This window comes from Micromonospora sp. WMMA1923 (assembly GCF_049179195.1).
Lineage (GTDB): Bacteria > Actinomycetota > Actinomycetes > Mycobacteriales > Micromonosporaceae > Micromonospora > Micromonospora yangpuensis.
Map to the genome: position 1 here is coordinate 6119826 of NZ_JBMHLZ010000001.1, position 57671 is coordinate 6177496.

A 57671-nucleotide genomic window follows, 5' to 3' on the forward strand; every position below is an offset into this window, starting at 1 on the left:
GACAGCCAAGATCGTCGGGGTGAGGATGAGGAGACCTTCGTCACCGAAGACGGTCCACGACCAGAGCGGGCCCTCGTTGCCGGAGAAACCCTGGTCGGCGACGGTGAGGTAGTCCCGCACGGCGTAACTGATCAAGAATGCGGCGTTGCCGGTGGCCAGCAGGGCCAGCAGGGCCAGGATGCCGCTCGCCGTCGGATGGCGCTCGGATCGGCGGCTCGCCCAGCCGGTGAGGAACCAGCCGGACACCATCCCGAGCAGTGCGCCGGCCGCGAAGCCGACCGGCATCCCGGCCGGCTCGATCCGGCGTACGGAGACCTCGAACCAGCCGCCCGAGGTCGGCTCGGAGGAGTGGTGGTTGTTGTCGAAGGTCAGCACCCAGCCGTCCCTGGTGGCGGTCAGGGTCTCGCGCGTCGGCCGATCCGCGTGGCCGGAGTAGGAGGTCGGGCCGAGCCGCCAACCGGCAGCGGCCAGCTTCTCGGACACCTCGGCGTCGTACGCGCGCAGGTCGGGTATCGCGGCGGGATGGTCGACCTGGTACCGGACCTGACTGAACTGTGCCTCGCCGTTGCCGTTGACGAAGACCCGGTCGTGCCGTTCCAGTGGCGGGAGCACGGCACCCGGCGTGACCAGCTCGGCGATGCCGGCCATCTCCGCCGCGGTCGGCAGTGGCCGGTCGGTCTCGCCGAAAAGGCGGGCGGTCAGCGACGCGGTGACGAATCCACAGAGGACGGCGACGGCGACGGCAACGGCGACCACCATCCGGTTTCCTGGTCGCCCCAGCCGGGCCCGGGGTGCGTGGCGGAGCACGTCGACGATCTCCCGGGCGGTCGGTCCGCGACGGCCCGCGTCCTGGGCGGCCATGAGCATCGTGTCGAGGAGTTCGGCCCGGCGGGGCCCCGCCGGGTAGGTCCGGGCGAGCAGCCGGAAACGCCGGTACGGCGCAGGTCGGCCCGGGCTCATCCGAACGTCGCCGTGGCCGGTCCGGCGGGTGGGCGCAGGGCGTCCAGCAGGCGGCTCGCGGCCTGGACGTTGCGGCTGAGCCGCTGCGTCTCGGCGGTCAGCGCGGTGCTCCCCTCGTCGGTCAGCCGGTAGTAGCGGCGTAGCCGCCCGTCGACCGCCTCCTCCCGGTCGACCTCGACCAGCCCTTCGGCGGCGAGCCGGTCCAGGGCGGCGTAGAGCGTCGCGGGAAGCAGCCGCGTCTCGCCGTCGGAGAGCTTCGTGACCTGCTGCATCACCCCGTATCCGTGTCGGGGTTGGTCCACCAGGGCGGTCAGGATCCAGAACGTGGGTTCGCGCATCGGACGTGTCACGCGGCTGAATATACAAATGATCTGACTATCTGGCCAGTGCCGACGGCGTACCCGGGAAGTGGGTTCGAGATTGCTCACAGGGTGGGCCGGGCCGACTCGGCGGCGGCGTACCCTCGCAGGTGTGACGAGGAGCCGGGAGATCGACGACATCCTGCAGCGCGGCGCGGACGGCGGGCGGATCACGCCCGAGGAGGCGCTGCTGTTGTACACCGAGGCACCGTTCCACGCCCTGGGCGAGGCCGCCGACGCGGTCCGGCGGCGGCGGTACCCGGACAACATCGTCACGTACCTGATCGATCGCAACATCAACTACACGAACGTCTGCGTGACGGCCTGCAAGTTCTGCGCCTTCTACCGGGCGCCGAAGCACGCCGAGGGGTGGACCCACCCGACCGAGGAGATCCTGCGTCGCTGCGGTGAGGCGGTCGAGCTGGGGGCCACCCAGGTCATGCTCCAGGGCGGGCACCACCCGGACTACGGCGTGGAGTACTACGAGGAGCTGTTCTCCTCGGTCAAGCAGGCGTACCCGCAGCTCGCCATCCACTCCATCGGGCCGAGCGAGATCCTGCACATGGCCAAGGTCTCGCAGGTGAGCCTGGACGAGGCGATCGCCCGGATCAAGGCCGCCGGGCTGGACTCGATCGCCGGAGCCGGTGCGGAGATGCTGCCCGAGCGTCCCCGAAAGGCGATCGCCCCGCTCAAGGAGTCCGGCGAGCGCTGGCTGGAGGTCATGGAGCTGGCCCACCGCCAGGGCCTGGAGTCCACCGCCACGATGATGATGGGCACCGGCGAGACCAACGCCGAACGGATCGAGCACCTGCGGATGATCCGCGACGTGCAGGACCGTACGGGCGGTTTCCGGGCGTTCATCCCGTGGACGTACCAGCCAGAGAACAACCACCTCAAGGGCCGTACCCAGGCGACCAGCCTGGAGTACCTGCGCCTGGTCGCGGTGGCCCGGCTCTTCTTCGAGACCGTGCCGCACCTGCAGGCGTCCTGGCTGACCACCGGCAAGGACGTCGGGCAGCTCGCCCTGCACATGGGGGTGGACGACCTTGGCTCGATCATGCTGGAGGAGAACGTCATCTCCTCGGCCGGCGCCCGGCACCGCTCCAACCTGCACGAGCTGATCGGCATGATCCGGTCGGCCGGGCGGATCCCGGCCCAGCGGGACACCCTCTACCACCGGCTGGCGGTGCACCACACCCCGGCGGAGGACCCGGTCGACGAGCGGGTGGTGTCGCACTTCTCCTCGATCGCCATGCCCGGTGGCGGGGCCGGCAGGTCGCTGCCGTTGGTCGAGGTGAACTGAGCCCACCGAGATCGGTGCATCACCATCCGTGCCTGTCCGGAACGGTTGGATGATCATCTTCCCGGGCAGTGGTTGGTTGCCGAAGGCCGCGATCTCGGTAGCCGTTCGGTGGACCGGATCGACGTGGTCGACGCAACAAGAGCCATCAATCCGGACAATCCTTAAGTGACCCTTAGCCGGGCAGGTGGTGAAGGGCGAACGTACGGGGTGGCGGGGCTGATCGTGGCCCGATAGCGTGCCCGCTCGTACGTTCCTCTTACCCCACGGGGGGGCACTTTCCATGATCTTCCGTAACCGTCCGTTGGCCCGGTTCGGCGCTGCCGCGCTACTCGCCTCCGGCGTGTTCACCGGGCTCGGCGCGCCCGCGTACGCCTCGGGCACCGAGACCGACCTCGCGATCGACGTGGTCGGCACCCGGGTGGCCAGCGGCACCGAGGGCAAGCTCGCCTTCGCCAAGGTCACCAACAAGGGCAAGAACACCCCCAGCGAGCTCGCCATCCGGATGGACGTGTCGAAGGTCGACTTCGACAAGGTCTTCGCTCTGCCGCTGACCGACGGCGAGTGCGAGATCGAGGGGGAGGGCGAGCAGCCGACCCTCTGGACCTGTGGCGTGGACAAGGAGGTCCTGCCCGGCCCCGGCGAGACCATCGAGGTGCCGATCGGCCTGCTCAAGGTGGCCGACCTGAAGGGCGCGTACCGCGCGCCGATCAAGGTCACGCTGATCTCCGCCGACGACACCGACAAGTCGAACAACAGCAAGTCGGCGCAGGTCGAGTTCACCACCGAGAGCGGCCCCGACCTGACCGTGCTGGCCCCCGACGTCAAGAACGCCGTCACGGTCAAGAACGGCCAGATCGAGATCGGTGGTGACCTGCACGCCGGGGACACCGCCATGCTGGTCTTCATGGCCATCAACCAGGGCGACGCCCCGGCGGCCGGCCTGAAGGTCGAGGTGAAGCTGCCCAAGGGCGTCACCTTCACCGACACCGAGAAGGACTGCGAGTACAACCCGGCCAACACCCTGGCCAGCTGCACCTACGACAACCTCCCGCTGGTGCCGATCCAGGAAGACGACGGCGAGGACGACAAGGTCTACTCCGGCGGAAGCTTCTACCACCTGCTCTCCGTCGACGCCGACGTCAAGGCCGGCGCGCTCACCGGCGGCGTGGTCACCGTCGACCCGATCCTGCCGACCAGGGCGCTGTCCCGCAGCGCACTGCAGGTCCGGTCGCTGCCGGCCAACGTCACCGGGATCGACGGCGGCGACATCGACGCCAGCGACAACTCCGACGGGTACGCCGTCGTGGTGGCCGCCAAGGGTGGCTCCGGCGGTGGCGGCAAGGACGACGACCAGGGCGGCCTGCCCGTCACCGGCCCGCAGGCCGGCATGATCGGCGGCATCGGCGCGGCGGTACTGCTCGCCGGCGGGGCGATGTTCCTGGTCGCCCGCCGCCGTCGGGTGGTCCTGGTGGCACCGGCCGACGAGAAGACCAACAACTGAGGTACGTCCTCCATCGGCCCGCGCGGGCCGTTCACATAACGCACGGCAGGGCGGGCGGGATGGGCAACCATCCCGCCCGCCCTGTGTCGTAAGGAAGGGCCCCCTGTTAACGCTTTCTGTATAGCGGGGTTCCCCTCTCACCAGCGCGCCGCCCGGCGCGAGCCGACGCGGCCCGGATGTCGTGGCGGCCCGGCCTGGTCCGCGCCCGGCTTGGCGGCTGAGTGGCGCGGCGGGCCGGTGGTTCGGTGGCGCGGTGGTCGGACGGTGCGGTCGCGTGGGTCGGTGGTCCGGTGGGCGTGGACCCAGCGGTGGGGGGCGGGTGGTGGGCTGGCAGAGTGGAGGGGTGAGTCGTATGCCGCAGGGTCAGCGTGCCCACCTGGACAAGCAGCCGCACGAGGTCGCCGCGATGTTCGACGGGGTGGCCGCCCGGTACGACCTGACCAACACCGTGCTCTCCTTCGGGCAGGATCGTCTCTGGCGTCGCGCCACCCGGGCCGCCCTCGGGTTGCGCCCCGGTGAGCGGGTGCTGGACGTGGGCGCCGGCACCGGCGTCTCCACGGAGGAGTTGGCGCAGTCCGGGGCGTACCCGGTCGGGGTTGATCTTTCGCTCGGGATGTTGGCGGCCGGGCGGCGGACCCGGCCGGCGCTGCCGTTGTTGGCCGGGGACGCGCTGCGGTTGCCCTTCGCCGACGCCAGCTTCGACGCGGTGACCATCTCGTTCGCGCTGCGCAACGTTACCGACACGGATGCCGCGCTGCGGGAGTTGGCCCGGGTGACCCGGCCCGGTGGCCGGCTGGTGGTCTGCGAGTTCAGTACCCCGGTCAATGCGGCGTTCCGCACGGTCTACCTGTCGTACCTGATGCGTTCCCTGCCGGCGGTGGCGCGGGCGGTGGCCAGCAACCCGGACGCCTACGTCTACCTGGCCGAGTCGATCCGGGCCTGGCCGGACCAGGCCGGGCTGGCCGCGAAGGTCGCCGATGCCGGTTGGCAGCGGGTGGCCTGGCGGAACCTGACCGGTGGCGTGGTCGCCCTGCACCGTGCCACCCGCCCCTGCACCGGGCCACCCGTCCCTGACCGCAGCGCGACGGCGGTGGGCGGGGACGACCGGGTCGCAGGTGGACGATCTAAGAAACCGATTTCATGATCCGGTACCGGCGGACCGGGCGGGCGGGACGGGGCGGCGGGACGACGGTGCGTGCCGTACCGCGACGGGACGGGGGCCGGTGGAGCTTTCCCTTACCTCCAGTCGGGTGGGCAGGACCACCCGCTGTGGTTCGAGGGTCGGCTCAGCCCGCCGCCTGAGCAGCAACTCCGCCGCGGCCCGGCCGACCTCGTAGGCCGGTTGGTGGACGGTGGTCAGGGCCGGCTGGACGAGGTGGGACCAGAAGGCGTCGCCGAAGCTGACCAGCCCGACGTCGGGCGGGCTGATGCCACGTTCGTGCATCGCCTCCAGCGCGCCGGCGGCCATCAGGTTGTTGGTGACCAGCACCGCGTCCGGCGGGTCGCGCAGGTCGAGCAGCTCGACCATGGCCTGGTGGCCGCCGCGGACCCGGAAGTCGGCGTACCGCACGAGCGGGCGGCGGCGGGGCGGGTCGTTCTCGCGGCAGGCCCGCAGGAAGCCCCGGAGCCGTTCCACCGCAGCCCAGGAGACCCGGGGGCCGGTGATGCAGGCGATCCGACGGTACCCCTGGCCGAGCAGGTGGCGGGTGGCCTCGTACGCGCCCTCCTCCTCGGCGGCGCCTACCGAGTCGATTGTCGACGACTCGGGGGAGCGGTCGATCGCCACCACCGGCACGTCGCGGTCGAGCAGCACGCCGAGGTCGGTCTCGGTGAGCGAGGCCGGTGAGATGACCACGCCGGCCATGTGCTCGGCGACGGCCACCTCCAGGTAGTCGGCTTCCTTCTGCGGGTCGTCGTCGGCGTTGCAGAGCACCACGGAGAGGTTGCCGCTGCGGGCCACGTCCTCGACGCCCCGGGCCAGCGCGGTGAAGAACGGGTTCTCGATGTCCGCGATGATCAGGGCGAGCACCTCGCTGCTGCGGCGGCGCAGACCCCGGGCGACCCGGTTGGGGCGGAAGCCGAGGTCCGCGCAGGCGGCCAGCACCCGGGCGACGCGTTCCGGGGAGACCCGAGCCCCGTTGAGCACCCGCGAGACGGTGGCCGGTGAGACCTCCGCGGCCTTGGCCACGTCGTAGATGTTCGGCATTGCTCGCCTTTCCGGACCTGGTCAGCCGGTTGGCCGGGATCCGCCGCAGGGTCTTGACACGTGATTGTGGGCCGTCGTTAACTTCTTGAAACCCGCGTGAAATCGATTTCAGATCTAACCACAGCCCGGTTCCAGGAGGAAACCCTATGGCCACCACCTCCCTGACCCCGTACCGCAGGGGCCGGCGACCCGACGCCGCCGAGGTCCGGGGCGGCCGACGGTGAGTCCGACATCCACCGTCGAGCCGCCGGCCCGGCTCGACCGACCGCCGACCCCGCCGGCGGGTCCGGCCGCCGGGGGGACGGTACGCCGCCGTCGGCTCGGGCGGATCGCCCTGTACCTGCCCGCGCTGGTCCTGGTCGCCCTGGTCTCGGTGGTACCGATCGGCTACGCGTTGCAGATCAGCCTGTACCGCACCCGTGGGCTGCGGATGGTCGAGTTCGTCGGCTGGGACAACTTCGCCACCGTGCTGGGCCCGGAGGGCTGGGCCGACATCGGGCGGACCTTCGCCTACGTGATCGTCTCGCTGCTGCTGGCCGTGCCGCTCGGCCTGGGCCTGGCGGTGCTGCTGAACAAGCCGATCCGGTACGTGCGGGTGTTCCGGGTGGTCATCCTGCTGCCCTGGGTGGTGTCCCAGACGGTCGCCGCGCTGCTGTGGAAGTGGCTGCTCAACGGCCAGTACGGCCCGTTGCAGGGACTCTTCGGCGGCAGCGAGCCACTGGCCTCGCCGACCGGGTCGATGGCGGCGCTGATCATCGTCAACGTCTGGTTGAGCTACCCCCTGGCCACCATCCTCTGCCTGGCGGCGTTGCAGACCGTGCCGCAGGAGCAGATCGAGGCGTCCCGGGTCGACGGCTGCACCCCCCGGCAGTCGTTCTTCCGGATCGTGGTGCCGACCATCCGGTCCACCCTGCTGATCCTCGTGATCATGTTGACCCTGCTCTATTTCAACATGGTCACCCTGGTCTACACGCTCACCGGCGGCGGGCCCTTCTCCGGGACCCAGGTGCTGAGTCTCCAGGCGTTCCTCCAGTCCTTCCAGTTCTTCAAGATCGGCATCGGGGCCGCGTACAGCGTCGTGCTCTTCGTGCTGAACATCGTCTTCGGCGTGGCGTACATCCGGGTCCTCAAGGGGAGCAACGATGGCTGACACCCTGACCGGCCGCACGGCCGGAACCACCGGCGGCCCGGTTGCCACCGGCGCGTCCGGCGGGCGGCGGCCGGCCGATCCGGTGAAGCGACCCAGCGCACCCCGGCAGGCGGGCATCTACCTGGGGCTGGTCGCCGCCTCGCTGTTCGCGGTCTTCCCGTTGCTATGGGGGCTGAGCACCTCGCTCAAACCGGAGTCGACAGTGCTCTCCACGCCGGTGCGCTGGATCCCGGAGACGCTCACCCTGGAGAACTACCGGGTGGTGCTCTTCGACTCGCAGATCCCGCTCAACCTGCTCAGCAGCGTGCTGGTAAGCGTCACCACGGTCGGCGTCACCCTGCTGATCGCGGTGCCGGCGGCGTACTCGGCGGCCCGCTTCCGGTTCCGGGGCAAGGCCGGACTGCTCTTCTTCATCCTGATGACCTCGATGGTGCCGGGGATCGCGATCCTGGTGCCGCTCTACTACCTGGCGGTGCGGTTCGGCCTCTACGACACGTACCTGGTAATGATCATTATCTACTCGGCCTGGCAGGTGCCGACAATCGTCTGGATCCTGCGCGGCTTCTTCGAGTCCATTCCGGTGGATATCGAGGAGGCCGGCCGGGTCGACGGGACCAGCGCCTTCGGTGCCTTCTTCCGGTTGGTCCTGCCGCTGGCCAAGCCCGGTCTGGGCGCGGCGGCGATCATCACCTTCGTCTACGTCTGGAACGACTACCTGATCGCCAGCACCTTCGTCAGCGATCCGGACCTGCGACTGATCTCGGTCGGCCTCTACACCTACCTCACCCAGTACGGCACGGTCTGGGGCCAGTTGACCGCCGCGGTCATGGTCACCCTGCTGCCGATGGTCATCGCCTTCGTCCTCTTCGAACGTCGTCTGGTCGCCGGTCTCTCCGCCGGTGCCAGCAAGGGCTGAATCCCCCCCCACCACCCCCACCACCCCCTGGAGATCACCATGACCATTCGTCTCGACCGGCGTCGGCTGCTGATGCTCGGCGTCGCCTCGCTCACCGTTGCCGGCACCAACGCCCTGGCCGGCTGCGGTTCCTCGGACGCCGCCGGCGACGGGCCGGCGGAGCTCAACCTCTGGACCTTCCTCGACCCGACCGGCACCGACCCCCGGGGCAAGGCGCTGAAGGAGATCGTCGACGGCTTCAACAGCAGCCAGAGCGCCGCCCGGGTCACCGTCACCAGCATGAACTACGCCAAGATCGACGGTGAGGTGATCCGCGCGGCGAACACCGGTGGCGGCCCCGACATCGTCAACGTCTACACCCCGCAGCTGGCCCAGCACGTCGAGGGCGGCAGCATCCAGCCGATCGACGAGTACGCCACCGACTGGCTGGCCGAGACCGGCTCCGACTACCTGTTCCCGATCGACAGCGCCAAGGTCGACGGCAAGCTGATGGCTCTGCCCTGGGAGTCGCGGGTCTGGCTGTTCTGGTACCGCAAGGACCTCCTGGACAAGTACGGCATCACCCCGCCGACCACCCTCGACGAGGCGGTCACCGCCGGGGCCGCCATCCGCAAGGCCTCCGGCAACAAGGTCACCGGCTTCGCCGTCGGCCTCTCCGAGCAGTCCCTCGGCGCGGACTTCATGGAGAAGTTCGACCCGTTCACCGCCGCCCTCGGTGGCACGGTCATCGGCCCCGACGGCAAGGCGGCCTTCGCCAGCGAGGCCGGCGCGCAGGCGCTGGAGCTGATCAAGAAGTTCGCCGACGCCGGGGCGATGGGCCGGGAGGTGCTCACCATGGGCGCCGACGAGGTGGTCAACGGGGTCAAGGCCGGCACCGTGGCGATGGCCATCGAGGGCAGCTTCCGGGTCGCCTCCACCCGGGCCGCCGACGGTGTCGGCGAGAACCTGGTCACCATGCCCGCCCCGGGTACGACGGCCGGCAGCCGGCTGCCCACCGCGGTGGCCGGGCAGACCCTCGCCATGGGGGCCAACACCGAGCACCCCGAGCAGGTGTGGGACTTCATGAAGTACTACCTCAGCGGCGAGTCGCAGGCGAAGTTCGCCGCCGCCGGGGTGCTGCCGGTGCTCGGCAGCGTCTACGACGCCCCGGCGGTCACCTCGGCCGCCAACGCCGACGAGCTGCTCCAGTGGCGGGACTACCTGGCCGCCGACGGCAAGGTGTCGCGCTACCCGTCGGACTACAGCGAACTCAGCACCAACCTGGTCAAGTCCGCCCAGAAGATGATCTTCGACGGGCTGGCCGTCCCGGCTGGGCTGAGCGACGTCCAGAACCAGTACAACCAGAACAGGAAGTGAGTCCGTGGCCTTCCCCACGCCCCAACCCGAACCGAACCGCTGCTACGACGTCATCGTCGTGGGTGGTGGCCCCTCGGGGTTCATCGCCGCCATCGCGGCGGCCCGTCAGGGAGCCCGCACCCTCCTGGTCGAGAAGTACGGCTTCCTCGGCGGCATGGCCACCAGCGCGGCCCTCGGCCCGATCTCCCCCTTCCACTTCGGCGACGAGCAGGTCATCCAGGGCATCCCGCAGGAGTTCGTGGACCGGATGGTGTCGCTCGGCGGCAGCACCGGACACCTGCGCACCACCAACCCGCACGGCAGTGGCGCGTACCTGTGCTTCTACGACCGGGAGACGTACAAGTGGGCGGCGCTGACCCTCGCCCTGGAGGCCGGGGTCACCCCGCTGTTCCACTCCTTCGTCAGCGGGGCGACCGTGGACGGCGACACCCTCACCGGGATCCGGGTGACCAACAAGTCCGGCACCCTGGCGTACCGGGCCAAGGTCGTGGTCGACGCCACCGGCGACGGTGACGTCGCCGCCCTGGCCGGGGCGGAGTTCGTGCTGGGACGCGGCGGCGACGACCGGGCCGCCCAGCCCAGCACCATGATGTTCGACATGGCCGGGGTGGACACCCGGGCGGTGAAGGAGTACATGGACACCCACCCGGAGGAGTTCGAGTGGGCCTCGGAGCTGGTGGCGGTCCGGCCCTACGCGGCCCACCTGCCCCAGCGGCACTTCGTCGGGCAGGGGTTGAAGTCCCTGGTCCAGCGCGGTCTGGACAGTGGTGAGCTGTACCTCGGCCGGGACAGCGTGCTCTTCCTGACCACCACCCATCCCGGGGTGCTGCACTTCAACAGCACCCGGATCCAGGGCATCGACGGCACCGACGCGGACAGCCTGACCCGGGGCGAGGTGGACGGCCGCCGCCAGGTGATGTCGCTGTCGGAGTACCTGGTCCGGCACATGCCGGGCTTCGCCGACGCCCGCCTCATCGCGACCGGCACCCAGATCGGCATCCGGGAGAGCCGGCACATCCTGGGTGAGCACGTGCTCACCGGCGAGGAGGTGGTCCGGGGCACGAAGGTGGCCGACGTGGTCTCCCGGGGCTACTTCCCGATCGACATCCACAACCTCAAGGGCAAGCAGGGGTACGGCGACGACCCCGACGTGGGCACCTGGGGGGACCTGGACGACTCGTACGACATCCCGTACCGCTGCCTGGTGCCGCGCCGGCTGGACGGCCTGGTCATCGCGGGACGGACCATCTCCGCCACGCACGAGGCGCACGGCTCGTTCCGGACCCAGGGCGGCGTGATGGGCATCGGCCAGGCGGCCGGTACGGCGGCGGCGGTGGCCGCCCTCGACGGGGTGCAGCCGCGCAAGGTCGACGTGCCCCGGCTCCAGGCGGCCCTGACGGCCCAGGGTGCCTCCCTGCGCCGAGACCCGGAGCAGGTACGCGCCCAGCGGGAGGCGGCGGTGGCGGCGGTCCGCCGGGAGTTGGCGGCCGGACGGATCTCCACCCGGTATCTGGCCGACGCCGGCACCTTCACCGGCGCGGTGCCCCGCCTCTGACACCGACCGACACCCACCGGCCGGTGGTGCCGCCCGGGGCTGCTGGCCGGCGACGCCGGCCGGTGGATGCCGGCTGCCACCGTTCGGGCTCCGCACGGTGGTGCAGAGTCTGCGGGGCACCCTGGCGACATTCCTGAGCCATTCGAGATTCTTGGGCCATTCGAGGACTTTGTCCATATTGCCCGTTAGGCTCGTGGGGTGACCGGAGTAGACCCGTCGAGCGGCGAGCCGCCCACCGAGGACGACGCCGCCGAGTTGGTGGCCCAGCTCAGGGAGTTGGCCGGGGCGGATCCGGCGGACGCCCGGCAGGTGGTCTCCGAGGTGTTGGCGGCGCTGGACCGTGCTGCCGGGGGCGGTCTGCGTGCGCATCTTCCCGAGGCGATCCGCCGGGACGTCGACGCGGGCATCGTCACCGGCGGTCACCACTGACTCTCCGGCCCCGTGGTCGGGCGGGGTATCGCCGATGATCATTGTCCGGCACCCCTGGCACCGGAAACCGGTCGGAAACCGAAGAGAAACCGTCGTGGCCGGCGCGGGGCGCCGGTCTCTGCGGCTCGCCGAACCCGGTGACCGGCCGTCACCTCGGGAACTTAGGATGTCCTAACCAAATCGGCGGGTCGCGCCGGTCCTAGACTTTCCCCCGTCTGGCTTGTGAAGCATTTCACGAGCGTGCGGGAGGAGGCGCGGATGACCGCGGTGGAGAACGACGCCGATGTGATCGTCGTGGGCGCCGGCCCCGGCGGCTCGGCGACCGCTTACCACCTGGCCCGACACGGCGTACGCGTGTTGTTGCTGGAGAAGACCGAGTTTCCCCGGGAGAAGGTCTGCGGCGACGGGTTGACGCCCCGCGCGGTGCGGCAGCTGATCCGGATGGGCGTGGACACCTCCACCGAGGCCGGCTGGCTGCAGAACCGTGGCCTGCGGGTGATCGGCGGCGGCGTACGGCTCGAACTCGACTGGCCCGACCTCGCCAGCTTCCCGAACTACGGCCTGGTCCGGACCCGGCTCGACTTCGACGATCTGCTCGCCCAGCGGGCCGTCGCGGCCGGGGCCAAGCTGCGCACCAGCGTCAACGTCATGGGTCCGGTGCTCGACGCCGACGACCGGGTGATCGGGGTCGAGGCCGAGGTGGGCCCGGACAAGGCGCCCGCGGTCTTCCACGCTCCCGTGGTGGTGGCCGCCGACGGGGTCTCCGGTCGGTTCCCGCTCGCCCTCGGCATGACCAAGCGGGAGGACCGTCCGATCGGCGTGGCGGTGCGCCGCTACTACCGCTCGCCGGCCCGGCACGACGACAACTACCTGGAGTCCTGGCTGGAGCTGCGGGCCAAGGGCAGCGACACCCTGCTGCCCGGGTACGGCTGGATCTTCGGCCTCGGGGACGGCCGGGTCAACGTCGGCCTGGGCATCCTCAACTCCTCCAAGGCCTTCGGTAAGACCAACTACCGGCGGCTGCTCACCGACTGGCTGGCCAACACCCCCGAGGACTGGGGGATGACCGACGAGGCCAACGCCGAGGGCCCGATCCTCGGCGCGGCGCTGCCGATGGGCTTCAACCGGGTCCCGCACTACAGCCGGGGTGTCCTGCTGGTCGGCGACTCCGGCGGCATGGTCAACCCCTTCAACGGCGAGGGCATCGCGTACGCGATGGAGTCCGGCGAGTTGGCTGCGGAGATCGCGGTGCAGGCGCTGGCCCGGCCGGCCGGCGCCGAGCGGGAGCGCGCCCTGCTGGCGTACCCGCAGGAGCTGAAGGCCCGGTTCGGCGGCTACTACCGGCTCGGCGGCATCTTCGTGAAGCTGATCGGCAAGCCGGAGATCATGCGGTTGGCCACCAAGCACGGCATGCCGCACCCGCTGCTTATGCGCTTCGTGCTCAAGTTGCTGGCCAACCTGACCGACCCCCGGGGTGGGGACGCGATGGACCGGGTCATCAATGCGATGACGAAGGCGGCCCCCGCCGTGTGAGCCCCTGACCAGCGGGTCAGCCCCGCACCGGGCCGAAAGGTCGACCCCCGGCGACGGTCGCCGAGCGGGACGTGAATAGTGTGATTTCGCCAACCATCGAGGGCAGGGAAGGACGAGCAGGAGAAAATCATGTCGCTCTCGCCTTACGCACCCATCATCGGGCTGTTTGCCCTCGCCGCGGCGTTCGCGCTGTTTTCCGTGGCCGCCGCCCGTCTCACCGGCCCCCGTCGGCTCAACAAGGCAAAGCTCGAAGCGTACGAATGTGGCATCGAGCCCAGCCCGCAGCCGGTCGGCGGCAGCCGGTTCCCGATCAAGTTCTACCTGACCGCGATGCTCTTCATCGTCTTCGACGTGGAGATGATCTTCCTTTACCCGTGGGCGGTCTCGTTCGACGCGCTGCCGATGTTCGGGTTCACGGCGATGCTCATCTTCATCGGTGCGATCTTCGTCGCGTACGCCTACGAATGGCGTCGCGGCGGCCTGGACTGGGACTGAGGGAGGACCGCTAGATGGGTATCGAGGAGAAACTTCCCGCTGGTGTCCTGCTCACCTCGGTGGAGAAGCTGGTCAACTGGTCCCGCAAGTCGTCGGTCTGGGGGGCCACCTTCGGCCTGGCCTGCTGCGCCATCGAGATGATGGCCGCCGGTGGCCCGCACTACGACATGGGCCGGTGGGGCATGGAGGTCTTCCGCGCCTCGCCCCGGCAGGCCGACCTGATGATCGTCGCCGGCCGGGTCAGCCAGAAGATGGCCCCGGTGCTGCGCCAGATCTACGACCAGATGGCCGAGCCCCGCTGGGTGCTGTCGATGGGCGTCTGCGCCAGCAGCGGCGGCATGTTCAACAACTACGCCATCGTGCAGGGCGTCGACCACGTCGTACCGGTCGACATGTACCTGCCGGGCTGCCCGCCCCGGCCGGAGATGCTCATCGACGCGGTGCTCAAGCTGCGCGAGAAGATCGGCCACGAGCCGCTCGGCCCGAACGGCCGCAAGATGCTGGAGGCCCGTCAGGCCCGCGGTGACGTGCCGGTCGTGCCGTACGGCTCGATGCCCTCGTCGTACCGCAACGACAAGGCCCGCCGCGCCGAGTGGACCAAGGCGGTCCGCGAGGGGCGCGAGGAGCAGCTGCGGATCGAGAACTGGATGAAGGCCCAGAACCACCTCCAGCCGCATCGGGGGATCAAATAAATGAGTGCCGCTGACGAGAAGCGTGGTCCGGCGAACGTGCCGGTGCCGGTGACGCCGGCCGGGACGAGCAGCACCGCGTCGGCCGACTACCCGCCGGCCAGCCCGGCCGGTCGGGGCATGTTCGGCATCCAGGGCTCCGGCGACACCTCCGGCTTCGGCGGCCTGGTCCGCCCTAAGCAGCCGATCGAGGAGTCGCCCCGGCCGTACGGCGGTTACTTCGACGAGGTCCGCGACGCGCTGGAGGAGGCGTACCCGGCCTTCGCCGACGCCATCGAGAAGGTCGTGGTCGACCGGGGCGAGCTGACCCTGCACGTCCGCGCCGAGCGGATCGCCGAGGTCTGCCAGGTGATGCGGGACGACGCCGCGCTGCGCTTCGAGCTCTGCGCCTCGGTCTCCGGGGTGGACTACCTCGGTGCCGACGAGCGCCGGCTGCACGTGGTCTACCAGCTCACCTCGATGACGTACCGGCGGACGGTCCGGCTGGAGGTGGCGGTCAGCGCCGAGCAGCCGCACGTACCGTCGGTCACCGCCGTCTACCCGACGGCGGACTGGCAGGAGCGCGAGGCGTACGACATGTTCGGGGTGGTCTTCGACGGCCACCCGGGCCTGACCCGCATCCTCATGCCGGACGACTGGGAGGGTCACCCGCAGCGCAAGGACTACCCGCTCGGCGGCGTGCCCGTCGAGTACAAGGGCGCCGAGATCCCCCCGCCGGACAAGCGGAGGTCGTACCAGTGAGCGCCTACCGCGTAGCCGTGAACGGAGGGCAGGCACTGTGAGCACGTCCAACTACGCCACCGAGCGGGAGACCACCGAGGGGCGGGTCTTCACCGTCACCGGTGGGGACTGGGACGAGGTCGTCTCCGGTGTCGACCCGATCAGCGAGGGCCGGATCGTCGTCAACATGGGTCCGCAGCACCCGTCGACGCACGGCGTGCTCCGGCTCATCCTGGAGCTGGAGGGCGAGACGGTCCGCGAGGCCCGCTCGGTCGTCGGCTACCTGCACACCGGCATCGAGAAGAACCTCGAGTACCGCAACTGGGTGCAGGGTTCGACCTTCGTGACCCGGATGGACTACCTCGCGCCGATCTTCAACGAGACGGCGTACAGCCTGGCGGTGGAGAAGCTGCTCGGCATCACCGACGACATCACCGAGCGCGCCAACACCATCCGCGTGCTGATGATGGAGCTGAACCGGATCTCCTCGCACCTGGTCTGGCTGGCCACCACCGGCATGGAGTTGGGCGCGATCTCGATCATGCTGTACGGCTTCCGCGAGCGGGAGTACATCCTCGACATCTTCGAGAGCATCACCGGCCTGCGGATGAACCACGCGTACGTCCGGCCGGGCGGGGTGGCCCAGGACGTGCCGGACGAGGCGATCGTCAAGATCCGCGAGTTCCTCAAGATGATGCCGAAGAAGCTCAAGGAGTACGAGGACCTCCTCTCCGGGCAGCCGATCTGGCTGGAGCGGACCAAGAACGTCGCGGTGCTGGACGTCACCGGCTGCCTGGCGCTGGGCGTCACCGGCCCGGTGCTGCGCTCCGCCGGGCTCGCCTGGGACCTGCGCAAGACCATGCCGTACTGCGGCTACGAGACGTACGAGTTCGACGTGCCGACCCACCCGGACGGCGACGTCTGGGGCCGCTACCTGGTCCGGATGGCCGAGATGCGGGAGTCGCTGAAGCTGGTCGAGCAGGCCCTGGACCGGTTGAAGCCGGGCCCGGTGATGGTGGCCGACCGCAAGATCGCCTGGCCGGCGCAGCTGGCCATCGGCGTCGACGGCATGGGCAACTCGCTGGAGCACGTCGCCAAGATCATGGGCCAGTCGATGGAGTCCCTGATCCATCACTTCAAGCTGGTCACCGAGGGTTTCCGGGTGCCGCCCGGCCAGGTCTACGTCGGCATCGAGGCACCCCGGGGCGAGTTGGGCGTGCACGCGGTCTCCGACGGCGGCACCCGGCCGTACCGGGTGCACTACCGCGAGCCGAGCTTCGTGAACCTGCAGGCCCTCCCGGCGATGGCCGAGGGCGGCCTGATCGCCGACGTGATCGCCGGTGGCGCTTCGCTGGACCCCGTGATGGGCGGTTGTGACCGATGAGTGCTTTCACCGAAACTACGCGGGTACGGGCGCGGGAGATCATCGCACGCTACCCGGCCGACCGGTCGCGGTCGGCGCTGCTGCCGCTGCTGCACCTGGTCCAGTCCGAGGAGGGGTACGTCTCCCCGGCCGGGGTGGCGTTCTGCGCCGAGGTGCTCGGGCTGAACAAGGCGCAGGTCGGCGCGGTGGCCACCTTCTACACCATGTACAAGCGCCGGCCCACCGGTGACTACCTGGTGAGCGTCTGCACCAACACGATGTGCAACGTGCTGGGCGGCCAGGAGGTCTACGACACCCTGACCGAGCACCTCGGGGTCGGGCACGACGAGACCACCGCCGACGGGAAGATCACCCTGGAGCACGCCGAGTGCCTGGCGGCGTGCGACTACGGGCCGGTGATGACCGTCAACTACGACTTCTTCGACGGCGTGGACCCGCAGTCCGCCGTCGGGCTGGTCGAGGAGCTGCGCGGCGGGGGTCGTCCGGCGCCGTCGCGGGGCGCCCGGCTCTGCACGCTCAAGGAGATGTCGGTGCAGCTCGCCGGCTTCGCCGACGAGCGGGACGGCGCGGTCGCCGACGGCGTACCCGGGGAGCCGACCCTGCGTGGGCTGCGGCTGGCGGCTCAGCACGGCATCTCGGTGCCGGACTTCGATCCGAACACCCCGATCCGCAGCAAGGCCGAGGCGGACCGCGAGGCGGCTGCGGCCAAGGCCGCCGCCGAGGCGAAGGCCAAGGCGGAGGCGAAGCCCGAGCCGGCCCCCGCGCCCGCCGAGCCCAAGCCCGCCGCGAAGCCCGAGCCGGCCGTGAAGCCCGAGCCCGCCGCGAAGGCGGAGCCGGAGTCGGGCAAGCCGGGCTTCTCGACCGGCAACGTCGGGGTGGCCGAGGCGGCCCGGACGGCCGGTTCGACCGACAGCACCGCACCCGACGTGAAGGCCCCCGACGACAAGTCGCCGCAGATCCGGGCCGCCGAGACCCGCCAGCCGGACGCGCGGACCGCCGCTCCGGACGCGCCGGGCACCAGGGTTCCGGTCGACGGGGCACCCCCGGCGTCCCGGGACGCCCAGCAGGCGGAGGCCGCCGGCGCGGCGGCGAACACCCCGGCCAGCGACGGCAAGCCGGCCGGCGACGACGCCGAGGCGCAGGACCGCAACCTCAGGGAGGCGGAGGCGGCCGAGGGCTCCGCCGCCACCAGCGACAGGGGGGCCCAGAAATGACTTCTCCTCGACCGGAGACACTGGCCAAGCTGACCCCGGTGCTCACCAAGCGCTGGCTCTCGCCGGACGCCTGGCGGATCGGCACCTACGAGCAGTTGGACGGCTACGCCGCGCTGCGCAAGGCGCTCAAGGCCCACCCGGACGACCTGATCCAGCTGATCAAGGACTCCGGCCTGCGCGGCCGGGGCGGCGCGGGCTTCCCGACCGGCCTGAAGTGGGGCTTCATCCCGCAGGGCGACGGCAAGCCGCACTACCTGGTGGTCAACGCCGACGAGGGCGAGCCGGGCACCTGCAAGGACCTGCCGCTGATGACCCACGACCCGCACGCGCTGGTCGAGGGGGTCATCATCGCCTCGTACGCGATCCGGGCCAGCCGCGCCTACATCTACATCCGGGGCGAGGCGGTGCACGCCGCCCGGCGGCTGCGCAACGCCGTGCAGGAGGCGTACGCCAAGGGTTACCTGGGCCGCGACATCCTGCGCTCCGGGTTCGACCTGGACCTGGTGGTGCACTCCGGGGCCGGGGCGTACATCTGCGGTGAGGAGACCGCGCTGCTGGACTCGCTGGAGGGTTTCCGGGGTCAGCCCCGGCTGCGCCCGCCGTTCCCGGCGACCCACGGCCTGTACGCCAGCCCGACCGTGGTCAACAACGTGGGCACCATCGCCAGCGTCCCGCCGATCGTGCTCGGCGGCCCGGCCTGGTGGAAGTCGATGGGCACGGAGAAGTCCGCCGGCCCGATGATCTACTCGCTCTCCGGCCGGATCGTCAACCCCGGCCAGTACGAGTGCGGGCTCGGCATCACGTTGCGCGAGCTGATCGAGCTGGCCGGCGGGATGCAGCCCGGACACAACCTGAGGTTCTGGACCCCGGGTGGCTCGTCGACCCCGCTGCTCACCGCCGAGCACCTGGACGTGCCGCTGGACTTCGAGGGGGTCTCGGCGGCCGGCTCGATCCTGGGCACCACGGCCACCCAGATCTTCTCCGACCAGGACTGCCCGGTCTACGCGACGTACCGGTGGCTGGAGTTCTACCACCACGAGTCGTGCGGCAAGTGCACCCCGTGCCGGGAGGGCAACTACTGGATGGTCCGGGTGTACCGGCGGATCCTCGCCGGCCAGGGCACCCCCGAGGACCTGGACACCCTGCTGGACACCTGCGACAACGTCCTCGGCCGCTCGTTCTGCGGCCTGGGCGACGGCGCGACCAGCCCGGTGACCTCCTCGTTGAAGCACTTCAAGCAGGACTACCTCGACTACATCGAGGGCCGGACCGCACCGAGGCTGTCCGACAAGGCGCTTGTGGGGGCCCACTGATGAGCGCGCGGAACGAGCTTGCGAGTGGGAGGCCAGCCCGATGACCGACGTAGCGAAGCAGGTCGAGACCGTCACGCTCACCATCGACGGGGTCGAGGTCACCGCGCCCAAGGGCGCGCTGCTGATCCGGGTCGCCGAGCAGATGGGCATCGCGATCCCCCGGTTCTGCGACCACCCGCTGCTGGCCCCGGCCGGCGCGTGCCGGCAGTGCCTGGTCGACGTGGAGGGTCAGCGCAAGCCGGTGGCCTCCTGCACCCAGACGGTGGCCGAGGGCATGGTGGTCAAGACCCAGCTCACCTCCCCGGTGGCCAAGAAGGCGCAGGAGGGGGTGATGGAGCTGCTGCTGATGAACCACCCGCTGGACTGCCCGATGTGCGACAAGGGTGGCGAGTGCCCCCTGCAGAACCAGGCGATGTCCACCGGCCGCACCGACTCCCGCTTCCACGAGCACAAGCGGGAGTACCCGAAGCCGCTGCCGATCAGCACCCAGGTGCTGCTCGACCGGGAGCGGTGCGTGCTCTGCCAGCGCTGCACCCGGTTCTCCGAGGAGATCGCCGGCGACAAGTTCATCGACCTGATGGGCCGGTCGTCCGCCGAGGAGATCAACATCTACCGCGACGAGGAGTACGGGGTCGACCCGGACGAATCCGAGGGCAGTGCCGACCGCACCGGCTTGGCCTCCGCTGGCGCTCCGGCTGGCGCCGGTGATGTCCCGTTCAACTCCTACTTCTCCGGCAACACCGTGCAGATCTGCCCGGTGGGTGCGCTGACCGGCGCCCAGTACCGCTTCCGGGCCCGCCCGTTCGACCTGGTCTCCAGCCCGAGCGTGTGTGAGCACTGCTCGGCCGGCTGCGCGCAGCGCACCGACTGGCGGCGGGGCAAGGTGCTGCGCCGGCTGGCCGGCGACGACGCGCAGGTGAACGAGGAGTGGAACTGCGACAAGGGGCGCTGGGGCTTCCAGTACACCCGCGCCGCCGACCGGCTGACCACCCCGCTGGTGCGCGACCGGGAGACCGGTGAGCTGCGCGAGGCGTCCTGGAGCGAGGCCTTCGCGGTCGCCGCCGAGGGGCTGCGCGAGGCCCGGGACTCCGCCCGGGGCACGGCGGTGCTGACCGGTGGCCGGCTCACCGTCGAGGACGCCTACGCGTACGCCAAGTTCGCCCGGGTGGCCCTGCACACCAACGACATCGACTTCCGGGCCCGGCCGGTCTCCCGCGAGGAGGCCGACTTCCTGGCCAGCAGCGTCGCCGGGGTCACCGACGTCACCTACGCCGACGTGGAGAACGCCCCGGCGGTGGTGCTGGTCGGCCTGGAGCCGGAGGAGGAGTGCCCGATCCTCTTCCTGCGGCTGCGCAAGGCGTACCTGAAGAAGAAGCTCAAGGTGTACGCGATCGCGCCGTTCGCCACCCGCGGCCTGGAGAAGCTCGGGGCCAAGCTGGCCCGGGTGGTGCCGGGCGAGGAGGCCACCGTGCTCGCCGAGCACGCCACGGTCGCCGAGGCGCTGGGCACCCCGGGTGCGGTCCTGATCGTCGGCGAGCGGCTGGCCGGGGTGCCCGGTGGGCTCTCCGCCGCCGCGGACGTGGCCCGGCGCACCGGGGCGAAGCTGGCCTGGGTGCCGCGGCGCGCGGGTGACCGGGGCGCGGTCGACGCCGGCTGCCTGCCGAACCTGCTCCCCGGTGGCCGGCTGGTCACCGAGCCGGGGGCCCGTGCCGAGCTGGGCGAGGCGTGGGACATCCCGGCCGGGGTGATCCCCAGCCAGGCCGGCCGGGACACCGACGGCATCCTGTCCGCCGTGCTCTCGGAGCGGGTCGGCGCGCTGGTGGTGGCCGGGGTCGACCCGGCCGACCTGGCCGACCCGCGGCTGGCCGAGCAGGCCCTGGACGCGGTGCCCTTCCTGGTCAGCCTGGAGCAGCGGCTCACCGCCGTGGCCCGCCGGGCGGACGTGGTCTTCCCGGTCGCCCCGGTGGTGGAGAAGGCCGGCAGCTTCCTGGACTGGGAGGGTCGGCTGCGGCCCTTCGACGCGGTGCTGCAGACCACCGCGATGACCGACGGCCGGGTGCTGGACGCGCTCGCCGCGCAGCTCGATGTCCGGCTCGGCACCGCCGACGTGCTCAGCGTCCGCCGGGAACTGGGCGGCCTGCCGGCCACCCGGACCGAACGGCCGAGCCCGCCGGCGGTGGAGCCCGGTCGACTGCCGCAGCCCGGTGCCGGCGAGGCCGTCCTGGCCACCTGGCACCAGCTGCTCGACCTGGGCAGCCTGGTCGACGGCGACGAGCACCTCGGTGGCACCGCCCGACCACCGGTGGTCCGGCTGGGCAAGGGCACCGCGGAGGCGCTCGGCGTCGCCGACGGTGACGCGGTCACGGTGGGTACCGACCGGGGGGCGCTGACCCTGCCGGCGGCGATCACCGAGATGCCCGACGGGGTGGTCTGGCTGCCTACCAACTCACCCGGTTCGACCGTCCGGCGCAGCCTCGGTGCGACGTCCGGCACGGTGGTACGGATCTCCGTCCCGGCCGTGGCCGCCGACCTGACCGACCGCCCGGGTCCGCTCCTCAACACCGGGGGTGTTTCCCAGTGAACGCGCTCTACCTGGCGCAGGACCCGTCGCTTGCCGACTTCGGCAACGACCCGTGGTGGCTGGTCCTGATCAAGATCCTCTTTGCCTTCGTCCTCGCGGTGCTGGCCACCCTGCTCGGGGTCTGGTTCGAGCGCCGCGTGGTCGGCTACATGCAGGTCCGGCCCGGCCCCAACCAGGTGGGTCCGTTCGGTCTGCTGCAGACCCTCGCCGACGGTCTGAAGCTGGCCTTCAAGGAGGACATCCTCCCCAAGGCGGCGGACAAGGTCGTCTACTTCTTCGCCCCGGTCATCTCGGTGATCTGTGCGGTCACCGCGCTGTCGGTGATGCCGTTCGGCCCGATGGTGAGCATCTTCGGCCACCAGACGCCGTTGCAGGTCACCGACGTGCCGGTGGCGGTCCTGGTGGTGCTGGCGCTCTCCTCGCTTGCCGTGTACGGCATCGTGCTCGGCGGCTGGGCCTCCGGCTCGACCTACCCGGTGCTGGGCGGCCTGCGCTCCACCGCCCAGCTGATCTCGTACGAGGTGTCGCTGGGCCTGTCCATCGTGGCCGTGTTCATGCTCTCCGGCACGATGTCCACCAGCGAGATCGTCTCCGCCCAGGGCAGCGGCCCGGAGGTGGAGTTCTTCGGTCTGACGGTGCCGATGCCCGGCTGGTACGCGCTGCTGCTCTTCCCCAGCTTCGTGGTCTTCTTCATCTCCATCGTCGGGGAGACCAACCGCGCCCCGTTCGACCTGCCCGAGGCGGAGTCGGAGCTGGTCGCGGGCTTCCAGACCGAGTACAGCTCGCTGAAGTTCGCGCTCTTCATGCTCAGCGAGTACGTCGCGATGGTGGCCATGTCGGCGTTCACCGTGACGCTCTTCCTCGGCGGCTGGCACGCCCCGTGGCCGATCACCATCTGGTCCGGCGCCAACTCCGGCTGGTGGCCGATGCTGTGGTTCTTCGGCAAGGTCGTCGCGCTGGTCTTCGTCTTCGTCTGGCTGCGGGGCACCCTGCCCCGGATGCGCTACGACCAGTTCATGCGGCTGGGCTGGAAGGTGCTCATCCCGGTCAGCCTGGTCTGGATCGTCGGCCTGGCCGCCTTCCTGAAGACCCAGGGCTGGGAGCGTACCGACAAGCTGGTCGCCTACGGCGTGGTCGCCGGGGTGCTGATGCTCGCCGCCATCTTCTGGCCGAGCCGCCGGCCCGAGCCGAAGCCGACCGTGCAGGAGCAGGTCGACAACCGGCCGTACGGCAGCTTCCCGCTGCCCCCGATGGACCTGCAGGTACCACCGAGCCCGCGCACCAAGCGCGTGGTCGCCGAACGGGAGCCGGCCAACGTCTCCGCCGGCCCGGACTCTCAGGAGGTGTGACGTGGGCGCGATTACCGGAACGTTCAAGGGCTTCGGGGTCACCTTCTCGCACATGTTCAGGAAGGTCGTCACCACCGACTACCCCTTCAAGCCGCCGACCCCGGCGCCGCGCTACCACGGGCGGCACATCCTGAACCGGCACCCGGACGGCCTGGAAAAGTGCATCGGCTGCGAGCTGTGCGCCTGGGCCTGCCCGGCGGACGCGATCTACGTCGAGGGTGGCGACAACACCGACGAGCAGCGCTTCTCGCCCGGTGAGCGGTACGCCAGCATCTACCAGATCAACTACGCCCGGTGCATCTTCTGCGGGCTCTGCATCGAGGCCTGCCCGACCCGTTCGCTGACGATGAGCAACGAGTACGAGCTGGCCCGGGACAACCGGCAGGATCTGATCTTCACCAAGGAGCAGCTGCTCGCACCCCTGCTGGAGGGGATGGAGCAGCCGCCGCACCCGATGCGCCTCGGTGACAGCGAGAAGGACTACTACGTCGGCGCGCTCACCAACCCGGGCACCTCGGCCGGCGCGGAGACCTCGCCGATGGGCCCGGGACGGTACCGGGTCGAGGAGCACCCGGGAGTCACCTTCCCCGGTGCCGAGCAGGCCGCCGACCGCGCCCAGGCGGCAAAGGGAGAGAAGGCATGACCGCACAGACGGCGCTCGCCGCGTCGGTCTCCGGCGGCGAGGCGGTGACCTTCTGGATCCTCGCCCCGCTGGCGCTGCTCGGCGCGTTCGGCATGGTGCTCGCCCGCAACGCGGTGCACTCCGCGCTCTGGCTGGTGCTGACCATGCTCTGCCTGGGCATCTTCTACGTGCTCCAGGCCGGCCCGTTCATCGGGATGACGCAGATCATCGTCTACACCGGCGCGATCATGATGCTCTTCCTCTTCGTGCTGATGCTTGTCGGTCGGGAGTCCTCCGACTCGCTGATCGAGGTGCTGCGCGGCCAGCGGGTCGCCGCGATCGGGCTGGGCCTCGGGTTCGCGCTGCTGCTCGGCAGCGGGGTGTACCGGGCCACCGAGGGCGGCACCCCGGTCGGGCTGGAGGAGGCCAACGCCGGTGGCAACGTGCAGGCCATCGCCCGGCTGCTCTACACCGACTACGTCTTCGCCTTCGAGCTGACGGCCGCGCTGCTGATCACCGCCACCATCGGCGGGATGCTCCTGGCCCACCTGGAACGGCGCAAGGAGGACCGGCGCGACCAGGTGGCCACCATGAAGTCCCGCTTCGCGCCGGGCAACTACCCCGGCCCGAAGCCCGGCCCGGGCGTCTTCGCCACCTCGTCCTCGGTGGCCACCCCGGCCCGCCTGCCGGACGGCCGGCTGAGCGACCGGAGCACCCCGGACATCCTCCCGGTGCGCGAACTGACCGCCGAGGAGACCACGCTGAAGGGGACCGAGAAGTGAGCGTGCGCCCCGCACTCGCCAACGGAAGGGCTGTCCGGTAATGGAAGGCTTCTTTTCGGTCGAGCCGAACTACTACCTGGTGCTCTCCGCGGTGCTGTTCACCATCGGCGCGGTCGGGGTGCTCATCCGGCGCAACGCGATCGTGCTGTTCATGTGCGTCGAGCTGATGCTGAACGCCGCCAACCTCGCACTGGTCACCTTCAGCCGGATCAACGGTGACCTGAACGGCCAGATCATGGCGTTCTTCGTGATGGTGGTGGCGGCGGCCGAGGTCGTGATCGGTCTCGCGATCATCATGGCGATCTTCCGGACCCGTCGCTCGGCCAGCGTCGACGATGCCAACCTGCTCAAGTACTAAGAGGGGCCAGCGGTGGAGCAAATTCTGACGTACGCCCAGGCCGCGCCGGCCGGGACCGTCGCCTACGCTCCGGCGGACGGACTGCTCGGCAGCGTCTGGCTGCTGGTGGCGATTCCGCTGGTCAGCGCGGCGATCCTGCTGCTGCTCGGTCGGCGGGCCGATCGCTGGGGACACTGGCTCGGGGTGGCGGCCATCGGTGCCGCGTTCGTGCTCGGGCTCACCGCCTTCCTCCAGCTGCGGGGCCTGGAGAACAAGTCGGTCGAGCTGAGCCTCTGGGAGTTCCTGGCGGTCGGCGAGTTCCGGGTGGACTTCGGTCTGCTCTTCGACCCGCTCGCCGCGGTCTTCGTACTCCTGATCACCGGCGTCGGCTTCCTGATCCACCTGTACGCGGTGGAGTACATGGCGCACGACGAGGGCCGGCGACGGTTCTTCGCGTACTTCAACCTGTTCGTCGCCGCCATGCTGCTGCTGGTGCTCGGCAACAACTACGTGATGCTCTACTTCGGCTGGGAGGGCGTCGGTCTGGCGTCGTACCTGCTGATCTCCTTCTGGACCGAGCGGCCCGCCGCCGCGACGGCCGGCAAGAAGGCGTTCCTGATGAACCGGGTGGGCGACGCCGGTCTGGCCATCGCCATCTTCATCATGTTCGCCACCCTCGGCACCACGCAGTACGACGAGGTCTTCAACGGCGTCGGCAGCCTGACCGCCACCACCGTGCTGGTGATGGGTCTGCTGCTGCTGCTCGGCGCGGCCGGCAAGTCCGGTCAGTTCCCGCTGCAGGCCTGGCTGCCGGACGCGATGGAGGGCCCGACCCCGGTCTCCGCCCTGATCCACGCGGCCACCATGGTCACCGCCGGCGTCTACCTGATCGCCCGCTCCAACCCGGTCTTCTCGGCCAACTCGACGCTGCAGCTCGTGGTGGTGAGCGTCGGCGCGCTGACCCTGCTGATCGGCTGTGTGATCGGCGCGGCCAAGGACGACATCAAGCGGGTGCTTGCCTGGTCCACGGTCAGCCAGATCGGCTACATGTTCCTCGGCGTCGGGCTCGGCGGTGGGGCGTACGCGCTGGCCATCGTGCACCTGCTGGCGCACGGCTTCTTCAAGGCCAACATGTTCCTCGGTGCCGGCTCGGTCATGCACGGCATGAACGACCAGGTCGACATCCGCCGCTTCGGCGGTCTGTCGAAGTACATGAAGGTCACCTGGCTGACCTTCATGATGGGCTGGCTGGCCATCATCGGCATGTTCCCGTTCTCCGGCTACTTCTCCAAGGAGCCGATCATCGCGGCGGCCTTCGAGCGGGAGGGCTGGACGGCCTGGCTCTTCGGCGGGGCGGCGGTGCTCGGTGCCGGGCTGACGGCGTTCTACATGACCCGGCTCTTCGTGCTCACCTTCCACGGCCCCAAGCGGTGGACCGAGGACATCGAGCACCCGCACGAGTCGCCGAAGCTGATGACCATCCCGCTGATCCTGCTGGCGGTCGGCTCGGTAGGCGCCGGTTTCCTGCTCGCCACCTCGGTACCGGACTGGCTGACCGCCACCGCCGGACTGGGTGCCGTCGAGGAGGAGGCGCACAGCGCGGTCCTCTCGCACACCGCGGTCACGGTGATCTCGCTGCTGGTCACCGCGCTCGGTGCCGGGCTGGCCTGGTTCCTGTTCCGCGCCGGCACGGCCACCACGCCGCAGCCGGCCGGGGTCCTGGTCACCGCCGCCCGGCGGAACCTCTACACCGACACGGTCAACGAGGCGGTCTTCGAGAAGCCGGGCATCTTCCTCACCCGGGCGCTTGTCTACCTCGACAACCGGGGCATCGACGGGCTGGTCAACGGGCTCGCGGCCGGTGTCGGTGGCACCTCGGCCCGACTGCGGCGACTGCAGACCGGCTTCGTCCGGTCGTACGCGACGTCCATCCTCGCCGGTGCGCTGCTGGTGGTGGCGGCGTTCCTGGCCGTGCAGGCGGGGTGGTTGGCGTGATCGACCTGAACACGACCGGCCCCGCCGGCGGACCACGCATCCACGACGGAGGTAAGGCCGCATAATGTCCAACTTCCCGTTCCTCTCGGTGCTGACCGTGGCGCCGCTGGTGGGTGCCCTGGTCGTGGCGCTGCTGCCGCGCAGCCGGCCGGTCCTGGCCAAGCAGGTGGCGCTGGGCTGGTCGCTGCTGGTGCTGGTGCTCTCGGTGGTCATGTGGGTCACCTTCCAGGTCGACGGCGACCGGTTCCAGTTCCGCGAGTCGTACCCGTGGATCCCGAACTGGGGGGTCAGCTTCACCTTCGCCGCCGACGGCATCGCGCTGGTGATGCTGATGCTGATCGCGATCCTGGTGCCGCTGGTGATCCTCGCCTCCTGGCACGACGCCGAGGCGTCGAAGCGCTCGATCCCGGTCTACTTCGCCCTGCTGCTGGTCCTGGAAAGCACCATGATCGGCGTCTTCGCCGCCGCCGACGTGTTCCTGTTCTACGTGTTCTTCGAGGTCATGCTGGTGCCGATGTACTTCCTGATCGGCAGCTACGGCGGCCACCAGCGGCAGTACGCGGCGGTGAAGTTCTTCCTCTACTCGCTGGTCGGCGGCCTCTTCATGCTGGCCGCGGTGATCGGCCTCTGGGTGGTCGGCGGCAAGACCTTCGACTGGCAGACGCTGAGCCAGGTGGACATCTCCACCGGCACCGAGCGCTGGCTCTTCCTGGGCTTCTTCGTCGCGTTCGCGATCAAGGCACCGTTCTTCCCGTTCCACACCTGGCTGCCCGACGCCGGTGGGGCCGCCCCGGCCGGGGCCGCCGCGCTGCTGGTGGGGGTCCTGGACAAGGTGGGCACCTTCGGCATCCTGCGGTACTGCCTGCCGCTCTTCCCGGACGCGGCCAAGTGGTTCGCCCCGTACGCGCTGGCGCTGGGCGTGATCGGCATCATCTACGCCGCGCTGCTGGCGATCGGACAGAACGACCTCAAGCGGCTGGTGGCGTACACCTCGATCGCGCACTTCGGGTTCATCGGGGTCGGCATCTTCGCCTTCACCACCCAGGCCGGCACCGGTGCGGTGCTGTACATGCTCAACCACGGGCTCGCCACCGGCCTGCTCTTCCTGGTGGTGGGGATGCTGGTGACCCGGCGCGGCTCGGCCCTGATCACCGACTTCGGTGGGGCCGGCAAGCTGGTGCCGCTGCTGGCCGGGGTGCTCTTCTTCGCCGGTCTGGCCTCGCTCGCGCTGCCCGGCACCGCGCCGTTCGTCTCCGAGTTCCTGGTGCTGATCGGCACCTTCACGGTGAACAAGCCGGTCGCGGTGATCGCCACGCTGGGCATCATCCTGGCCGCCGCGTACGTGCTCTGGATGGTGCAGCGCACCACGCAGGGCACCCTCAACCCGGCGCTGACCGAGGTCGAGGGGATGCGCAAGGACCTCAACCTGCGGGAGAAGGTAGTCGTCGCCCCGCTGATCGCGCTGATCATCGTGCTCGGGTTCTACCCGAAGCCGGTGACCGACGTGATCAACCCCGCCGTCCAGGCGACCATGAACGACATCGGCAGGACCGACCCCGCACCGACGGTCGGCGGCGTCCAGGAGGCCTCCCGGTGAGCGTGCGGACCGAGCTGGCGAGCTCCGCAGTCGCGGATGAAAGGACTGCCCGATGAACGAGCTCACGCTGCCGTCGATCGACTACACGGCGCTGGCTCCGATCCTGATCCTGCTGGGCGCTGCCGTGCTCGGCGTACTGGTCGAGGCCTTCGTGCCCCGGCGGGCCCGGCACACCACCCAGCTGGTGCTGGCGCTGCTGTCGGTGCTGGCCGCGCTGGTGATGGTGGTCCGCAACGCCGACCTGCGGATCATCGGTAACGCCGACGACCGGGTCATCACCATCGGCGGCGTGATCGCCGTGGACGGGCCGACTCTCTTCCTCCAGGGCACCATCCTGGTGTTGGCGGCGATGGCGCTGCTGCTGATCGGCGAGCGCGCGGTGGAGCGGGGCGGTGCCTTCGTCGCCCAGGCCGCCATCACCGCCGAGTCGCCCGAGGACCGGCAGCAGGCGGAGCGCAGCAACGGGGCCACCGAGGTGTACCCGCTGACCACCTTCGCCATCGCCGGCATGATGATCTTCGTGGCCGCGAACGACCTGCTGACCATGTTCATCGCGCTGGAGGTCTTCTCGCTGCCGCTCTACCTGCTCTGCGCGCTGGCCCGTCGCCGGCGCCTGCTGAGCCAGGAGGCGGCGATGAAGTACTTCCTGCTCGGCGCGTACGCCTCGGCGTTCTTCCTGTTCGGTCTCGCCCTGGTGTACGGCTTCACCGCCGGCATCCCCGGCCGGCCGGCCGGCGTCGACTTCGCCACCATCAACGCGGCGGTCAGCGAGTCGCCGGCCAGCGACGTGCTGCTCTTCGCCGGGATGGCGCTGGTCTCGATCGGCCTGCTGTTCAAGGCGGCGGCGGCCCCGTTCCACGTCTGGACGCCGGACGTCTACCAGGGCGCGCCGACGCCGGTCACCGGCTTCATGGCCGCCTGCACCAAGGTCGCCGCGTTCGGGGCCCTGCTGCGGGTCTTCCACGTGGCCTTCGCCGACGCCGCCTGGGACTTCACCCCGGTCATCGGGGCCATCGCGGTGCTGACCATGCTGGTCGGCGCGGTGCTGGCGGTCACCCAGACCGACATCAAGCGGCTGCTGGCGTACTCGTCGATCGCCAACGCCGGATACCTGCTGGTCGGGGTGCTCGCCCCGAGCCGGGAGGGGCTCTCCGGCACGATGTTCTACCTGGCCGCGTACGGCTTCTCGGTGCTGGCCGCGTTCGCCGTGGTGACCCTGGTCCGGGACGCCGACGGGGAGGCCACCCACCTGTCCCGCTGGGCCGGGTTGGGCCGTCGTTCGCCGTTCTACGCGTCGATCTTCACCTTCATCCTGCTGGCCTTCGCCGGTATCCCGCTCACCAGCGGCTTCACCAGCAAGTTCGCGGTCTTCGGCCCGGCGCTGGAGGCCGACCAGGCCTGGCTGGTGATCGCCGGTGTGCTGACCAGCATGGTGCTGGCCTTCCCGTACCTGCGGGTCGTGGTGATGATGTGGCTCTCCGAGCCGGGTGAGTCCACCCCCACGGTGACCGTGCCGGGCGGCCTGACCTCGGCGGCGCTCGCGATCGGCGTGGTCGCCACCCTGGTCCTCGGGGTGGCCCCCGGACCGCTGCTCGACCTGGCCACCGGGGCGGCCGAGTTCGTCAGGTAGCCGACGACCGCACGACGGCGGGGTCGCCTGCGCTTCGGCGCGGCGGCCCCGCCGCTGTGTTGCGGCTTGTCGCGGCGGCGGGGCCGCTGCGCGTGCGCGGGCTGTCGCGGCGGCCCCGCCGCTGCGTCGGGGCTGCGTCGCGGGCCACGGTGGGGCTCCCCCGACCAGAGCAGGTGGCCCGGGTGTGGCATGGTTGGAGACGTGGTGAATCCGGCTGGCGAGCGTTCAGGTGCCACCGGCTCCGGCGGTCGTCGGAGCCGGTCGAGCACGAGTCAGTTCGGCACGCTCGGCCTGCACATCGCCGATCCCCGCGTCGAGAGCTCCGTGCTGGGGCTGCTCGACTCCGTCGAGGCCGAGCTGCGCTCCAGCGTGGCCAGCGCCGACCCGTTCGTCACCGAGGCCGCCCGGCATCTGGTGGAGGCCGGGGGCAAGCGGTTCCGGCCGCTACTGGTGGCCCTGGGCGCGCAGTTCGGTGACCCGGCGGGCCCCCAGGTGGTGCCGGCGGCCGTGGTGATGGAGCTCACCCACCTGGCCACGCTCTACCACGACGACGTGATGGACGAGGCCGCCGTGCGGCGGGGCGCGCCCAGCGCCAACTCCCGCTGGACCAACTCGGTGGCCATCCTCGTCGGTGACTACCTCTTCGCCCGGGCCGCCGACATCGCCGCCGACCTCGGCCCCGAGGCGGTACGCCTGCAGGCGCGCACCTTCGCCCGGCTGGTGCAGGGTCAGATCGCCGAGACCGTGGGGCCCCGGGCCGGTGACGACCCGGTGGAGCACTACCTGCGGGTCATCGCCGACAAGACGGGTTCCCTGATCGCCACCTCCGCGCGCTTCGGCGGCATGTTCGGCGGCGCGGCCCAGGAGCACGTCGAGGCCCTGGCCGGGTACGGCGAGACCGTCGGGGTGGCCTTCCAGCTCTCCGACGACCTGCTGGACATCGCCAGCGAGTCCACCCAGTCGGGCAAGACCCCCGGCACCGACCTGCGCGAGGGGGTCCCCACGCTGCCGGTGCTCTACGCGCTGGCGGCCGACGACTCCGACGCCGCCTCGGTGCGGCTGCGGGAGATCCTGGCCACCGGTGCGCTGAGCGACGACGCCCTGCACGCCGAGGCGCTCGGCCTGCTCCGGGAGAGCCCGGCGTTGAAGCGGGCCCGGGAGACGGTCCGCAGCTACGCCGAGGACGCCCGGGCCCGGTTGGCCCCGTTGCCGCAGTCGCCGGCCCGGCACGCGCTGGAGTCCCTCTGCGACTTCGTCGCCGACCGCACCAGCTGAGCCCGGCACGGCTCAGCGGGCTGGCAGTTCAGCGGGCTGGCGGCTCAGCGGGCTGGCGAAGGGCCCGTGGCCGGGGTGCGTAGCAGGCGGTGGGCGGCGAGCATGAGGGCGGCGGCCAGCAGCATGGTCAACGCGGCACCGGTCCACATGGCCGGATAGTCGATCCGGCTGGCCAGGGCGCCCAGCGCCAGCGGGCCGAGGCAGCCGCCCGCGTACACGCCGGTCTGGGTTATCGAGGTGGCGGCGGCCGGGGCCGTCGGGTGTAGCCGGACCACCGCGAAGTTCATCAGCCCCGGCCAGGCCCAGCCCAGGCCGAAGCCGAGCACCACGCCCACCACCAGCGGCACCGGGCCGTCCACCGTGAGCAGGCCCAGCCCAACCCCGCCGACCAGCAACATCCCGGCGATCACCGTGAGCTGGCCGTTGGCCCGCCGGTCGGCGAGCCAGCCCGCCCCGACCCGGGCGGCCACGCAGACCGCGCTGCCCAACGTCAGGGTCAGCCCGGCCAGCCCCGGGGCGAGGCCCCGGGACACCGAGGCGTCGACGACGAAGGTGCCCAGCGAGTTGGCCGCCCCGGCGGCCAGGGTGGCGGCCACCCCGACGACGACCAGCCCGGCGGTGGCCCGGCCGGCCCGACTCGCGGCCGGGCGCCGGTCCGGTGCGCCCTCCGACGCGCCGACGGCGGGCAGCACGGTCAGCGCCGCGGTGGCGGCGACCACGAACGCCCAACGCCAACCGGCGGTCAACGCGATCGTCGGCACCGCCGCGCCGGCCAGCAGGGTGGAGAGCGGAATGGCGGCCTGCTTCACCCCGAAGGAGAGCCCCTGCCGGTGGCCGGGCACGTGCCGGGCCAGGGTGGCGTTGCTGGCGATCTGGCCGAGGGCGTTCGCGGCGGCGCTGAGCCCGAGCAGGGCGACCAGCACCGGGTACGACCGGGCGAGCAGCGCGATGGCCAGCAGCGCGGCGGCGGAGAGCAGGATGCCGCAGCGGGCCACCACGGCCGGACCGTACCGTCCGACCAGCGCGCCGGACGGTACCGAGGCCAGCGCGCTGATGCCGAAGTACACCGACACGGCCAGGCCCAGGCCGGCAGGGGAGAAGCCGAGTTCGTCGCCCATCTGCACGGCGAGACCACCGACCAGGAAGACCGGGAGTACGCAGGCGATCGTGACGGAGACGGCGACGGCGTTGGCCCGGACCGGGTGGGTGGGCGTGGGGCGGAGGGCGGTGTCGGACATGATCCGCTCAACCTACGCGAACGACTCTCACGACACGGATCGTCGTGGGCGGAGTACGCGCTGTGGAGCATGATCTGGCATCCTCGACCCGTACAGGCGTTTCGCAGCGAGCCGGTTTTTCATATGGTGTAAGTCCCCGGCGACGGAGGTGGTTGTGCGCGACCCCCTGGCGGAGCCTTCGGACCTCATCCGGAGTGTGTCCCGCGCGCTACGAGTGCTCGAAGCGGTCGGCCGTGCCCCGCGCGGGTTGACCGTCAAGCAGATCGCCCGGCGCTGCGAGCTGACCGTGGCGACCACGTACCACCTTGTCCGCACCCTCGCCTACGAGGGGTACGTGATCCGCCGCGAGGACGGCACGTACATCGTCGGGTTGGAGATCGCCGACCGGTACCGCGAGCTGGTGACCGCGTTCCGGGGCCCGCCGGCGGTGGGCGAGTGCCTGCGCCGCGCCGCCGCGGACAGCGGGTACAGCCACTACCTGGGACGGTTCGTGGGCGGCCAGGTGGCGATCACCGCGGTCGCCGAGGGACACCGCTCGCCGTACCTGGAGGACCTGGTCCCCGGGTTCGACGAGGGGGCGCACGCCACCGCGCTCGGCAAGGCGCTGCTGGCCACCCTCACCACCGAGCAGCGCCAGCGTTACCTGCGGGAGTACGGCATGCGCCCGTTCACCACCGCCACCCTGACCAGCCCGGAGGCGTTCGAGTCCGACGTGGCCGCCGGTGACCGGCGGGGCATGCAGCTGGAGTTGGGACAGTTCCGTCAGGGGGTGGCCTGCGCCGCGGTGCTGGTCGCCCCGGACAAGGACATGGAACGCCGGGTGGTGCTGGCCTGCGCGCTGCCGGCGAGCGAGATGATGACCTCCGCCCGGGTGGTACGGGCCAAGCTGCTGACCGTGGCCCGCACCATCGCCGACGGCCTGATCCTCGAACCCTAGGTGTAAGGAAGGGCCCCCTGTTATCGCTTTCTGTTGTACAGGGGACCCTTCCTTACACCTCAGGTGCCGATCGGGGCGCCGTCGAGCCGCCAGGCGACCACCACGCCCGGCTTGGCGATGTCGCCGTCCGGCCAGTTCGACGCCGGGTTCTCGACCGACGCGCCGGTCAGCTCGCCCGGGTGCTGGACGGCGACGAAGACCGAGCGGTTGTCGGCGGTGATGAACGGGCCACAGGTCTCCGCGCCGACCGGCACGGTCAGGAACTGCTTGAGGTGACCCCGCTCCGGGCCCTCCACCGGCGTGGCGAAGAGGCCGTCGTTGCTGCCCAGCGCGTTGCCGTCGGTAGAGATCCAGAGATTGCCGGCGGCGTCGAAGGCGACGTTGTCCGGGCAGGAGACCGGTGACACCTTGGTCTTGTCGTACCCGGCGAAGTAGGTCGATGGGTCGGCCGGGTCGCCGCAGACGATCGGCAGCGACCAGGCGAAGGCCTCGGCGGTGTTGTCACCCGAGTCCTCGACCAGCTCCAGGATCTGGCCGTGCCGGTTGGCGTTACGCGGGTTGGCCTCGTCCGCCGCCGGCCTACCCGCCGCGCCCCGCTCGCTGTTGTTGGTAAGTGCGACGTACACCTTGCCGGTACGCAGACTCGGCTCGACGTCCTCCGGCCGGTCCATCTTGGTCGCACCCACCTGGTCACCGGCGAACCGGGTGAAGGTCAGCACCTCGGCGGCGGTCATCCCGGGCACGTACGAGCGGTCGCCGCTTACCAGCTTGATCCAGCTGCCCCGGCCGTCGAACGCCCCGTCGGCGGGGAGCCTGCCGGAGCCGTCGATCTCGGCGGCGCTGGTCTGGTCCAGTTTGGCCACGTAGAGGGTGCCGGACTCCAGCAGCGACAGGTTGTGCTGGCGGGCCGCCCGCGAGTCGCCCGTGCGGTACTTCTTCTCGCTGACGAACTTGTAGAGGTAGTCGAAGCGCTCGTCGTCACCCAGGTACGCCACCACGTGCCCGTCGCGGGCGACGATCACGTTCGCGCCCTCGTGCTTGAACCGGCCCAGCGCGGTGTGCTTTCGCGGCCGGCGCTCCGGGTCGAACGGGTCGATCTCGACGATCCAGCCGAACCGGTTCGCCTCGTTCGGGTGTTTGGCCAGGTCGAAGCGCTCGTCTGCCCGTTCCCACCGGCGGCTGCCGCTGGGGTACCGGGCGGTGGTGGAGATGCCGTACCGGGCCAGCTTGGGCTTCACCTCGTCGGCCACCGCGTCGCCGCCGACGAAGTACTGGTTGAAGTTCTCCTCGCCGGAGAGCACGGTGCCCCACGGGGTGACGCCCCCGGCGCAGTTGTTCAGGGTGCCGATCACCACCCGGCCCCGTGGGTCGGCGGCGGTCTTCAGGAAGGCGGAGCCGGCGGCCGGTCCGGTCAGGTCGAACCTGGTGCCGTGCGCGGTGACCCGCCGGTTGTACGGCCGCCGGCCGGTGCGTACCACCTGCCACTGCCCGGTCCCGTCGACCCGCTCGATCTCCACCACGGACATGCCGTGCGCGGCCATCGCCACCCGCACCTGCTCCACCGAGAGGGCGTCCTGGCTGGTGAAGCCGGGGAACATCAGGTCCTCGTTGGTGTACTCGTGGTTGACCACGAGCAGGGCCCGCCGGCCCTGCCGGTCCAGCGGGAGCACCCCGACGTAGTCGTTGTTGTAGCCGAACTGCTTGGCCTGCCGGGCGGCGGTCTGCCGGTGCAGGTCGAACCCGGGGCCGTCGGGGACCACCGGGTCACCCCAGCGGATCACCACCGAGTGGTCGTACCCGTTCGGCACGACCAGGGTGTCCAGCTTGTTCGGCGGGATCGCCTTGAAGGTCAGCGCACCGCTGCCGGTGCCGCGCTGCGGGGCGGCGAAGTCGCTGATCTCCGGTACGGCCGGCACCGTCGGCGGGCCGGCCGCATCCGGCGCGGCGGCGGCCGGGGCCGCGCCGGATGCGACGGCACCACCGAAACCGAGGACCAGCGCGCCGACCGCACCGGCCCGGACCACGCCCCGCCGGGAGACCTCGGCATCGACCAGATCACCGAAGTACGGGTTGTCGGACCGGTTGGGCACCGGGTGGTCACAGGCGTTGCCGCAGCGGTACAGGCAGGTCATCGGGGACCGGCTGCCGTGGCGGTGGGTGGTCAACAGTGGGAGCAGCCGGGGGCGGTCGCTCATGGGAGAAGCCTCCTGGTCAGGGGGGAGAGGCGCGGCGGAGCACCGTCCGGCGCGTACCGGCGGGACGTTTCCAGCCGGTGGTGAGCGCCCGTCGGCCTCGACGTGAATCAGATGTGAACACCTTTGTCACGCCATCGGGCTGAGCTGGGCTGAACCGATCGCGGTGCCGGGACGTACTTCCCGGAGAACGCACCGCCGGACGCGCCGGAGCGAGGAGACCGCCATCAGCGACCACGAAGCACATCTGCTCCGCGCGCTGCACGACGAACACGCGGAGGCACTCTTCGCGCACTCGCTGCGACTGGTCAACGGAGACCGGCAGCGGGCCGAGGACCTCGTCCAGGAGACCCTGCTCCGGGCCTGGCGGCATCCGGAGTCACTGGACCCCAGGCGGGGATCGGTGCGCGCCTGGCTGTTCACCACCGCCCGGAACCTGGCAATCGATGCCTGGCGGCGGCGCTCCAGCCGGGTCGGCGAGGTCTACCCGGACGAACTGCCCGAACCGCCACCGGCGGTCGACGAGACGGAGCGTGCGGTGGAGGCCTGGACGGTCGCCGAGGCGCTGAACCGGCTCAGCCCGACCCACCGTGAGGTGCTGGTCGAGTGCTTCTACCAGGGGCGGTCGGTGACCGAGGCCGCCTCCCGGCTGGGGGTGCCACCGGGGACGGTGAAGTCCCGCACCCACTACGCGCTTCGTTCACTGCGGTTGGTCCTGGCCGAGATGGGGGTGACCGGATGACCGGTTGCGAGTTCGCGTTCGACGACGGCGCGTACGTGCTGGGTGCCCTGCCGCCGGGCGAACGCGCGACCTACGAGCGGCACCTGTCGACCTGCCCGGCCTGCCGGGAGTCGGTGGCCGAGATCGCCGTCCTGCCGGGCCTGCTCAGCCGGCTCGACCCGAACGCCCTGGACCAGTTCCTGCCCCCACCGACGGAGCCCTCCCGGGTGCCTTCGCTGCTGGACACCGCGAGTCGGCGACGGCGCGGCGAGCGCCGCCGCAACCGCTGGCGGTACGCCGGCGTCGGGCTGGCCGCCGCGGCCCTGGCCCTGGTGGTCGGCGTCGGGGCGGCGAACGTGCTGTCGGAGCCTGCCGGGCCGCCGGAGGTCCGGATGGTGGCGATGCAGCCGGTGGCGGGCACGGTGCCGGTCTCCGCCGAGGTCGGGCTGACCGCCAAGGGCTGGGGCACCGAGGTCGCCATGCGGTGCGGGTACGACCAGAACGCCGGCCACGGCAAGGCGTTCACCTTCCGGCTGGTGGCGTACGGCCCGGACGGCGCGAAGGAGCAGATCGGCTCCTGGCTCGCCGCTCCCGGCGACGACCTGCGGCTGACCGGCGCCACCCGGTTCACCGGGGCGGAGCTGGTCCGACTGGAGCTGCTCCGCGCCGACGGGACCCCGGTGCTGGGCTACGACATCCGCTGAGGCTGCCCGACGGTGACGTCCACCGGCCCGTCGACGGTCACCACGGGCTGGTCGCCGGCGGTGGACCGGTCGGCGACGGGCCCGCCGGGCCGACGTCGGGCGTGCCGTACCGCGTCCACGGTGAAGGCGATCAGCGCCACCCAGACCAGCACGAAACCGGCCAGCCGGGCCGGTGGCATCGGCTCGTGGAAGATCAGCACCCCGACGCCGAGCTGCAGGATCGGGGCGAGGTACTGCAGCAGGCCGAGGGTGGTCATCGGCAGCCGGTTGGCCGCGCCGGCGAAGAGCAGCAGCGGGATGGCGGTGATCACGCCGGCCAGCACCAGCAGCGTGGTGTGCCCGACGGAGACCTGCCCCAGGGTCAGCTGCCCGCCCCAGGCCAGCCAGCCCAGGTAGGCCAGCGCGGGCAGGGTCAGCGCCGCCGACTCGACAAGCAGCCCCTCTGCGGCCGGCAGGCCGAGCCGCTTCTTGACCAGGCCGTACCCGGCGAAGCTGCCGGCCAGCAGCAGTGCCAGGTAGGGCAGCCGGCCGTAGTCGACGGTGAGCACCACCACGGCCAGCGTGCCGAGACCGAGCGCCACCCACTGGGCGAGCCGCAGCCGCTCGCCGAGCGAGGTGACCCCGAGCAGCACCGCCACCAGCGGGGTGATGAAGTACCCCAGGGCGGTCTCCACCACCCGCTCGGTGTCGACACCGTAGATGTAGGTGCCCCAGTTGACCGCGATCAGCACCGCCGCCAGGAAGATCCCGGCCAGGGTACGCGGCCGGTGCAGCAGCGACCGGAGGAAGCCGAGGTTGCGCAGGGCGGCCAGCAGGAGCGCGACGAAGAGCGTCGACCAGACGATCCGGTGGGCGAGGACCTCCAGCGGCCCGGTCGGGCGCAGCAGTCGCCAGTAGAGCGGGAAGAAACCCCAGCAGAAGTACGCGGCGACACCGTACAGGTAGCCCAGGCGGAGCTCGGTCACCTCGTCACCGTAAGGGGTCAGGCCGGCTTTTGCGCCTTTCCGGTGACCGGCTTCACCCGCTGGTCGTACTCCATCCAGTGCGCGGGGTTCACCGGGTCGAAGCCCAGCTTGGCGTACACCCCGTGGGCGTCGAGGGTGGCCAGCACGATCCGGCGTACGCCGAGGTCGGACAGGTGGTCGCGAACCGCGCCGGCCAGCCAGCTGCCCAGCCCGCGACCCCGCTCGGCCCGGTCCACGTAGACGTCGCAGAGCCAGGCGAAGGTGGCGTGGTCGGTGACCACCCGGGCCACCGCGACCTGGCGGTGGTCCCCCGGGCGGTACACGCCGAACCCCAGCGAGCCGGCGAACGCCCGCTCGACGAGGTCCCGGTCCCGCCCGAGGGCCCAGTACGCGTCGGTGCTGAGCCACCGGTGCACCAGATCCAGATCGATGCGCTGCGGATCGGCGCTGAACAGGTAGCCGTCGGCTCGACTCGACTCGATCACCCAGGCACGCTAACCGACCTAGTCCTTACCGGTCGCGTTATTTCCCGGCCGGCTGCGGTCGAGGACCGCGGACCAGCCGCCGTCGACGCGCGGGGGATCAGTCGCGATCGAGGATCGCGCGGGGGATCAGTCGCGGTCGAGGATCGCGCCCAGGATCCAGGTCACGACGCCGACGAAGAGCGCGCCCAGTACCGACGCGGGCCAGAAGTTCGCCACCTCGAAGGGCAGTCCGGCCTGGCCGGCGAGCCAGCCGGTCAGCAGGAAGAGCAGGCCGTTGACCACGATGGCGATCAGGCCGAGAGTCAACAGGTAGAACCCGCAGCCGACCACCTTGATGATCGGTTGGAGCACCGCGTTGACCACACCGAAGATGACCGAGACGAGCAGTACGGTGACGACCGTCTCGGTGGTCGAGGCCGACTCCAGCTCGATGCCCGGGATCAGCAGGGTCGCCAACCAGAACGCCAGCGCCGTGGACGCCAGCCGGATCAGAAGACCTTTCAGGGAATCCATGGCCGCGATGGTGCCACGGAGCTGCGAGTTTGCCGAGTCGCGCGCACCGTCGGGCGGTTGGGCCGCGGTCACCGTCGGGCGGGTGGTCCGATCAGCTGGGCCTCGATCGGGGTCGGGGAGAGCAGCGCCCAGCGCAGGGCGCGCCGGTTCACCACCGCCACCATGTCGTGGCGGATCCGGGTCAGCCAGTCCGCCGATCCGCCGAGCCCCAGCGCGGTGCCGGCCAGGGTCGCCTCGCCGGGGCCCAGTGGTTGCAGGACGGCCAGGTCGGCCCGACCGAGCAGATCCGCGTCGGCCGGGGTCAGCTCGTCGCGTACCACCAGGGTGGTCTGCCAGGCCGGTGCGGGCGTGCGGTCGACCGGTACCGGCCCGGCGTCGATCACCACCAGCGACGGACGCAGCGGTGAGCCGGCCACCCCGTCAACCGACCGGCCGGGCGGCAGCAGGGGGATCGTGCCACCCGGCGAGCCCACCGCCCGGACGAACGGCTCCCACAACCGGGGGCGGGCCGTCCGCACCACCACCCGGGCACCGAGCGCCATCGCCCGCAGCACCACCAGCTGCGCGCCCCGGATCCCACCGACCAGCACGATGCGGGTGTGTTCGGCCCGGAAGACGCGTACCGTCACCGCGCCGCCGTGCCGGTTGGCGCCCACCATCAGGCCCGCGTCGTCGAGAGTCGGCGCCAACCGGCCGGCGTCGGGCCCGCCGCTGGCCGCGCTGCCATGGTTCCGGCCGCTGGCCGTCCCGCCGTCGGTCCGGTCGCTGGCCGTCCTGACGCCGGGCAGCGCCAGCGGGAGCGTCCCGGCCAGCCCGGTCAGGTGCTCGCCGTCGAGCCGGTCGACCGCACCGCCGAGCGCGTCGACCAGGCGTCGCAGCGCCTGCGCGGCCACCGCGAGCTCGGCCGGCGTCCACCCGGCCAGGCGTACGGTCAGCTCGGTCGATGCCGTGGTGACCCCGGGGTGCGGGCCGGCGCAGAGCGACACGGTGCACGCCGTGGCGGGCAGCGCGAGCAACCGGGGCACCAGGTGGCCGCCGCCGTCGGCGGGCGGGTCCGGCCACCGGCGCAACCGGAAGGTGGCCTGCGTCAGCGGTCCGGTGTGCACCGCCGACCAGCTCTCCCGCGTCGACAGCTCACCCTCGTGGTGGGCGTACTCCCCGAGCAACCGCAGCGTGGCCTGCGGGCCGAGCGGACGGGCGGTCACCGGCTGGAACCGACGGACGAGCCGGCGGACCACCCCGGACAGTGCCCGCCGTAGCTGCTGGTCGGACCAGCCGTCGGTCCGCAGCACCCGGACCACCAGCACCGCCCGTGCCTGCGCCGGCAGCCGCCCGTCGGTGAGCTGCCGGTACGAGGTGGCCACCGTGCCCCCGCCCGCGTCGGTGGCCGGCGCGGGCACGCCGGTGAGCAGGAGCTGGATCCGTACCGGAGGGTTGTCGGCGGTGGCCGGGGGCAGCAGGTCCGGCGGTACGGGCAGCGGTCGGGGACCGTCGGCGAACAGGTCCGTCGGATCGCCCAGTTCGAGCAGGGTGGCCAGGCCGGTGGCGTCGTCCACCACGGCCGCCGGGCCCCCGGCCAGCTCGGCCGGCCGGACCGTGGCGCCGGGGGAGACCAGGTCCAGCAGGGCGGTCGGGCCCGCCGTCGGGTTCAGGGCGCGGCGGCGGCCCAGGTAGCTCAGCCCCACACCCAGCCACTCGAAGAGCCACCGGCCGCGCAGCCGCCACCAGGTGCCGGGCAGCAGCGCCGCGGTCAGCGTCAACGCGACCGCCATCGGCAGGGTCCCCCGGCCCAGGGCGGCGACCGGCAGGGCCACCGCCAGTTGGGTGGCGACGAGCTGACCGGCGCGTACCCCGGCCGGGCGACGCGGGCCGGTGGAGATCCACTGTGGTGGTAGGGGCTGTCTGGCGGCTGTCCGGGCGGGCGGGCCGGTCGTGGTGGTCGTCACCGGTTCGCCTCCTCCGCCGATCGTCTCGTCTCCGGTGGTGCGGTCATCGTAGGGGCCGGAACCCGGCTTCGTTGTCCACAGGGGAGAAGCTCGGGGTAGCACAACCGGGATCGGCCGGCTACCGTCAGCGACGACAACTCCACTGACCCGCGCACCGCCACCGATGGCGCGGTGCGACCGGCCCGACCGCCCCGGACGGGCCGCCGGTCAGCCAGGACCGAGGAAACGAGGTGACCTCCGGGTGTCCCAGACCCAGGCAGAAGCCGCGGTGATGCAGACGACCGCCACGAAGTTCGAGCAGGCGGACCAGTCGTTGCAGACGATGCTGAGTGGCCTGCTGGCCGAGCTGGAAGTGTTGCAGCAGGCCTGGCGTGGGGCCGGTGGCCGCTCCTTCGAGCAGGTCAAGCAGCAGTGGTCGCAGGACCAGGCGGCGTTGCAGCGGGCGCTGCGGGAGACCGCCCAGGCGATCCGCACCGCCGGCCAGCAGTACGACGTCTCCGACACCGAGGCGTCCAGCCGGGTCGCCGGCACCAACCGCGGCGGCATCAAGCTCCCGCTCTAGCCCGGACCGAAAGGGGAACATCCGATGGACCATGGTGTGCTGGTCGTCAACTTCGCCGCGTTGCAGCAGGCCAGTGTGGACATCCAGAAGGCGTTGAACACCCTCGACTCGCAGCTCGGCCAGTTGGAGAAGGACGCCGCACCGCTGGTCGCCACCTGGAGCGGTGACGCGCAGCAGGCCTACCAGGTGCGCCAGTCCCGCTGGCGGTCGGCCTCGCAGGACCTCCAGGGCATGCTGCGCGACATCAGGCTCGCGGTGGACGACTCCGCCACCGACTACCTCAACACCGAGAAGCGCAACGTCGGCCTCTTCCAGTGACGGTCGGCCGTGCCCGGTGCCGAACGGCGTTTCGCGCCTGACGGCGGTGGGCCTGTCGGCTGAGCGCGCCTGACGACGGTGGTGCCGGTCCGGACCATGGCCGGCACCACCGGTGCGGCTGTGTCCCGTTGCCGGTGAGGGCGGTGGCCGCTGCCGACGAGGGTGCGGTGGCCACTGCCGGCGGGGGTCAGGTCGGGTCCGCCGGTCGCCAGCGCCGCCGCCGGCCCCGCGGCAGGACCAGCACCACCAGAACCACCACGAGTACGACACCCGTGGTGGCCGCGGCGACCAGCACGGCCCGTTCCCGCGCCTGCGCCCGGCGGGCCCGCTGCGCCAGCTGCGCCGGCTCGGGTCGGGCGTCGGCCAGGGCCGGCACCGGTGCGGGCTGCCCCACCGGTACGCCGCCGGTGTCGGCGACGGCCCGGTAGGGGTTCAGTACCCCCGCGCCGTAACCGCCGTCCGGGTCGCCGCCCGGCGCCGGATCAGCGGTGGCGACGATCCGCTGGCGTACCTCGGCGGCGGTCAACCGGGGACGGTACTGCCGCACCAGGGCCGCCGTGGCGGCGACGAAGGGCGTGGCGTAGCTGGTCCCCTCGGCCCGATGATGGCCCCGGACGGGGGCCGCCAGCAGCACGTCGCCGCCCGGCGCGACCAGGTCGACGTACGGGCCGGTCTGGGAGAAGTCGGCACGCCTTCCGGTCGCCCCGATGGCCCCGACCCCGAGCACGCCGTCGTAGGCCGCCGGATAGGGCAGCGGGTCGCCACTGTCGTGCAGGTTCCCGGCGGCGGCCACCACGACCACGTCCCGGTCCACGGCGTGCGCGACCGCCGACCGGACCGCCGGCTCGTCGGCGTACAGCACCACGGAGAGGTTGAGCACCTCGGCTCCCCGGTCCACCGCCCACCGGATCGCCTGGGCGAAATCGGTCGCGCTGACCGTACGCCCCGTCTCCCGTCCATCGATCACCTGCTGCTCGCTGACGCGTACCGGCAGGATCCGGGCGTCCGGTGCCAGGCCACGGAAGGCGACGTCGGGGTGCGGGGCGGCGGCGATGATGCTCGCCACCGCCGTGCCGTGACCGGCGCAGTCGTGCGTACCGTCGCCGCCGGGATCGAGGAAGTCGCTGCCGTCGAGCACCTGACCGGCCAACTGCGGGTGTCGCCGGTCCACCCCGGAGTCGACCACCGCCACGGTGACCCCGACTCCGGTGGCCAGCGCCGACAGCCGGTCGTGGGCGTACCGCTGCTGCGGCCAGGGTGCCTCGGCGACCGGCCGGGCCGGTGCCAACGGCGAGGCACAGGCCGGCGCCGCCCGACCCGTCGCCGGCCCGGCGGCGACGGGCGTCGGAGGTGCTGCGAGGGTCACCGCCAGAGCCACCACCCCCACCCGGGCAACGGACCGGGACATCGATCGCCTCCGCATCGTGTCGGCTCCGGAACAGGATGTTAGCGGCTGGCCGTTCGCCGTACCGACCGCTGCCGGCCTTGCCATTGTGATCTTGTTACTACCTTGTAGGTTGTAGGCGATGCCTATGGCCTGTACGCGGGAGGAGAGGTGGCCGTGACCGGATGGGAACCGGCCACTGAGGCCGAGGTGGCGATGCGGGACGCGTTGCGCGCCAACGACCAGGAGTTGTACTTCCGGGTCCTGGCCCGCACCGAGCTGCTGTTGCCGGTCTCGACCCAGTCGCCCGCCGGTCAGGCACCGGTAGGCTGGGGCACCTGGACCACCGGTGGGCGTACCCACGTGCTGGCGTTCACCTCCGCCGCCGCGATGCGCGCCTGCCTCTCCGACGACGCCGGCTCCGGGCGGCGTACGCCCTATGCCGACCTGGCCAACGGTTGGCCCAACCACGAGTGGTGGCTGGCGGTCAACCCCGGTCTGCCCATCGAGGGCTACCTGCCGGCCTGGTTCGTCGCCCAACTCTCCCGGGGAGACGTCCGGCTGCCCGGCCGCACGATGGGTGCGCGGGCCCGGCTGGAACGGGTGGAGTCCCTGTCCCGGGCCCGAGCCGGCGCGGCCTGGGCGGGCACGGCCTCGGCGGGTGGTGGACCGTCCGGCGGCGGCACCCCGTTCTCCGGAGCCTCGCCGGGCACCGAGCCGGTTCCTCCGGTGCCGTCGGCGGCCGAGCCCACGACGCGGTTCTCTCCGCCGGGTGCCCCGTTCGACGACGGGGCGACGCACCGGCCGGCAGCCGGCTTCGAGCCGTACCCGGAGGACAGTCGAAGCCCGGCGGAGAACGGGCACGGGCCGCTGCCGACCCGGACCCCGCCACCGCGCCCCGATCAGCCGTCCCCACCACCGCGTTACTCGCCCACCGGCCAGTCGGGCGGAGCCGGCCCGTCCGGCGGTCAAGCTCAGTTCGGCGGCCGTGACCAGCTTGGCGGTCGTGACCAGCTTGGCGGTCGTGACCAGTTCGGCGGTCGTGACCAGTTCGGCGGGCGTGATCAGCTTGGTGGGCGTCCGCACCGGCCGGGCACGGAGGCTGGCGAGCCGGCCGGGACTGTCGGTGCACCATCGCTCTTCACTCCCGCTGCCGACGCGCACCGCCCCGCAGCGACACCCCCACCCGCGAACGGTTGGTTGACCAGACCCTCCGCGCCAGCGGCCGACCGTGTTGCGGCTGCGCCGGCGGATGCGGGTTCCGGTGGGCCGGGGGCCGACGGGCTGGGCACCGGTGGGCCGGGGTCAGGCAGGCTGGGTGCCGGTGGGCTGGGTGCCGGTGGGTTGGGCACCGGTGGGCCGGGGTCAGGCAGGCCGGGCGCGGGTGGCTCGGGATCCGAGGTCCCGAGGCCCGAGGGGCAGCGCTCCGGCGCCGAGCCGTCGCTCTTCGAGCCGACCAACCGGCGGGTGCCGGCCGCTGACCCGCCGCAGCGGTCGACGATGGCCGACGCCCTGCGCCGGACACCGGCGGCTGATCCGCCCCGCCCGGGTAAGCGGCCGATCCCGCCGGCCCGTACCGGCCTCGGTAGTCAACCGTTCCCGCGTCGCCGGCCGGCCGGCCCGACCGCCGCCGGTGATGCCAGCCGGGCTTTCCAGTTCGGTCCGGCGGACGAGGAGGCCACCCGGGCGCTCCCCACCGACTCGTCGCAGGAGGCCACCCGGGCCTTCCAGGCGGGCCCGCCGGAGCCCTTCCGGGCTGGTCCGGCAACCTTCCCGCGCTCGCCCGATGCCGTCCGGGCCGGTGACACGGGCGAGGAGGCGACGCGGGCGCTGCCACTGCCGTCGCGGCGTCCGACGGAGGAGGTCACCCAGGCCATCCCGACGGGCAGCCTTGCCGAGGAGGCCACCCGACCGTTCTCAGCGCTGCACCACCCCGAGGCTGCGCCCCGCCCGGAGGGAGCGCTGCGCCCCGAGGCTGCGCCGGGTCCGGAAGGAGCGCTGCGCCCCGGGGCTGCGGCCCGCCCGGAAGGAGTGCTGCATCCCGAGGCTGCGCTGCGTCCGGAAGGATTGTTGCGCCCCGAGGCTGCGCGGCGTCCGGAAGGGGCGCTGCGTCCGGAAGGGGCCCTGCGGCCGGCGGTGTCGGCCGGGCCGGAAACGCCGGCCGAGGCGGGGCTGCGGCCCGGCCCGGCCGGTTGGCAGCCGCCGGTGACCTCGACCGATCAGGCCGCAGGACGTACGCGCTGGGCGGGAGGGCAGGCCACGGCACATTCGGTGCCGACTCCGACGGCGGACCCGGAGCCGGCCCGACCGGTCGAGGCGGACCCGACCGAGCCGGTCGGCGTGATGCCGATCTCACAGGTAGGTGCACAACCGGATCTTTCGACCGGCGCGGCGCTTCCACCGGTGGGCATGCGGCAACCCGGCCCCCGGGAAACAGCCGTGGACCCGGGTACGTCGATCGCGGAGCCGGTGTCCGGGCCGCCCGCGTCCCGCCAGGGTTTCACCCCGATCGTGATCGAGGGCACGATCATCGCGGCCCGGGAGTTCCCGGTCGACGAGCGGGCACCGGCTGCCGATCCACCGTCGCCCGCGTCGGCCCTGGCCGACCCCGACCTGACGTTGTCCCCGGCAGACTTCGCCGATCCCGAGCTGAAGTTGTCCGCGGCGGACTTCGCGCCCGCACCGCCCTTCGCGCCCGCACCGCCCTTCGCGCCCGCACCGCCCTTCGCGCCCGCACCGCCCTTCGCGCCCGCACCGCCCTTCGCGCCCGCACCGCCCTTCGCGCCCGCACCGCCCTTCGCGCCCGCACCGCCCTTCGCGCCCGCTGCGGACGCCGCCGTCGGCCCGGACGCCGCTGTGAACTCGGACGGCACCGTGGGCTCGGACGCCGCTGTGGGCTCGGACGGCACCGTGGGTTCGGATGCCGCTGTGGGCCCCGTCGGCCCGGGCGGCACCGAGCCGGTGGTCCACCACGACCACGCGGGACACGACGACACCGGGCAGAACGGCACCGAGCCGGCCGAGCGGGAGGGCGGAGCCGACCGGGTCGACGCCGGTGACGTACCGGTCGCGGTCGAGTTTCAGCCCGCCAACGAGGTCGAGCAGGACCTACTCGCCGCCACCAGCACCGGCAGCACCGACACCTTCCTGTCCACCCTGCTCCTGGCCCGGGTGCTGCTCCCGGTCGCGGTGGACTCGGCCCCCGGCAGCCGTCCCGGCGAGCCCGGATTCGTCTGGCGGACCGAGCGCCTCGACGGTGAGCGGTACGTGGTGGTGCACACCTCGCCGGAGCGGTTGACCGATCACCACACGGTGACCGTGGAGACGGTGCTGGTCAAGTTCGTGCAGCTGATCCGGTGCTGGCCCGAAGAGGACTGGTCGTTCGCGGTCAACCCCGGTACCCCGATCGGGGCGAAACTGCCCGGTGAGCAGATCGTCGGGCTGGCCAACTGGGCCGCCGAGGTGGGTCTCGGTGACGACGCCGGGGCCGAGGAGCCCGTCGCCGTCGAGGAGCCGGCCAGCCGGCCACGCAACGCGGCACCGCCGGTCGACCCCAACGCGCCGGTCGTCATGCAGAAGGCGGTCGCCCCGAGCCAGCTCGCCTACTACCTGGAGCGCGGCTACGACCGGGTGTCCGGCTTCGTGCACCGGGCCCCCGAGCTGGCCCACCTGACCACCCCCGCCCAACTCCACGGTGGCCTCGGGCTGGGCTACCCCGACTCGCCCTTCGCCCGGGACGCCGACGAGATCTACGTACTGCGCTGGCCGGCGCACCGGCCGAGCCTCTACCGCATCCCGTACGGCGGGCAGAACGAGGACGCCATGCGGGCGATGGAGGGCTGGGTCATCGAACGTTTCCCGTTCCGGGGCAACGGCTTCGCCCCCGGGGAGAGCAGCGACGTGATCGCCGAGTTCAAGGTGGACAGTGCCCGGCTGCCGCACGGCTCGCAGCTCCTGCGGATCAGCGCCGACGGCACCGAACGGGTGATCGCCACGCTGGACACCGACGCCCTGGTCTGGCGTCAGGTCGGTGGGTCCTGATGCGGGACGGCTACGTCGCCCGGTGGCGTGGACGGGAGTACCAGGCCAGCCCGGACGGTAACGACATCCGGCTGTACCAGCCCGAGCCCGGCGACGGGTTCACCGAGGTCCGGCCGGGGCGGTACGTCCGGGTGCTGCCGGCCCACGAGGTGGACGACCTGGCGTACGTGCGGACCACCTGCACCTGGCAGGGACAGCCGTTCATCGTGCTGGCCGAGCACGACGGCTGGCTGCGGGTCGAGTACACCGGCGGGCGGTGGCCGGTCGCCCGGGCGCTCGGCCTGGAGGTGTTCGACTTCGGCGTCTACCAGGGCTGGGCACCCACCAACGAAGTCGCCGACCTGCGCGAGCAGCGGCTCTGAGCCGACGCGCGGGCAGTGGGGCAGCGCATCCGGGGCCGGGCAGCCGGTCAGGACTTCGCCCAGCGCAGGATCTCGCCGAGTACCAGGTCGGCTGCCTCCAGGTGGGGGAAGTGGCCGACCTCGTCGAGCAGCCGCCACTCGTACGGTGCGGTCACGTACCGGCCGGAACCCTGGGCGGTCCGGGGCAGGGAGGCGGCGTCCAGCGCGCCGTGCAGTTGCAGGGTCGGGGTGACCAGGGGCTTCTGCATCAGCCGGACGAACCGGTACCCGTGCAGACGCAGCACCGAGCGGAACGCCCACCGGTAGCCCTCCAGCGCACAGAACGCGGCCTGGGGGATCTGCATGGCGTCTCGGCAGTGTCGGGCGTACGCCGGGAAGTCCGGGCCGTCGGCCCAGCGTGGGCCGCTCCACCGGTGCAGCACCTCCCCGACGGCGGCGGCGTCGTCGCGGGTCAGCACGTGCTCGTACCGTGGGATCTGGAAGCGCAACGCGGGCGTGGAGGCGGCGAACTGCCCCCGCGGGTCGGCGAAGATCGCCGCGCGTAGCCGCAGCGGATGCGGTGCGCCGAGCACCACCAGCCGCCGGACCAGCGACGGGTGGAACGACGCCACCGTCCAGCCGATCATGCCACCGGCCCCGGTGCCGACCACCGTCGCCGAGCGTTCACCCATGCCCCGGATCAGGCCGGCGATGTCGGCGGCGAGCGTGTAACCGTCGTACCCCCGGGGTGGTTTGTCGCTGGCGCCATAGCCGCGCAGATCGACGGCGACCGCGCGGAAGCCGGCGTCGGCGACGGCCGGCAGGATGTCGTGCCACGCCCACCAGTACTCGGGGAAGCCGTGCAGGAAGAGCACCATCGGCCCGGTGCCGGCCTCGACGACGTGGAACCGGCTGCCGTTGGCACCGACGAAGCGGTGGGTCCACGGCCCTTCGGTAAGCACGCAGGACTCGTCGAAGGGGCCGCCACGCTGCTCGGTCATGGTTGACAGCCTAGGCCCCGCCGTCCGCCCTCCCCCTCCCGGCGAAAGGAAGGGCCCCCTGTTATCGCTTTCTGTTGTATAGGGGGCCCTTCCTTACACCTCAGGGGGAAAGGGGGCCGCCCGGGCAGGTGGACTGCCCGGGCGGCGGGTGGTGCGGGATCAGCGGTCGGTCAGGAGAAGCGGACCTTCAGCGAGGTGCCGTTCTCCTCGACGACCCGGATCTTCGTACCGGTCGCGGGGAGCTTGACGCCGTGGTTCGGCAGCTCGGCGAACCAGTACTTCTTGGTGTCGTCGAAGAGCGGCTTCGCCGCCTTGCCCCGGATGTACTGCGGCTGGCTGTTCACGTGCAGCGTGAACGAGTCGGCCTTGCGCAGGCTGAACGGTGCGTCGTACACCTGGATCCGGGCCCGCCACGGCTGGCCGGTCAGGTTGTAGATCGGCTCCGGCCGGGAGTCGATGATCATGTTCCGGCCCTCGCCCGGGTGGGCGAAGGTGTCGTTGTCGGCCCACCTGGTGTTCCAGTAGGAGATGAGCAGACCCTCCTGGTACGCGTAGTGGTCCACCCAGTCCGGCTTCGTGTTGGCGTAGCCGAAGAAGTACGGGCCGGTTTGCAGGTACTTGTCGTACGAGACGTACGACCGGTGACCCGCGATGTAGTAGTTGTCGAAGAGCCGGGTGTACGTCTCCTCGGCGATGGTCCAGCCGTCGAGCGTCCACTCGCCGGGGCCGTCCTCGGCACCGTCGGTGGCCAGCACCGCCCCGTCGGCGGTCACCGTGACGGCGTCACCGTAGAAGCCGCCCTCGGAGACCCCACCGTCGGTCTGGTACCGGAGCCGGAACTGGGCGACCTTGCCGGCGGCGAAGTCCAGCGGGATGTTGATGTCGACCCACTCGCCGCCGCTGCTGCCGTCCAGCGCCGGACGCGGGTCGTCGGGCGAGATCGGCGGGATCGGCTCACCGTCGACGGTGCCCGGCAGCATCGTCCAGGTCGCACCGCCGTCGACCGAGCCCTCGAAGAAGAGGTAGTCGTAGTCTTCCTCGATGCTGTAGCGGCCCTTGAGCGACACCGCCGCCGTCGACTTCCCGGTCAGGTCGATCGTCCGGGTCATCGTGTTGTTCAGGTCGTCGGCGTTGCCGGAGAAGAACTGCTTGTCGCCCTCGAACGGCTTGCCGTTGTCGAATTCGTACTCCCGTTGGGGGAGTACCACCACGGCGGCCTGTGGCTTGTCGGAGTTGTACTCCTGTGGGCCGAGGTTCAGCGTCTTCTTCTGCCCCGCGACGACCACCTCGTAGTCGAGCCAGCCGAGCTGGAGCTTGTTCCACGCGCCCAGGTCGCCACCGCGCTCACCGATGCCGCCGTCGTTCTTGCCGCCGAGGCGGCTCTGGGCCATCAGCGTCCAGTGCTCGTTGTTGTTGTCCCCGCCGCTGATGACGTTGTAGTCGTCCGGCAGGCCCAGGTCGTGGCCGTACTCGTGGTAGAAGACGCTGCGGCCACCGTTCTCCGGCTGGATGGTGTAGTCACCGATCCAGACCCCGGTGTTGCCGATCTGGGTGCCGCCGGCCGGGAAGTTCGGCGGGCCGGTCAACCCCTGCTGGGTGGCGTAGGCGTACCAGCGGTGGCTCCAGATGGCGTCCTCACCCTGGATCGGGTCGCCGTCGGCCATGTCGCCGCCTGCGTGCACGATCTGGAAGTGGTCGATGTAGCCGTCCGGCTCGTTGAAGTTGCCGTCGCCGTCGTGGTCGTACCGGTCCCACTTGTCCATCGCCTTGACGTCGGCGGCGATCTCGGCGTCGCTGCGGCCCTGGGCCTTCTGGTCGGCGACCCACTGGTTGGCGGCGTCGCGCACCAGCGCCCAGACGTTGTTGCAGACGTTCGAGGCGCAGACGTTCGGGTCGGTGTCGGCCTCGTCGAGCGAGCGGCCGTAGCGGGCCTCGTTGAACGGGACCTTCACCCAGTTGGTGACCTGTCCGTCCACGCTGTAACGACCCGAGGACTGGGCCTCGTAGTACTGCTTGAGCGACTCGTCGCCCCGGCCGGTGCCGAAGTACAGCTGGCGGAAGTACTCCGGGCTGTAGTCGGCCTGCCAGACGGTGGAGTTGTCCACCGAGCGGTTCGGCTCCGGGATCTCGTTGTGCTGCGGACCGTCGAACCTGGTCGGGCCGGGCCAGTCCGGGTTGAGGTCCTTGTCCGGGTAGTCCGGGTGTCGCTCGTTGCCGAACTCGGCCAGGATCACGAAGATCTGGTCGGTCTTCTCCCGGGACAACTCGACGTACTGGTCCGTTTTGGTGGCGCCGCCGACCCGGGCGGAACGGGCGTTGGCCCCGGCCGGGCCGCCGGCGGTCTCGCCGACCTTGACTACCGTGCTGCCGTTGATCCGCTGAGGCTTGGTCCGGCCGGAGAGGACGTCGGTGAGCCCCTCCTGACGCATCGCGCGCCGCTTGTCCTCCAGCGGGTTGGGCAGGTCGTGCTCGGCATGAGCGGGTTCGGCGACCGACGGGGCGGCTGCCGGCGGGTCCGCCTGCGGCGCGGCGCTGGCGGACGACGCCGCCACGAATCCCGTCGCCGTCAGGGAGAGCCCGAGCAGACCCACTGCGACTTTGCGCACGTGGTACCTCCGGTGTTGGGGAACCGGCCCACGGGGACAAGGGCCGGTAGTAGTGATCCCACGCGTGGGACCACTGGTGAACATAGACACTGGTGGGACGGGTGGGAAGATGCGTGCGCCGATTCGTGGCAAGAATTTGTGTCGGCTGTCCGTCGCCGTCACACGCCCGTGTCACATCCGGGCAACAGAAAGGGTGGCGGTCCGTCCGGACCGCCACCCTTCGATCTGGGGTACGTCGTCGCGTCAGTCCTCGTCCGACTTCCCACCCTGCATTCCGGAGGAGATCAGCTCCATCACCGAGGAGTCCTGCAGCGTGGTGACGTCACCGAGGGACCGGTTCTCCGCCACGTCCCGCAGCAACCGCCGCATGATCTTGCCGGACCGGGTCTTCGGCAGCTCCGGTACCAGCATGATCTGCCGGGGCTTGGCGATCGGGCCGAGCGACTTCGCCACGTGGTTGCGCAGCTCGGCGATGAGCCGCTCGCCGGCCTCCCCGGCGACGTCGGTGCTGCCCCGGGGGATGGCGAACGCGACGATCGCCTGCCCGGTGGTCGGGTCGGTCGCGCCGACCACCGCCGCCTCGGCCACCGACGGGTGGCTGACCAGCGCGGACTCCACCTCCGTGGTGGAGATGTTGTGCCCGGAGACCAGCATCACGTCGTCCACCCGGCCGAGCAGCCAGATGTGCCCGTCGGCGTCCTTCTTGGCACCGTCGCCGGCGAAGTAGACCCACTCGTCGCCGCTGCCGGCCCCCGCGCCGAACCGGGACCAGTACGTCTCCAGGAACCGGTTGTCGTCGCCCCAGATGGTGCGCAGCATCGACGGCCACGGCTCGCGCAGCACCAGGTAACCGCCGCCGCCGTCGGGCACCGACTGGCCCTGGTCGTCCACCACGTCGGCGACCACCCCCGGCAGCGGGGTCATCGCGCTGCCCGGCTTCGCCTCGGTCACCCCCGGCAGCGGGGAGATCATCATCGCTCCGGTCTCGGTCTGCCACCAGGTGTCGACGATCGGCAGCTCACCGTGGCCGACGTGCTGCCGGTACCACATCCAGGCCTCGGGGTTGATCGGCTCGCCGACGCTGCCGAGCAGGCGCAGCGAGGAGAGGTCGTACCCGGCGGGGATCTCCTCGCCCCACTTCATCATGGTCCGGATCAGCGTCGGCGCGGTGTACAGGATGCTCACCCGGTACCGGTCGACGATCTCCCAGAACCGGCCCTTGTGCGGGGTGTCCGGGGTGCCCTCGTACATCACCTGGGTGGCGCCGTTGGCCAGCGGGCCGTACACGATGTAGGAGTGCCCGGTGACCCAGCCGATGTCGGCGGTGCACCAGTAGACGTCGGTCGCAGGCTTCAGGTCGAAGACCGCGTGCGTGGTGTACGCCGCCTGGGTCAGGTAACCCCCGGTGGTGTGCAGGATGCCCTTCGGCCGGGCGGTCGTACCGCTGGTGTAGAGGATGAACAGCGGGTGCTCGGCGTCGAACGGCTGCGCGACGTGCTCGGCCGGGGCGGTCTCGACCGTCTCGTGCCACCAGTGGTCCTTACCGGTCCAGGCGACCTCCTCGCCGGTGCGCCGGACCACCAGCACGTGCTCCACCGACGGGCAGGCCGTCACCGCCTCGTCCACGGTCGGCTTCAACGCCGACGGCTTGCCCCGCCGGTAACCACCGTCGGCGGTGATCACCACCTTGGCGGTGGCGTCCTGGATCCGGTTGCTCAGCGAGTCGGCGGAGAACCCGCCGAAGACCACGCTGTGGGTGGCCCCGATCCGGGCGCAGGCCAGCATCGCCACCGCCGCCTCCGGCACCATCGGCAGGTAGATCGCCACCCGGTCGCCGGCGACCACCCCCAGGTCGGTGAGCGCGTTCGCCGCCTGGCAGGTCAGCCGGTGCAGCTCGGCGTAGGTGATGGTCCGGGTGTCACCCGGCTCACCCTCCCAGTGGATGGCCACCTTCTCGCCGTGGCCGGCCTCGACGTGCCGGTCCAGACAGTTGTACGCCACGTTCAGCTGCCCGCCGACGAACCACTTCGCGAACGGCGGGTTCGACCAGTCCAGCACCTTGTCCCACGGCTTCGCCCAGGCCAACCGCCCGGCCTGGCGGGCCCAGAAGTCCAGCCGGTCGGCGCCGGCCTGCGCGTACGCCTCGGCGGTCACGTTCGCGTTCGCGGCGAGTTCGGCCGGGGGCGGGAACTGCCTCGTCTCGTTCAGCAGGTTGGCCAGTGCCTCACCACTCATGCCGGACTCCTTCTCCACTCACGTGACCTGCATCTCGATGAGCCGAGGCTAGTCGGGTACCCCGCCCGCGGCGACCGCAGTCGCCCGGATCGCGCCCAACGGCCCCCACCACGCGCCCAGCTGTAAGGAAGGGCCCCCTGTTAACGCTTTCGGTAGAGAAGGGCACCCCTCTCACCGCCCCGGGCGGCGGGGGCGGTCCGCGGGGCGGCGCCACGGGCGGGGGCGGTCCGGGCGGCGCCGTGGGCGGCGGGGGTGGTGCGGGCACCGCCACGGGCGGCGGGGGTGGTGCGGGCACCGCCACGGGCGGCGGGGGCGGTCGGCGGGTTCGCTAGCGTGGCGGGGTGACCGACGATCCGCTCGCCCCGCTGCTCGGGCTCGCCGACATCGCACCCGCCGTCGACCGGGCCCGCGAGCGGTTCGACCAGGCGTTGGGCCACCGCGCGCTACGCCGGCACGGCGGCCAGGTCGCGGCCGAGGTCAGCCTCCGGTCCGCGGTGGCCAGCGCCGCCCTGCAGGGGTACGCCCACGAGCGCGAGGCGGTCCGCGCCGGTACGGTCACCGACCCGGTGCTGCAGGGCGCGCTCCGGGTGGCCGGGGCGCTGCCTACGCTGAGCGAGCGCTGGTCGACGGCGCCCCGACAGGTGCTGGCCAGGCTGCACGTGCTTGCCGCCCGGGACGTCGTACCCGAGCAGGAGCTGGGGCGGCCGGTGGCGGATGCGGCGCTCGGGGCGCGACTGGACGCGTTGGCCGGCCTGGTCGCCGGCGGTACGAGGGTGTCGCCGTTGGTCCTGGCCGCGGTGGTGCACGGGGAGCTGCTGGCGCTGCGGCCGTTCGCCGGGCCGTCGTCGGTGGTGGCCCGGGGCGCGGCCCGGCTGGTCCTGCTGGCCAGCGGTTTCGACCCGCGCGGCCTGCTCGCGGTGGATGTCGGCCATCACGACCGGGAACCCGAGTACGTCGGCGCGGCCGGCGCCTTCGCCACCGGTACCCCGGACGGGCTGCGGTCCTGGCTGCGGCACTACCTGACGGCCGTCGAGGTGGGGGCCGACCAGCTCACCGCGATCGGCGACGAGATCCTCGCCGCCGCCTGACCGCTGCTGCCTGACCGTCGATGCCCGAGCTGACACCTGACCGCTGGTGCCCGAGCTACATTCGGCCGCGGCGGCGGCCGTAGGGCACCCCGACCAGTACGACGGCCAGGCCGACGAGGCCGACGGTGAGCAGCAGCCCCTGATCGGTTTTGGACACCATCGCGAAGAGCACCATCACCATGCTGAACATCGCGGTCACCCCGGCCAGCATCCACATGACCGGCGGCGGATAGTGCCCCTGGCTCTGATTCTCCCGAGTCGCCATCGGTTCTCCCTCCCGCGCCCTGGAATCTGCCGCGTCGTGAAGACTTGTACCTGATGTTCCCGGTGTCGTATTCGGTAAACCGATCGTCGAGTTGTTCGCCCGACATCGGTCGCTCAGGTCGCCGCGACCCGGGTCCGCCGGTGCCGGCCGTACCAGGCGATGCCGATCGCCACGCCCACCCCGACGCCGAGCGCGGCGGCGGCCACCGGCACCGCGGGGCGCTCGCGCAGCCGCCGGCCCAGCGGCACCGGGTGCCGGAACTCCAACACCGGCCAGGCGTTCTCGGTGGCCAGCTTGCGCAGCGCCCGGTCCGGGTTGACCACCGAGGGGTGACCGACACACTCCAACAACGGCCGATCACTGTACGAGTCGGAGTACGCGTACGACTCGGCCAGGTCGTACCCGCGTTCGGCGGCCAGCTCACGGACCCCGTCGACCTTGCTCGGCCCGGCCGCGTAGAACTCGACCTCACCGCTGTACCGGCCGTCCACCACCGCCATCCGGGTGGCGATCACGTCGGTGATCCCGAGTAGCTCGCCGATCGGCCGGACCATCTCGTCACCGGAGGCGGAGACCAGCACCACGTCCCGGCCGTCGGCGCGGTGCTGCTCGATAAGCGCGGCGGCCTCGGCGTACACGTAGGGGTTGATCAGCTCGTGCAGGGTCTCCGCCACGATCTGGCGGACCTGCTCCACCGGCCACCCCTTGCAGAGCGCGGCGAGGTAGTCCCGGGTCCGGGCCATGGTCTGCTCGTCGGTGCCGCCCAGCCGGAACATCAGCTGCGCGTACGCCGACTTGACCACGTCCCGCCGGGTGATCAGACCGTCCCGGTAGAACGGCCGTCCGAACGCCAGGGCGCTCGACTTGGCGATGACGGTCTTGTCCAGATCGAAAAAAGCGGCACTTCGGCCCACGGCGCGAAAGTCTAGCCCGATCGTCTATCGTCGGCGGGTGCCCGGGGGCGGCAGTACCTCCCCACCTGCGTACCGCGTCACGATATCACTCCTACCAGTGATCGTGGTCACACTCCGCGAGCGGGATTTTGCAGTGAGTGGAGGTAACGCCACTCGACGTGCACACGGTCCCTCAGGCATGCTTGTCCTCACGGCAAGTATCCGCACCTTGTGCCGCACACAGGCCCCTGGCGGTCGCACCCCCCGTGACCGCCGGGTGGGTTCGGCTCAATCCCCCCGGAGCCGGACCATCGACGACCCCCGTCTCCCCCCGACGGGGGTCGTCTCTTACCCCTGGGAGCGCGACCGTACGGGTCGCAGGGCCTCGTCCACGCCATCGGGGCGTTCCGGGCCGGGCCCCTGAGCTTCCCCGGTAGCCCGGAGGACGATCTGCGCGGCGGCTTGGGCAGGAGTCAGGTGCGTGGTGTCGATGACCTCGGCCTCGGCATGCAGCCACGTGCGGGCCGCCTCGGCGTAGGGCTTGAGGTGCGTCTCAGCCGGTTGTGACGCATATGTGCCGCCACGGTGAGCTGCCGTCATAGATGCTCGCAACTTCCAGGATCTTGTCTCCAAGACCCCACCCCGGGAGCACCACAACAAGGAAGTTGTCGCCTGCCGGTCGGTTGCTCGGGGCGGGATGTGGTGGCGTGCCCCGTAGGCAACCGGGCATCGGGGCGGACTTTGTCGGGGCCCTGTGCTCGTGGCCCCATAACCCACTGCGCGTTTTCGGCCGGCCGCCAATTCGGTGGTGGTCGGGGCCGACGGCGGGGAGGATGCGTCAATGGCTCGATCGGCTGTGTCACAACGCGTCGAGGAACTCTGGGTCAGCCTCGCCGGTGTCACGACCAGCTTCCCGGCCGACGGCGTACAGGTGGTTGTCGCGGCCGGGTCGCGGCTGTGCCCACCGGCGTGGGTCGGCATCGTGGTGTTGGGAAACTCGGGCCTCGCCACCGCGCCGGACGCGGTCACCGCCCGGTTCCTGCGTGAGTCGCTGGCCGGTAGACCGCTCCGGTCGGCTGTCGGGGCTGGGCGGTGGAGCGGGAAGCCGGGCGTGGTGGACGTGCTCGGCCCCGCCTCGTTGGCGTACCTCGACGAGCAGGAGTTCCGGCCAGCGGCGGAGGCCCGCGGCGTGGTCCATCTGCCGCCGGGGCACCTGGACCTTGCCCGGCTGGTAGCAGAGGTGTCCGGGGAGGACATGGCGGAAAGTGGAATCGGCGAGATCTCGTCACCGGCGTTCGTCGTCCGGGATCGCGCACGGGTGGTAGCTGCGGCAGGCTACCGCGAGTGGCCAGGCGCGGTCGCGCACATCAGCGTGCTGACCAGTGCCCGCTTTCGGGGTCGTGGACTGGCCCGTGCGGTGGCTTCCGCTGCGGTGGCGGAGGCACTGGGAAACAATCTGCTGCCGCAGTGGCGCGCCCGGAACGAGCCCTCCCGAAGGGTCGCCCGCCGACTCGGCTTCCGCGAACTCGGCGGCCAGGTGAGCATCAGATTCGCGAGCTACCAGGTACAGCGCAACGGTGACAGGAGACCACCACCCCGTCAGTAGGGTGACATCGTGCGGAACGGCTGAGCTCCCGATTGATCTTCGGTGACCGCTCGATCTGGCGGGGTCGGCACTTTGGGGGCGGTGCTTCATCTCGTTGCCGGGTTGTCGCAGCGACCATCGAATTCCGGCCAGCCCGGGCAGTGATGGCGGTTACCGCCGATCAGTCCTCGTTGTACCGTCGGTAACGGTGGCTGTGGACGGGCACCGGGGCTGGCTGCTCCTTCCTGCGGAAGGGAGTGTCGTTGTGTCGTACGTCGATTCGCGTTTCGGGGCTCAGTTGCGGGCTCTGCGTACCGCTCGGGGTTTGTCGTTGCGCGCGCTCGGGCAGCTCGCCCACCGGGGGAAGAGCCACCTGCACGACCTGGAGACGGGGGTCAAG

Annotated in this window: 47 protein-coding genes and 2 pseudogenes (2 of these 49 cut by a window edge); 34 read left to right on the forward strand and 15 right to left on the reverse strand. The window is 71.4% G+C overall.

The window, feature by feature from the left end:
* Together ACN28G_RS27920 and ACN28G_RS27925 are read right to left on the reverse strand one after the other, a co-directional pair.
* A protein-coding gene (locus tag ACN28G_RS27920) for a hypothetical protein (protein ID WP_421480703.1) crosses the window boundary here: on the reverse strand, positions 1-960 show its 5' portion. The gene continues 294 nt to the left of window position 1, outside the view; the window shows 960 of its 1254 coding nt (coding positions 1-960); its start codon is at positions 958-960; the stop codon falls past the left edge of the window.
* The gene (locus tag ACN28G_RS27925) at positions 957-1298 is read right to left on the reverse strand and encodes a PadR family transcriptional regulator (RefSeq protein ID WP_091433415.1); all 342 of its coding nucleotides are present in this window, start codon (positions 1296-1298) and stop codon (positions 957-959) included. Before ACN28G_RS27925 ends, ACN28G_RS27920 begins: the two co-directional genes overlap by 4 nt.
* A 133-nt stretch (positions 1299-1431) precedes the next feature.
* Between ACN28G_RS27925 and mqnC the strand changes: the two genes are divergently transcribed.
* The 3 genes and pseudogenes from mqnC to ACN28G_RS27940 form a co-directional block, all read left to right on the forward strand.
* The gene (gene mqnC / locus ACN28G_RS27930) at positions 1432-2622 is read left to right on the forward strand and encodes a cyclic dehypoxanthinyl futalosine synthase (protein WP_091433418.1); all 1191 of its coding nucleotides are present in this window, start codon (positions 1432-1434) and stop codon (positions 2620-2622) included.
* A gap of 280 nt (positions 2623-2902) precedes the next feature.
* Entirely contained in the window at positions 2903-4123 is a 1221-nt protein-coding gene (locus tag ACN28G_RS27935) for an LPXTG cell wall anchor domain-containing protein (RefSeq protein WP_421480704.1), read from the forward strand.
* Positions 4124-4475: 352 nt separating this feature from the next.
* Positions 4476-5171 (forward strand): annotated as a pseudogene (locus tag ACN28G_RS27940) (demethylmenaquinone methyltransferase); the annotation flags it as partial.
* 90 nt (positions 5172-5261) lie between these two features.
* On the opposite strand, the gene ACN28G_RS27945 reads toward ACN28G_RS27940, so the two are convergent.
* Complete coding sequence (locus ACN28G_RS27945; protein ID WP_091433424.1) at positions 5262-6329, reverse strand: LacI family DNA-binding transcriptional regulator; 1068 nt, start codon at positions 6327-6329, stop codon at positions 5262-5264.
* A 220-nt stretch (positions 6330-6549) separates the two neighbouring features.
* Between ACN28G_RS27945 and ACN28G_RS27950 the strand changes: the two genes are divergently transcribed.
* The 21 genes and pseudogenes from ACN28G_RS27950 (at position 6550) to ACN28G_RS28050 (ending at position 31251) form a co-directional block, all read left to right on the forward strand.
* A complete protein-coding gene (locus ACN28G_RS27950; protein WP_091433426.1) occupies positions 6550-7479 on the forward strand; it encodes a carbohydrate ABC transporter permease in 930 nt (309 codons plus the stop codon).
* A complete protein-coding gene (locus ACN28G_RS27955) occupies positions 7472-8395 on the forward strand; it encodes a carbohydrate ABC transporter permease (RefSeq protein WP_091433428.1) in 924 nt (307 codons plus the stop codon). The genes ACN28G_RS27950 and ACN28G_RS27955 overlap by 8 nt, the downstream gene beginning before the upstream one ends.
* Before the next feature lie 39 nt (positions 8396-8434).
* Positions 8435-9751, forward strand: coding sequence for an ABC transporter substrate-binding protein (locus ACN28G_RS27960; protein ID WP_091433431.1), 1317 nt, complete (start codon positions 8435-8437; stop codon positions 9749-9751).
* 4 nt (positions 9752-9755) lie between these two features.
* Positions 9756-11306 carry an FAD-dependent oxidoreductase gene (locus tag ACN28G_RS27965; protein ID WP_421480705.1) on the forward strand — a complete coding sequence of 517 codons (1551 nt, stop codon included), beginning with the start codon at positions 9756-9758 and terminating at the stop codon, positions 11304-11306.
* Positions 11307-11504: 198 nt separating this feature from the next.
* Complete coding sequence (locus tag ACN28G_RS27970) at positions 11505-11735, forward strand: DUF2267 domain-containing protein (RefSeq protein WP_091433436.1); 231 nt, start codon at positions 11505-11507, stop codon at positions 11733-11735.
* A gap of 258 nt (positions 11736-11993) precedes the next feature.
* On the forward strand, positions 11994-13268 hold the full coding sequence (locus ACN28G_RS27975; protein ID WP_091445781.1) for a geranylgeranyl reductase family protein: 1275 nt from the start codon (positions 11994-11996) through the stop codon (positions 13266-13268).
* A 129-nt stretch (positions 13269-13397) separates the two neighbouring features.
* Positions 13398-13763 (forward strand): NADH-quinone oxidoreductase subunit A, encoded by a 366-nt coding sequence (locus ACN28G_RS27980; protein ID WP_091433438.1) that lies wholly within the window; start codon positions 13398-13400, stop codon positions 13761-13763.
* A 14-nt stretch (positions 13764-13777) separates the two neighbouring features.
* Positions 13778-14455, forward strand: a complete 678-nt coding sequence (locus tag ACN28G_RS27985) for a NuoB/complex I 20 kDa subunit family protein (RefSeq protein WP_091433440.1) — start codon at positions 13778-13780, stop codon at positions 14453-14455.
* Entirely contained in the window at positions 14456-15193 is a 738-nt protein-coding gene (locus tag ACN28G_RS27990) for an NADH-quinone oxidoreductase subunit C (protein WP_421480706.1), read from the forward strand.
* A 37-nt stretch (positions 15194-15230) separates the two neighbouring features.
* Positions 15231-16556 carry an NADH-quinone oxidoreductase subunit D gene (locus ACN28G_RS27995; RefSeq protein ID WP_091433444.1) on the forward strand — a complete coding sequence of 442 codons (1326 nt, stop codon included), beginning with the start codon at positions 15231-15233 and terminating at the stop codon, positions 16554-16556.
* A pseudogene (nuoE, locus tag ACN28G_RS28000) lies at positions 16553-17279 on the forward strand (NADH-quinone oxidoreductase subunit NuoE); the annotation flags it as partial. The gene ACN28G_RS27995 and the pseudogene nuoE, both read left to right, overlap by 4 nt.
* A 487-nt stretch (positions 17280-17766) precedes the next feature.
* On the forward strand, positions 17767-19083 hold the full coding sequence (nuoF, locus tag ACN28G_RS28005) for an NADH-quinone oxidoreductase subunit NuoF (RefSeq protein WP_091433449.1): 1317 nt from the start codon (positions 17767-17769) through the stop codon (positions 19081-19083).
* A gap of 40 nt (positions 19084-19123) precedes the next feature.
* On the forward strand, positions 19124-21664 hold the full coding sequence (locus ACN28G_RS28010) for an NADH-quinone oxidoreductase subunit G (protein WP_091433451.1): 2541 nt from the start codon (positions 19124-19126) through the stop codon (positions 21662-21664).
* Positions 21661-23013, forward strand: a complete 1353-nt coding sequence (gene nuoH, locus ACN28G_RS28015; RefSeq protein ID WP_091433453.1) for an NADH-quinone oxidoreductase subunit NuoH — start codon at positions 21661-21663, stop codon at positions 23011-23013. The genes ACN28G_RS28010 and nuoH overlap by 4 nt, the downstream gene beginning before the upstream one ends.
* A 1-nt stretch (position 23014) precedes the next feature.
* The gene (gene nuoI, locus ACN28G_RS28020; RefSeq protein ID WP_091433455.1) at positions 23015-23656 is read left to right on the forward strand and encodes an NADH-quinone oxidoreductase subunit NuoI; all 642 of its coding nucleotides are present in this window, start codon (positions 23015-23017) and stop codon (positions 23654-23656) included.
* The gene (locus ACN28G_RS28025) at positions 23653-24417 is read left to right on the forward strand and encodes an NADH-quinone oxidoreductase subunit J (protein ID WP_091433457.1); all 765 of its coding nucleotides are present in this window, start codon (positions 23653-23655) and stop codon (positions 24415-24417) included. Before nuoI ends, ACN28G_RS28025 begins: the two co-directional genes overlap by 4 nt.
* Positions 24418-24457: 40 nt before the next feature.
* On the forward strand, positions 24458-24775 hold the full coding sequence (gene nuoK / locus ACN28G_RS28030) for an NADH-quinone oxidoreductase subunit NuoK (protein ID WP_091433459.1): 318 nt from the start codon (positions 24458-24460) through the stop codon (positions 24773-24775).
* Between the two features lie 12 nt (positions 24776-24787).
* Positions 24788-26749: an NADH-quinone oxidoreductase subunit L gene (nuoL, locus tag ACN28G_RS28035; protein WP_091433461.1), complete on the forward strand. Its 1962-nt coding sequence runs from the start codon at positions 24788-24790 to the stop codon at positions 26747-26749.
* Positions 26750-26813: 64 nt separating this feature from the next.
* Positions 26814-28346 (forward strand): NADH-quinone oxidoreductase subunit M, encoded by a 1533-nt coding sequence (locus ACN28G_RS28040; RefSeq protein ID WP_091433463.1) that lies wholly within the window; start codon positions 26814-26816, stop codon positions 28344-28346.
* A 52-nt stretch (positions 28347-28398) separates the two neighbouring features.
* Positions 28399-29976: an NADH-quinone oxidoreductase subunit NuoN gene (nuoN, locus tag ACN28G_RS28045; protein ID WP_091433465.1), complete on the forward strand. Its 1578-nt coding sequence runs from the start codon at positions 28399-28401 to the stop codon at positions 29974-29976.
* Positions 29977-30165: 189 nt separating this feature from the next.
* A complete protein-coding gene (locus ACN28G_RS28050; RefSeq protein ID WP_421480707.1) occupies positions 30166-31251 on the forward strand; it encodes a polyprenyl synthetase family protein in 1086 nt (361 codons plus the stop codon).
* 44 nt (positions 31252-31295) lie between these two features.
* Here the strand turns inward: ACN28G_RS28050 and ACN28G_RS28055 are convergent, their stop codons facing one another.
* Complete coding sequence (locus ACN28G_RS28055) at positions 31296-32489, reverse strand: MFS transporter (protein ID WP_421480708.1); 1194 nt, start codon at positions 32487-32489, stop codon at positions 31296-31298.
* A gap of 154 nt (positions 32490-32643) precedes the next feature.
* Between ACN28G_RS28055 and ACN28G_RS28060 the strand changes: the two genes are divergently transcribed.
* Positions 32644-33426 (forward strand): IclR family transcriptional regulator, encoded by a 783-nt coding sequence (locus ACN28G_RS28060; protein WP_421480709.1) that lies wholly within the window; start codon positions 32644-32646, stop codon positions 33424-33426.
* A 59-nt stretch (positions 33427-33485) separates the two neighbouring features.
* Here the strand turns inward: ACN28G_RS28060 and ACN28G_RS28065 are convergent, their stop codons facing one another.
* A complete protein-coding gene (locus tag ACN28G_RS28065; RefSeq protein WP_421480710.1) occupies positions 33486-35621 on the reverse strand; it encodes a PhoX family protein in 2136 nt (711 codons plus the stop codon).
* Positions 35622-35844: 223 nt separating this feature from the next.
* Here ACN28G_RS28065 and ACN28G_RS28070 point away from each other — a divergent pair, with 223 nt between their 5' ends.
* Together ACN28G_RS28070 and ACN28G_RS28075 are read left to right on the forward strand one after the other, a co-directional pair.
* Positions 35845-36360: a sigma-70 family RNA polymerase sigma factor gene (locus tag ACN28G_RS28070; RefSeq protein WP_175440720.1), complete on the forward strand. Its 516-nt coding sequence runs from the start codon at positions 35845-35847 to the stop codon at positions 36358-36360.
* Complete coding sequence (locus ACN28G_RS28075) at positions 36357-37043, forward strand: anti-sigma factor family protein (RefSeq protein WP_091433478.1); 687 nt, start codon at positions 36357-36359, stop codon at positions 37041-37043. Before ACN28G_RS28070 ends, ACN28G_RS28075 begins: the two co-directional genes overlap by 4 nt.
* On the opposite strand, the gene rarD is transcribed toward ACN28G_RS28075, so the two are convergent.
* The 4 genes from rarD to eccE all read right to left on the reverse strand — a co-directional run bounded on the left by rarD (position 37028) and on the right by eccE (position 40952).
* A complete protein-coding gene (rarD, locus tag ACN28G_RS28080) occupies positions 37028-38008 on the reverse strand; it encodes an EamA family transporter RarD (RefSeq protein WP_421480711.1) in 981 nt (326 codons plus the stop codon). The two genes, ACN28G_RS28075 and rarD, sit on opposite strands and share 16 nt — an antisense overlap.
* Before the next feature lie 17 nt (positions 38009-38025).
* Positions 38026-38493, reverse strand: coding sequence for a GNAT family N-acetyltransferase (locus tag ACN28G_RS28085; protein ID WP_091433483.1), 468 nt, complete (start codon positions 38491-38493; stop codon positions 38026-38028).
* A 126-nt stretch (positions 38494-38619) separates the two neighbouring features.
* Positions 38620-39006 (reverse strand): phage holin family protein, encoded by a 387-nt coding sequence (locus tag ACN28G_RS28090; RefSeq protein WP_091445782.1) that lies wholly within the window; start codon positions 39004-39006, stop codon positions 38620-38622.
* A 68-nt stretch (positions 39007-39074) separates the two neighbouring features.
* Complete coding sequence (eccE, locus tag ACN28G_RS28095; RefSeq protein WP_421480712.1) at positions 39075-40952, reverse strand: type VII secretion protein EccE; 1878 nt, start codon at positions 40950-40952, stop codon at positions 39075-39077.
* Between the two features lie 241 nt (positions 40953-41193).
* Between eccE and ACN28G_RS28100 the strand changes: the two genes are divergently transcribed.
* Together ACN28G_RS28100 and ACN28G_RS28105 are read left to right on the forward strand one after the other, a co-directional pair.
* On the forward strand, positions 41194-41514 hold the full coding sequence (locus ACN28G_RS28100) for a WXG100 family type VII secretion target (protein ID WP_091433487.1): 321 nt from the start codon (positions 41194-41196) through the stop codon (positions 41512-41514).
* Between the two features lie 24 nt (positions 41515-41538).
* Positions 41539-41832: a WXG100 family type VII secretion target gene (locus ACN28G_RS28105; RefSeq protein WP_421480713.1), complete on the forward strand. Its 294-nt coding sequence runs from the start codon at positions 41539-41541 to the stop codon at positions 41830-41832.
* A 187-nt stretch (positions 41833-42019) separates the two neighbouring features.
* Here ACN28G_RS28105 and mycP read toward each other — a convergent pair whose 3' ends face one another.
* Positions 42020-43240 carry a type VII secretion-associated serine protease mycosin gene (gene mycP, locus ACN28G_RS28110; protein WP_421480714.1) on the reverse strand — a complete coding sequence of 407 codons (1221 nt, stop codon included), beginning with the start codon at positions 43238-43240 and terminating at the stop codon, positions 42020-42022.
* Between the two features lie 153 nt (positions 43241-43393).
* On the opposite strand from mycP, the gene ACN28G_RS28115 reads away from it, so the two are divergent.
* Both ACN28G_RS28115 and ACN28G_RS28120 read left to right on the forward strand, forming a co-directional pair.
* On the forward strand, positions 43394-47257 hold the full coding sequence (locus tag ACN28G_RS28115) for an SseB family protein (protein WP_421480715.1): 3864 nt from the start codon (positions 43394-43396) through the stop codon (positions 47255-47257).
* Positions 47254-47619 (forward strand): hypothetical protein, encoded by a 366-nt coding sequence (locus ACN28G_RS28120; RefSeq protein WP_091433500.1) that lies wholly within the window; start codon positions 47254-47256, stop codon positions 47617-47619. Before ACN28G_RS28115 ends, ACN28G_RS28120 begins: the two co-directional genes overlap by 4 nt.
* A 47-nt stretch (positions 47620-47666) precedes the next feature.
* On the opposite strand, the gene ACN28G_RS28125 is transcribed toward ACN28G_RS28120, so the two are convergent.
* The 3 genes from ACN28G_RS28125 to acs all read right to left on the reverse strand — a co-directional run bounded on the left by ACN28G_RS28125 (position 47667) and on the right by acs (position 53440).
* Positions 47667-48599 carry an alpha/beta fold hydrolase gene (locus tag ACN28G_RS28125; RefSeq protein WP_091433503.1) on the reverse strand — a complete coding sequence of 311 codons (933 nt, stop codon included), beginning with the start codon at positions 48597-48599 and terminating at the stop codon, positions 47667-47669.
* A gap of 170 nt (positions 48600-48769) precedes the next feature.
* Complete coding sequence (locus ACN28G_RS28130) at positions 48770-51028, reverse strand: immune inhibitor A domain-containing protein (RefSeq protein ID WP_421480991.1); 2259 nt, start codon at positions 51026-51028, stop codon at positions 48770-48772.
* A 420-nt stretch (positions 51029-51448) separates the two neighbouring features.
* A complete protein-coding gene (acs, locus tag ACN28G_RS28135) occupies positions 51449-53440 on the reverse strand; it encodes an acetate--CoA ligase (protein ID WP_421480716.1) in 1992 nt (663 codons plus the stop codon).
* 341 nt (positions 53441-53781) lie between these two features.
* Here acs and ACN28G_RS28140 point away from each other — a divergent pair, with 341 nt between their 5' ends.
* Positions 53782-54528 (forward strand): oxidoreductase, encoded by a 747-nt coding sequence (locus ACN28G_RS28140; RefSeq protein WP_421480717.1) that lies wholly within the window; start codon positions 53782-53784, stop codon positions 54526-54528.
* Between the two features lie 55 nt (positions 54529-54583).
* Here the strand turns inward: ACN28G_RS28140 and ACN28G_RS28145 are convergent, their stop codons facing one another.
* Positions 54584-54793, reverse strand: a complete 210-nt coding sequence (locus ACN28G_RS28145) for a hypothetical protein (RefSeq protein WP_139135556.1) — start codon at positions 54791-54793, stop codon at positions 54584-54586.
* Between the two features lie 113 nt (positions 54794-54906).
* Positions 54907-55707, reverse strand: a complete 801-nt coding sequence (locus ACN28G_RS28150; RefSeq protein ID WP_421480718.1) for an HAD family hydrolase — start codon at positions 55705-55707, stop codon at positions 54907-54909.
* A gap of 787 nt (positions 55708-56494) precedes the next feature.
* Here ACN28G_RS28150 and ACN28G_RS28155 point away from each other — a divergent pair.
* Together ACN28G_RS28155 and ACN28G_RS28160 are read left to right on the forward strand one after the other, a co-directional pair.
* A complete protein-coding gene (locus tag ACN28G_RS28155) occupies positions 56495-57292 on the forward strand; it encodes a GNAT family N-acetyltransferase (RefSeq protein ID WP_421480719.1) in 798 nt (265 codons plus the stop codon).
* A gap of 214 nt (positions 57293-57506) precedes the next feature.
* A protein-coding gene (locus ACN28G_RS28160) for a helix-turn-helix domain-containing protein (RefSeq protein WP_421480992.1) crosses the window boundary here: on the forward strand, positions 57507-57671 show its 5' portion. It continues 1032 nt past the right edge of the window; only the first 165 of its 1197 coding nucleotides appear in the window; the start codon lies at positions 57507-57509; its stop codon lies beyond the right edge, outside the window.

Bases quoted from the DNA above. Each gene is read 5' to 3' on its own strand.
- ACN28G_RS28145 (WP_139135556.1), bottom strand. From the start codon at position 54,793: ATGGCGACTCGGGAGAATCAGAGCCAGGGGCACTATCCGCCGCCGGTC.
- ACN28G_RS28040 (WP_091433463.1), top strand. From the start codon at position 26,814: ATGTCCAACTTCCCGTTCCTCTCGGTGCTGACCGTGGCGCCGCTGGTG.
- ACN28G_RS28010 (WP_091433451.1), top strand. From the start codon at position 19,124: ATGACCGACGTAGCGAAGCAGGTCGAGACCGTCACGCTCACCATCGAC.
- ACN28G_RS27960 (WP_091433431.1), top strand. From the start codon at position 8,435: ATGACCATTCGTCTCGACCGGCGTCGGCTGCTGATGCTCGGCGTCGCC.
- ACN28G_RS28055 (WP_421480708.1), bottom strand. From the start codon at position 32,489: ATGTCCGACACCGCCCTCCGCCCCACGCCCACCCACCCGGTCCGGGCC.
- ACN28G_RS28025 (WP_091433457.1), top strand. From the start codon at position 23,653: ATGACCGCACAGACGGCGCTCGCCGCGTCGGTCTCCGGCGGCGAGGCG.
- ACN28G_RS27935 (WP_421480704.1), top strand. From the start codon at position 2,903: ATGATCTTCCGTAACCGTCCGTTGGCCCGGTTCGGCGCTGCCGCGCTA.
- ACN28G_RS28090 (WP_091445782.1), bottom strand. From the start codon at position 39,006: ATGGATTCCCTGAAAGGTCTTCTGATCCGGCTGGCGTCCACGGCGCTG.
- ACN28G_RS28105 (WP_421480713.1), top strand. From the start codon at position 41,539: ATGGACCATGGTGTGCTGGTCGTCAACTTCGCCGCGTTGCAGCAGGCC.
- ACN28G_RS28065 (WP_421480710.1), bottom strand. From the start codon at position 35,621: ATGAGCGACCGCCCCCGGCTGCTCCCACTGTTGACCACCCACCGCCAC.
- ACN28G_RS27925 (WP_091433415.1), bottom strand. From the start codon at position 1,298: ATGCGCGAACCCACGTTCTGGATCCTGACCGCCCTGGTGGACCAACCC.
- mycP (WP_421480714.1), bottom strand. From the start codon at position 43,240: ATGTCCCGGTCCGTTGCCCGGGTGGGGGTGGTGGCTCTGGCGGTGACC.
- ACN28G_RS27990 (WP_421480706.1), top strand. From the start codon at position 14,456: ATGAGTGCCGCTGACGAGAAGCGTGGTCCGGCGAACGTGCCGGTGCCG.
- ACN28G_RS27955 (WP_091433428.1), top strand. From the start codon at position 7,472: ATGGCTGACACCCTGACCGGCCGCACGGCCGGAACCACCGGCGGCCCG.
- ACN28G_RS28130 (WP_421480991.1), bottom strand. From the start codon at position 51,028: ATGCGTCAGGAGGGGCTCACCGACGTCCTCTCCGGCCGGACCAAGCCT.
- nuoF (WP_091433449.1), top strand. From the start codon at position 17,767: ATGACTTCTCCTCGACCGGAGACACTGGCCAAGCTGACCCCGGTGCTC.
- ACN28G_RS27975 (WP_091445781.1), top strand. From the start codon at position 11,994: ATGACCGCGGTGGAGAACGACGCCGATGTGATCGTCGTGGGCGCCGGC.
- nuoK (WP_091433459.1), top strand. From the start codon at position 24,458: ATGGAAGGCTTCTTTTCGGTCGAGCCGAACTACTACCTGGTGCTCTCC.
- acs (WP_421480716.1), bottom strand. From the start codon at position 53,440: ATGAGTGGTGAGGCACTGGCCAACCTGCTGAACGAGACGAGGCAGTTC.
- ACN28G_RS28050 (WP_421480707.1), top strand. From the start codon at position 30,166: ATGGTTGGAGACGTGGTGAATCCGGCTGGCGAGCGTTCAGGTGCCACC.
- ACN28G_RS28125 (WP_091433503.1), bottom strand. From the start codon at position 48,599: ATGACCGAGCAGCGTGGCGGCCCCTTCGACGAGTCCTGCGTGCTTACC.
- ACN28G_RS28075 (WP_091433478.1), top strand. From the start codon at position 36,357: ATGACCGGTTGCGAGTTCGCGTTCGACGACGGCGCGTACGTGCTGGGT.
- ACN28G_RS27945 (WP_091433424.1), bottom strand. From the start codon at position 6,329: ATGCCGAACATCTACGACGTGGCCAAGGCCGCGGAGGTCTCACCGGCC.
- ACN28G_RS27980 (WP_091433438.1), top strand. From the start codon at position 13,398: ATGTCGCTCTCGCCTTACGCACCCATCATCGGGCTGTTTGCCCTCGCC.
- ACN28G_RS27985 (WP_091433440.1), top strand. From the start codon at position 13,778: ATGGGTATCGAGGAGAAACTTCCCGCTGGTGTCCTGCTCACCTCGGTG.
- nuoN (WP_091433465.1), top strand. From the start codon at position 28,399: ATGAACGAGCTCACGCTGCCGTCGATCGACTACACGGCGCTGGCTCCG.